51 protein-coding genes and 2 pseudogenes (1 of these 53 running past the window's edge) are annotated in these 57,671 nt (G+C 60.9%); 20 read left to right on the top strand and 33 right to left on the bottom strand.

From position 1 onward, the window contains the following. Positions 1-73: 73 nt before the first annotated feature. Positions 74-943 (top strand): AraC family transcriptional regulator, encoded by an 870-nt coding sequence (locus tag JV551A3_RS08730; protein ID WP_133970907.1) that lies wholly within the window; start codon positions 74-76, stop codon positions 941-943. Between the two features lie 473 nt (positions 944-1,416). Here the strand turns inward: JV551A3_RS08730 and JV551A3_RS08725 are convergent, their stop codons facing one another. Together JV551A3_RS08725 and JV551A3_RS08720 are read right to left on the bottom strand one after the other, a co-directional pair. Continuing rightward, a complete protein-coding gene (locus tag JV551A3_RS08725; protein WP_133970906.1) occupies positions 1,417-2,262 on the bottom strand; it encodes a hypothetical protein in 846 nt (281 codons plus the stop codon). Between the two features lie 132 nt (positions 2,263-2,394). Next, complete coding sequence (locus JV551A3_RS08720; protein ID WP_133970905.1) at positions 2,395-3,636, bottom strand: hypothetical protein; 1,242 nt, start codon at positions 3,634-3,636, stop codon at positions 2,395-2,397. 269 nt (positions 3,637-3,905) lie between these two features. Here JV551A3_RS08720 and JV551A3_RS31180 point away from each other — a divergent pair, with 269 nt between their 5' ends. Together JV551A3_RS31180 and JV551A3_RS08715 are read left to right on the top strand one after the other, a co-directional pair. Then, positions 3,906-4,040: a hypothetical protein gene (locus tag JV551A3_RS31180; protein ID WP_256660773.1), complete on the top strand. Its 135-nt coding sequence runs from the start codon at positions 3,906-3,908 to the stop codon at positions 4,038-4,040. A 157-nt stretch (positions 4,041-4,197) separates the two neighbouring features. Then, complete coding sequence (locus JV551A3_RS08715; RefSeq protein WP_133970904.1) at positions 4,198-5,976, top strand: GmrSD restriction endonuclease domain-containing protein; 1,779 nt, start codon at positions 4,198-4,200, stop codon at positions 5,974-5,976. 93 nt (positions 5,977-6,069) lie between these two features. Here the strand turns inward: JV551A3_RS08715 and JV551A3_RS08710 are convergent, their stop codons facing one another. Continuing rightward, a complete protein-coding gene (locus tag JV551A3_RS08710) occupies positions 6,070-7,344 on the bottom strand; it encodes a Y-family DNA polymerase (RefSeq protein WP_133970903.1) in 1,275 nt (424 codons plus the stop codon). Continuing rightward, entirely contained in the window at positions 7,334-7,762 is a 429-nt protein-coding gene (locus JV551A3_RS08705) for a LexA family protein (RefSeq protein ID WP_133970902.1), read from the bottom strand. The genes JV551A3_RS08710 and JV551A3_RS08705 overlap by 11 nt, the downstream gene beginning before the upstream one ends. A gap of 101 nt (positions 7,763-7,863) precedes the next feature. Between JV551A3_RS08705 and JV551A3_RS08700 the strand changes: the two genes are divergently transcribed. Continuing rightward, positions 7,864-8,553 (top strand): SOS response-associated peptidase family protein, encoded by a 690-nt coding sequence (locus JV551A3_RS08700; protein WP_133978574.1) that lies wholly within the window; start codon positions 7,864-7,866, stop codon positions 8,551-8,553. 425 nt (positions 8,554-8,978) lie between these two features. Here JV551A3_RS08700 and JV551A3_RS08695 read toward each other — a convergent pair whose 3' ends face one another. From JV551A3_RS08695 to JV551A3_RS08670, 6 genes and pseudogenes are all read right to left on the bottom strand, one after another. Beyond that, a complete protein-coding gene (locus JV551A3_RS08695; RefSeq protein ID WP_133978572.1) occupies positions 8,979-9,773 on the bottom strand; it encodes a DNA adenine methylase in 795 nt (264 codons plus the stop codon). Positions 9,774-9,924: 151 nt separating this feature from the next. Further along, on the bottom strand, positions 9,925-10,485 hold the full coding sequence (locus JV551A3_RS08690) for a lysis system i-spanin subunit Rz (RefSeq protein WP_133978570.1): 561 nt from the start codon (positions 10,483-10,485) through the stop codon (positions 9,925-9,927). Next, the gene (locus JV551A3_RS08685) at positions 10,482-11,033 is read right to left on the bottom strand and encodes a glycoside hydrolase family 19 protein (protein WP_133970899.1); all 552 of its coding nucleotides are present in this window, start codon (positions 11,031-11,033) and stop codon (positions 10,482-10,484) included. Before JV551A3_RS08685 ends, JV551A3_RS08690 begins: the two co-directional genes overlap by 4 nt. Positions 11,034-11,069: 36 nt before the next feature. Next, a pseudogene (locus tag JV551A3_RS08680) lies at positions 11,070-12,115 on the bottom strand (phage late control D family protein). A gap of 59 nt (positions 12,116-12,174) precedes the next feature. Beyond that, the gene (locus tag JV551A3_RS08675) at positions 12,175-12,384 is read right to left on the bottom strand and encodes a tail protein X (RefSeq protein ID WP_019098343.1); all 210 of its coding nucleotides are present in this window, start codon (positions 12,382-12,384) and stop codon (positions 12,175-12,177) included. Next, complete coding sequence (locus JV551A3_RS08670) at positions 12,359-13,123, bottom strand: phage tail protein (RefSeq protein ID WP_133970898.1); 765 nt, start codon at positions 13,121-13,123, stop codon at positions 12,359-12,361. Before JV551A3_RS08670 ends, JV551A3_RS08675 begins: the two co-directional genes overlap by 26 nt. A 6-nt stretch (positions 13,124-13,129) precedes the next feature. Between JV551A3_RS08670 and JV551A3_RS08665 the strand changes: the two genes are divergently transcribed. After that, positions 13,130-13,408: a pyocin activator PrtN family protein gene (locus JV551A3_RS08665; protein ID WP_133970897.1), complete on the top strand. Its 279-nt coding sequence runs from the start codon at positions 13,130-13,132 to the stop codon at positions 13,406-13,408. 54 nt (positions 13,409-13,462) lie between these two features. On the opposite strand, the gene JV551A3_RS08660 is transcribed toward JV551A3_RS08665, so the two are convergent. Both JV551A3_RS08660 and JV551A3_RS08655 read right to left on the bottom strand, forming a co-directional pair. Further along, positions 13,463-14,185, bottom strand: a complete 723-nt coding sequence (locus tag JV551A3_RS08660) for a hypothetical protein (protein ID WP_133970896.1) — start codon at positions 14,183-14,185, stop codon at positions 13,463-13,465. Positions 14,186-14,194: 9 nt separating this feature from the next. After that, positions 14,195-15,317: pseudogene (locus JV551A3_RS08655) on the bottom strand (tyrosine-type recombinase/integrase). Between the two features lie 101 nt (positions 15,318-15,418). Between JV551A3_RS08655 and dusA the strand changes: the two are divergent. The 3 genes from dusA (at position 15,419) to JV551A3_RS08635 (ending at position 19,788) form a co-directional block, all read left to right on the top strand. Beyond that, positions 15,419-16,429, top strand: a complete 1,011-nt coding sequence (gene dusA, locus JV551A3_RS08650) for a tRNA dihydrouridine(20/20a) synthase DusA (protein WP_133970895.1) — start codon at positions 15,419-15,421, stop codon at positions 16,427-16,429. 363 nt (positions 16,430-16,792) lie between these two features. Then, entirely contained in the window at positions 16,793-17,719 is a 927-nt protein-coding gene (tal, locus tag JV551A3_RS08640) for a transaldolase (RefSeq protein ID WP_046615870.1), read from the top strand. 206 nt (positions 17,720-17,925) lie between these two features. Then, positions 17,926-19,788 (top strand): alkaline phosphatase D family protein, encoded by a 1,863-nt coding sequence (locus JV551A3_RS08635; RefSeq protein WP_133970894.1) that lies wholly within the window; start codon positions 17,926-17,928, stop codon positions 19,786-19,788. A 164-nt stretch (positions 19,789-19,952) separates the two neighbouring features. Here the strand turns inward: JV551A3_RS08635 and rssC are convergent, their stop codons facing one another. Together rssC and rssB are read right to left on the bottom strand one after the other, a co-directional pair. Next, on the bottom strand, positions 19,953-20,435 hold the full coding sequence (gene rssC / locus JV551A3_RS08630) for an anti-sigma factor antagonist RssC (RefSeq protein WP_013971741.1): 483 nt from the start codon (positions 20,433-20,435) through the stop codon (positions 19,953-19,955). Further along, positions 20,432-21,613 carry a two-component system response regulator RssB gene (gene rssB, locus JV551A3_RS08625; protein WP_112252175.1) on the bottom strand — a complete coding sequence of 394 codons (1,182 nt, stop codon included), beginning with the start codon at positions 21,611-21,613 and terminating at the stop codon, positions 20,432-20,434. The genes rssC and rssB overlap by 4 nt, the downstream gene beginning before the upstream one ends. Positions 21,614-21,894: 281 nt before the next feature. Between rssB and JV551A3_RS08620 the strand changes: the two genes are divergently transcribed. After that, on the top strand, positions 21,895-22,194 hold the full coding sequence (locus tag JV551A3_RS08620) for a PilZ domain-containing protein (RefSeq protein WP_133970893.1): 300 nt from the start codon (positions 21,895-21,897) through the stop codon (positions 22,192-22,194). Positions 22,195-22,344: 150 nt separating this feature from the next. On the opposite strand, the gene JV551A3_RS08615 is transcribed toward JV551A3_RS08620, so the two are convergent. Then, the gene (locus JV551A3_RS08615) at positions 22,345-23,052 is read right to left on the bottom strand and encodes an MlaA family lipoprotein (RefSeq protein WP_112252155.1); all 708 of its coding nucleotides are present in this window, start codon (positions 23,050-23,052) and stop codon (positions 22,345-22,347) included. 200 nt (positions 23,053-23,252) lie between these two features. On the opposite strand from JV551A3_RS08615, the gene JV551A3_RS08610 reads away from it, so the two are divergent. Together JV551A3_RS08610 and JV551A3_RS08605 are read left to right on the top strand one after the other, a co-directional pair. Beyond that, positions 23,253-23,819: a phosphonoacetaldehyde phosphonohydrolase-related protein gene (locus tag JV551A3_RS08610; protein WP_133970892.1), complete on the top strand. Its 567-nt coding sequence runs from the start codon at positions 23,253-23,255 to the stop codon at positions 23,817-23,819. Between the two features lie 122 nt (positions 23,820-23,941). Further along, positions 23,942-24,205, top strand: coding sequence for a DUF4404 family protein (locus tag JV551A3_RS08605; RefSeq protein WP_004376395.1), 264 nt, complete (start codon positions 23,942-23,944; stop codon positions 24,203-24,205). 104 nt (positions 24,206-24,309) lie between these two features. Here JV551A3_RS08605 and queF read toward each other — a convergent pair whose 3' ends face one another. Further along, complete coding sequence (queF, locus tag JV551A3_RS08600; RefSeq protein ID WP_133970891.1) at positions 24,310-25,140, bottom strand: NADPH-dependent 7-cyano-7-deazaguanine reductase QueF; 831 nt, start codon at positions 25,138-25,140, stop codon at positions 24,310-24,312. A gap of 270 nt (positions 25,141-25,410) precedes the next feature. On the opposite strand from queF, the gene cinR reads away from it, so the two are divergent. Both cinR and JV551A3_RS08585 read left to right on the top strand, forming a co-directional pair. Then, entirely contained in the window at positions 25,411-26,091 is a 681-nt protein-coding gene (gene cinR, locus JV551A3_RS08590; RefSeq protein ID WP_112252152.1) for a two-component system response regulator CinR, read from the top strand. Continuing rightward, positions 26,088-27,440 carry a heavy metal sensor histidine kinase gene (locus tag JV551A3_RS08585; protein WP_133970889.1) on the top strand — a complete coding sequence of 451 codons (1,353 nt, stop codon included), beginning with the start codon at positions 26,088-26,090 and terminating at the stop codon, positions 27,438-27,440. The genes cinR and JV551A3_RS08585 overlap by 4 nt, the downstream gene beginning before the upstream one ends. A 181-nt stretch (positions 27,441-27,621) precedes the next feature. Here the strand turns inward: JV551A3_RS08585 and JV551A3_RS08575 are convergent, their stop codons facing one another. The 3 genes from JV551A3_RS08575 to JV551A3_RS08565 form a co-directional block, all read right to left on the bottom strand. After that, on the bottom strand, positions 27,622-28,863 hold the full coding sequence (locus JV551A3_RS08575; RefSeq protein ID WP_133970888.1) for a lipoprotein-releasing ABC transporter permease subunit: 1,242 nt from the start codon (positions 28,861-28,863) through the stop codon (positions 27,622-27,624). Between the two features lie 61 nt (positions 28,864-28,924). Beyond that, entirely contained in the window at positions 28,925-29,608 is a 684-nt protein-coding gene (lolD, locus tag JV551A3_RS08570; RefSeq protein WP_169774647.1) for a lipoprotein-releasing ABC transporter ATP-binding protein LolD, read from the bottom strand. Positions 29,609-29,615: 7 nt separating this feature from the next. Next, complete coding sequence (locus tag JV551A3_RS08565) at positions 29,616-30,866, bottom strand: lipoprotein-releasing ABC transporter permease subunit (protein ID WP_015269543.1); 1,251 nt, start codon at positions 30,864-30,866, stop codon at positions 29,616-29,618. Positions 30,867-30,959: 93 nt separating this feature from the next. Between JV551A3_RS08565 and JV551A3_RS08560 the strand changes: the two genes are divergently transcribed. Continuing rightward, positions 30,960-31,544: a PilZ domain-containing protein gene (locus tag JV551A3_RS08560; RefSeq protein WP_133970887.1), complete on the top strand. Its 585-nt coding sequence runs from the start codon at positions 30,960-30,962 to the stop codon at positions 31,542-31,544. Between the two features lie 31 nt (positions 31,545-31,575). Then, the gene (locus JV551A3_RS08555) at positions 31,576-32,298 is read left to right on the top strand and encodes a glycerophosphodiester phosphodiesterase (protein WP_133970886.1); all 723 of its coding nucleotides are present in this window, start codon (positions 31,576-31,578) and stop codon (positions 32,296-32,298) included. A gap of 42 nt (positions 32,299-32,340) precedes the next feature. On the opposite strand, the gene sthA is transcribed toward JV551A3_RS08555, so the two are convergent. The 3 genes from sthA to JV551A3_RS08540 form a co-directional block, all read right to left on the bottom strand. Beyond that, complete coding sequence (gene sthA, locus JV551A3_RS08550) at positions 32,341-33,735, bottom strand: Si-specific NAD(P)(+) transhydrogenase (RefSeq protein ID WP_112252146.1); 1,395 nt, start codon at positions 33,733-33,735, stop codon at positions 32,341-32,343. A 202-nt stretch (positions 33,736-33,937) separates the two neighbouring features. Then, on the bottom strand, positions 33,938-34,936 hold the full coding sequence (locus JV551A3_RS08545) for an FAD:protein FMN transferase (protein ID WP_133970885.1): 999 nt from the start codon (positions 34,934-34,936) through the stop codon (positions 33,938-33,940). A 230-nt stretch (positions 34,937-35,166) separates the two neighbouring features. Continuing rightward, positions 35,167-36,630, bottom strand: coding sequence for a glyceraldehyde-3-phosphate dehydrogenase (locus JV551A3_RS08540; RefSeq protein ID WP_087503302.1), 1,464 nt, complete (start codon positions 36,628-36,630; stop codon positions 35,167-35,169). 167 nt (positions 36,631-36,797) lie between these two features. Here JV551A3_RS08540 and mfd point away from each other — a divergent pair, with 167 nt between their 5' ends. From mfd to JV551A3_RS08525, 3 genes are read left to right on the top strand one after another with little or no spacing between them, the layout of a single operon-like run. Beyond that, positions 36,798-40,247 (top strand): transcription-repair coupling factor, encoded by a 3,450-nt coding sequence (gene mfd / locus JV551A3_RS08535; RefSeq protein ID WP_112252143.1) that lies wholly within the window; start codon positions 36,798-36,800, stop codon positions 40,245-40,247. Between the two features lie 9 nt (positions 40,248-40,256). Continuing rightward, positions 40,257-40,829 (top strand): CsiV family protein, encoded by a 573-nt coding sequence (locus tag JV551A3_RS08530; RefSeq protein ID WP_133970884.1) that lies wholly within the window; start codon positions 40,257-40,259, stop codon positions 40,827-40,829. Position 40,830: 1 nt separating this feature from the next. Then, positions 40,831-44,175 (top strand): DEAD/DEAH box helicase, encoded by a 3,345-nt coding sequence (locus JV551A3_RS08525; protein ID WP_133970883.1) that lies wholly within the window; start codon positions 40,831-40,833, stop codon positions 44,173-44,175. A gap of 197 nt (positions 44,176-44,372) precedes the next feature. On the opposite strand, the gene nagZ (JV551A3_RS08520) is transcribed toward JV551A3_RS08525, so the two are convergent. The 4 genes from nagZ (JV551A3_RS08520) to JV551A3_RS08505 form a co-directional block, all read right to left on the bottom strand. Continuing rightward, positions 44,373-45,371: a beta-N-acetylhexosaminidase gene (gene nagZ, locus JV551A3_RS08520; RefSeq protein WP_166674235.1), complete on the bottom strand. Its 999-nt coding sequence runs from the start codon at positions 45,369-45,371 to the stop codon at positions 44,373-44,375. Between the two features lie 194 nt (positions 45,372-45,565). Further along, positions 45,566-46,564 (bottom strand): beta-N-acetylhexosaminidase, encoded by a 999-nt coding sequence (nagZ, locus tag JV551A3_RS08515; protein ID WP_177421274.1) that lies wholly within the window; start codon positions 46,562-46,564, stop codon positions 45,566-45,568. 22 nt (positions 46,565-46,586) lie between these two features. Further along, positions 46,587-47,111 carry a L,D-transpeptidase gene (locus tag JV551A3_RS08510; RefSeq protein ID WP_133970880.1) on the bottom strand — a complete coding sequence of 175 codons (525 nt, stop codon included), beginning with the start codon at positions 47,109-47,111 and terminating at the stop codon, positions 46,587-46,589. Positions 47,112-47,151: 40 nt separating this feature from the next. Continuing rightward, on the bottom strand, positions 47,152-47,865 hold the full coding sequence (locus JV551A3_RS08505; RefSeq protein WP_112252138.1) for a TetR/AcrR family transcriptional regulator: 714 nt from the start codon (positions 47,863-47,865) through the stop codon (positions 47,152-47,154). Positions 47,866-48,079: 214 nt separating this feature from the next. Between JV551A3_RS08505 and lexA the strand changes: the two genes are divergently transcribed. After that, positions 48,080-48,688, top strand: a complete 609-nt coding sequence (lexA, locus tag JV551A3_RS08500) for a transcriptional repressor LexA (RefSeq protein ID WP_004376420.1) — start codon at positions 48,080-48,082, stop codon at positions 48,686-48,688. Between the two features lie 13 nt (positions 48,689-48,701). Next, on the top strand, positions 48,702-49,178 hold the full coding sequence (gene sulA, locus JV551A3_RS08495; protein ID WP_112252137.1) for an SOS-induced cell division inhibitor SulA: 477 nt from the start codon (positions 48,702-48,704) through the stop codon (positions 49,176-49,178). A 49-nt stretch (positions 49,179-49,227) separates the two neighbouring features. Here the strand turns inward: sulA and JV551A3_RS08490 are convergent, their stop codons facing one another. The 7 genes from JV551A3_RS08490 to JV551A3_RS08455 all read right to left on the bottom strand — a co-directional run. After that, positions 49,228-49,461 carry a hypothetical protein gene (locus JV551A3_RS08490; protein WP_133970879.1) on the bottom strand — a complete coding sequence of 78 codons (234 nt, stop codon included), beginning with the start codon at positions 49,459-49,461 and terminating at the stop codon, positions 49,228-49,230. 50 nt (positions 49,462-49,511) lie between these two features. Next, complete coding sequence (locus JV551A3_RS08485; protein ID WP_112252136.1) at positions 49,512-50,027, bottom strand: DUF6586 family protein; 516 nt, start codon at positions 50,025-50,027, stop codon at positions 49,512-49,514. 259 nt (positions 50,028-50,286) lie between these two features. Further along, a complete protein-coding gene (gene topA / locus JV551A3_RS08480) occupies positions 50,287-52,896 on the bottom strand; it encodes a type I DNA topoisomerase (protein ID WP_133970878.1) in 2,610 nt (869 codons plus the stop codon). A 100-nt stretch (positions 52,897-52,996) separates the two neighbouring features. After that, positions 52,997-53,248: a DUF1653 domain-containing protein gene (locus JV551A3_RS08475; RefSeq protein ID WP_112252134.1), complete on the bottom strand. Its 252-nt coding sequence runs from the start codon at positions 53,246-53,248 to the stop codon at positions 52,997-52,999. A gap of 77 nt (positions 53,249-53,325) precedes the next feature. Then, positions 53,326-54,501, bottom strand: a complete 1,176-nt coding sequence (fadA, locus tag JV551A3_RS08470; RefSeq protein WP_013971712.1) for an acetyl-CoA C-acyltransferase FadA — start codon at positions 54,499-54,501, stop codon at positions 53,326-53,328. A 31-nt stretch (positions 54,502-54,532) separates the two neighbouring features. Next, entirely contained in the window at positions 54,533-56,680 is a 2,148-nt protein-coding gene (gene fadB / locus JV551A3_RS08465; RefSeq protein WP_133970877.1) for a fatty acid oxidation complex subunit alpha FadB, read from the bottom strand. Between the two features lie 598 nt (positions 56,681-57,278). Next, positions 57,279-57,671, bottom strand: the 3' portion of a protein-coding gene (locus JV551A3_RS08455) for a hypothetical protein (protein WP_133970876.1). 45 nt of this gene lie beyond the right edge of the window; only the last 393 of its 438 coding nucleotides appear in the window; its start codon lies beyond the right edge, outside the window — the gene reads right to left on this strand; it ends in the stop codon at positions 57,279-57,281.

The following is a 57,671-nucleotide window of genomic DNA, read 5'->3' as shown; positions in this document are numbered from 1 at the left end:
AATCCCGGCTAGGCGCCTTCATGGCTGAACAACGGATGCTAGCGCTCACCGCACCTTCCGGAGATTCCGTTCGTTGACTGACTCACAGCACAAAGCGACCTACGCAAAACGGTTCGATGCCGTACTTGCCTACATCGACAGCCACCTCGAAGGTGACCTGTCGGTAAATGCTTTGAGCCGCGTCGCCCACTTCTCGGCATTTCATTTCCATCGGCAGTTCACGGCATACATCGGCGTTCCGGTTTCACGGTATGTGCAACTGATGAGGCTTCGACGCGCGGCGCATCAACTGGTCGCCTCGCCTGCCATCTCCGTGCTGGAAGCAGCTTACGGTGCCGGCTTCGAAAGCCCCGAAGCCTTTTGCAGGGCCTTCAAGCGTGCTTTTGGCGTGGCACCGAGCGTATTTGCCAAAGCCCCGAACTGGCAGGCCTGGAGTGCGGTTTTCGTTGTTCCTCACCTTTCCAGGAGTATCACCATGCAGATCCGTATCGTGGATTTCGCCGAAACTCATGTGGCCGCGCTCATACACCAAGGAGCGCCCGGCCTGGTCAGTGAAAGCGTCGCGCGTTTTCGCCAATGGCGCATTCAAAGCGGCCAGTCACCAGTGGCCAGCAGCCGAACCTTCGGCATTCCCTACGACAACCCCGACACTACCCCGGCACACGCCTTTCGCTTCGCCGTGTGTGGCGAGATGGACGAAGCCGTGCAGCCCAATGATTTCGGCGTGCACGAACGCGTCATCCCGGCGGGCCGCTGCGCCGTGATCAGGCATACCGGCTCGCCTGACTACATTGGCGAGACCATCTATCCGCTTTATCGGGACTGGCTGCCTTCGAGTAACGAGGAACTGCGTGACCATCCGTTGTTCTTTCACTATTTGAGCGTGTATCCGGAAACGCCGCTGGAGCAATGGCAAACGGATATCTACGTGCCGCTAAAGTAACTTGGCTAGACGGCCTTCAGGGGTTTTGAGGTATGCCGTCTGCGAGACCTTCATCCGTTTTTGGCTGAGATCGGCGGGAAACGGGTGCCCTATGCCGGAGGTGATCCGGCAGAAGCCTGCAGGGCTGCGCACAGATCGAGTCCAGACGGATGCCCGACTCTCTTGGTAAACTAGCCGCCTGCCCTGGCTATCACCGAGCACTTGCCGTCGACTTTTGTCACGGCGCGCACTCGGATTGGTACGAACACCCTCGAAACCGCTGAATTTGGTACAAGATACGTTGAACGATATGACCACCAACCCAGGCTCTAACCCAGCAACCACGCGCCCTGAGCCTTCCCGTCGCTTCAGCGTTGCTCCCATGATGGATTGGGCATACTTTTCTTGAAGGCCAGCATTTTAGCGCCATTCAGACTATGGCACTTCAAACGCGTACCATTTTTGTACCATTCGAGTCACTTCCTAGCCCATCCTCATCCTAAACCCTCCTTGCTGATGAGAGGCAGTACGTCAGTTTCAAATATTGAATGGGCTAATCGTCCATTGGGTTTGTAACCCGTGATTCCTTCTAGCGACTCGATGAAACCACCGACCGCGACGATGACGTACTTAAGATGAGTACCTTTGAATGCTGAGATGCGAGGAGGAAGTTGCTGCATCACAGAGGCCATCCCAGGACTCTGTTGTTTGAGAAAAATTTCAAAGGGCATATGTCGGCGACGCAATTCGAGGAGAAACCGGTGGTTAGCCAAGTCTTCTGGCACCCAACCACCTCTCGTAAAGCACTTTTCCAAGACTATCGATGGCAGCAGGGCACTTTGCTTTGCACTATACGGCTGTTGCTTAACGGTCAAATCGATAATGTAATAGGGAGGTGCGACTACTATGGCATGCGGCGCGACAAACTCACCCTCATCAAAACTCCAGAAATAACGATCGGCCGCCCCAGATTTACCAGGAAAACTTATAGTAAGGCACGACTTTGCCACATAATTCCATACACCCAAGCGATCCAACATTCGCCCGAGCATGCCAGATGTATCGACACATGCTCCCAGTCGCCCATCACGTTCGACCTCAGACCTTAGCACCTCTGCTGCTATGTCGATCTTTCTACGCGCCACATCCAAGTAGTCAGGAGTGTAGCCTTTCGCCTCTATATACTGCGCGTACAACTCCAGATAGCGCGAATCCTTTCGCTCCCGCTCGATAAAGTTAGGATGATCACAGAACCCGGCATTCTCAAATGGTATGCCATGGGCCTTGAATTTCGTCTCAAGTTGTCGCTGCCTTGCCGGATTAGAAAGTTCCCAACTCATGTTATCCCTCACTAGTTAAATATATCTTCGAGCCAAGCAACAAATGCACCGCAACAAAAGAAGGAAAAGGCGTTCAAGGCTCAGCAAATAGGTTCTTGAGCACCATTGAGAGGCCATGCCTGCGACGTCGAGCTAATCAGGCATGACTGGATCCGGGTTGATAACAGATCCAGGCGCCATAACTCTAAGCCTTGGGAAAACCCCAGTCCTTCGGCCCCAGTTGAATACCTTATTAAATGCCTCGAGAAATCCTTGTTCACTTTTCAGAAAGCGAGTATATGTATGGAGCTCACCATATGAAAGCGCTATTGTCGGCACATCTTTAGAGTCATACACATCAATCAGTATCGGCGTGTACTCATCATAACTATCATTGAAAAGCTCCTTCATAACCACCAGGCCGTAAACACCCTTCCCTTCTAAATCAACCTTTACCTCCGCATCTCCATTAAAAAACAAGGCTGGTGTTTTACGCTTTAAATAGAGTGCAGCCCCTTTAACCTGCGCCGCCCCTTTCTTCAACGCTTTTAACGCTGTAGATTTTTTCCGATCAATTGACTGATTGACAACCCTCTCCAAATTTGGGCTATCTTTTGCCTGCACGATAAACACACTAGACCCAGTCACAATTAAAATATCTGCAACTTCTTCTCTGTCATAATAACGCTTTGGCGAATGATAGATTTCCTCTGGAGCAAATATACGCTGGAGCAGTGCAATTATCTCTTGCTCTTGAAAGCTGCCAGGCTCCTCCCGCTCAAGAGCAAAGTGGCTTACACTCGAGCTTCCGTGATACATATGACTTTCATCACGCATATCTGCAAACACAATATTCTCAGGATACAACGGCTCCAAAAATTCTACCTTTATAGCGCAATCATCCTGCTTTGCACCCGTAAACTTAAACCACTCTGAAATATAGCTTATAATTGCACTTTGATTAAGCCCTTCTGCGGAGGGTATCCCGACCCCCTGCATCAGCTCCCTATGAGCACTTGATGAAACAAATTTCGACTTATACCCTAGCACTTCGCGCCCAAGCTCATCAAAAAAATATACATCTACATACTCGGACAAAAAGAGCGTACGAAACTGATACCCGAGCAACTCTTTCGCCAAAGCACCACATATAGTTAATGGGTGGTTGTAATCATCAAAAAAAGCAGCAACGAACCCTACCGACTCAACCCCAGAGACATTGTAAGGAACCAAATGAATAGAGAACCCCTTTCTCACCTTAGCGGCTAATATAATTTCTTTACTGACTTTTACAACCAAACGCGGCAGCGGATCATCCTGAAACATTATCGGCAGCAGGCCAACTGGCAACTCATGCACATATTGCATTACCGCCGGATGTGTTATTGAAATCATTCAATATCTCCAAAACAATTCGCAGAAGCGAAATCATAGATAACTGGCGCCCGATTATTCTGTCCATGTGGTGCTTGAGCTTGCCGAGCCTGATGAGTTTAGCTGATTGGGGCGATAGGGATTTGAACCCGCCCGACATGCTCGGCAGGCCACGATAGGCCAGTAAAAACGGCTATCCTCGCCTGAGCAGATGGCCCATTCTGGCCTCAAGCTTCCCAGAAGCTGCCCTAAATTTGCCCTAAAAATTTCTACGGTACCAGGAGAGCATCATGGACGAGAAAGCCGCAACCACAGCAGACACCCTGGAGCTGCTGCTACTCAACCAGACCGCCATCAGAGCAGCACTGGAAGAGCTGTCCCTCACCTCCACTGTGGGCAATCCTCTAGTTTTCTTCCCTTCTTAGAATGATCACAGCCCCCATACGCTTCGAGAATGTGAGCAATAGCGAGTCGGCGATGGTCTTCGCACCCAAAACGCTGACCGGCTAACAGTAGGTCGCCTCTTGCGATGTGGATTAATCTCAGCGACACTTTCAATTCATCTCAGACAGGAGTGTCACCGTGGCAGAGTTAACATCGCAACCTACAACGATCCAGTCGCTCTATGCCATGTACAGTGACAACCTCCTGTACGTCAATCGCCGCTACCAAAGAAAGTTGGTCTGGACGCTGGAAGAAAAGCAAAAGCTTATCGAGTCCATTCTAAAAAAATATCCAATCCCCGCAATTCTGATTGCAGAGCGCGAAGACTCACCCAAGACTTACGAAATCATTGACGGCCTGCAGCGCCTACATGCCATCATGTCGTTTATCGAAACATCGTTCACAGATACAGAGGGACGACTTTTCGACCTTTCGCATTTTCCCTCGGCTAAACGGCGAGCAGACGAAGGACTTTTTACTCCAAACACTCACAATGCATATCTTACGCCAAAGGCTGTAGGCACGATTCTTGACTATCCATTCGCAATGTCTGTGATGCGAGGGGCGACGGAAGACGAGATCAACGACGTATTCGGAAGAATTAACACTTACGGCCACCGCTTAAGCGACCAAGAACGCAGACAGGCAGGGGTACAAAACTCTTTCTCAGAGCTTGTAAGATCAATCGCCTGTACTCTGAGAGGGGACGAGTCTCACGAAATTCTGCCTTTGAATTCAATGCCGTCCATTAGCATAGATCTACCAAAGACGAAGCATGGCTATGAGGTACAGGCCGATGAAGTGTTTTGGGTGGAGCATGGTATCTTGCGCTCAACGGAGCTCAGGGATAGCCTCGACGAGCAATGCATTGCCGACATAGTCACCTGCATTGTGGGCGGCCAGCTTATTGATCGTTCAAAAGACGCCCTTGATGCCCTCTATACCTATGACTCCCAGGAGTCCAATAGGATATTAGCGGCACTGGAAGTTTATGGAGCGGATAGGGTTTCTGATGAGATCAAATACTGTATATCGCAAATACTTGAAGTATGCGCTATAGAGAACCCAGAAAAACCCGAAAAGCTACGAAATATCATTTTCAAAACCAGAACCACAAACCCATTCCCTGCAGTTTTCGCGATCATAACTCTTGCTTTTCATGAGCTTATAGTTAAGCAGGGAATGGTAATTACGGACTTCCCCGGACTACGAAAAGCCATTGTCAACTTAAGCGAACGCATAGAGACTGGACAGGGTGCAACTTCGGCAGCTCAGCGACTCGGCAATATAAGAGCGGTGAAAGGCGCTATTCAAGACTTTTTTGTCAAGGCGCAACCTGAGCCACCTATTTATGGCAATCACGCAATCGCTGACATCGACGGTCTTTTGCGGAGGTCTGAGATCGAGCAATCAGACTTCGAGTTCAAACAAGGGATACTCACTTTATCCGCCAAAAGAGAAATGGACCCCGGCATACTCCAAAAAATTCACGAGACCATCTGCGCAATAGCAAATAACGGTCCCGAAAGGACAGGTAAAATCGTGATAGGTGTGAGTGACAAGCCCGCCGACACGAAACGAATACAAGAGCTCGACGCCACCATAGCTCGGAAAGTTGGAAAACGGGATGTTGTCGGCATCAATCGCGAGGCAAAACTTCTTAACATCACGACTGAAGATTATTTTATCAAGATCAAAGAATCTATCAAAACCTCACCTTTATCCGACGAACTAAAGACTTCTGTACTTTCCCACATTGACTACAACCCTTATTTCGGCCTAGGAGTAATTGTAATCACCATCCCACCACAAACTAACGTCGCTTATTATGGTGACCATGTATTCTGGCGAACTGGCGACTCTACCACAGAAGCCAAAACAGCTAAAGAAATAGCGTCGGTAGCACAGCGCTTTTAACTTCAAACGGGAGCGACATTAAATTCATGTCGCTCCCCGTAGGTGCCGCGCCGCAGTTATGCTTAATTATTCCACAAGCTTACGCCGACAGGTTCAGCATTTTACAGTCCAGAGCTGATCGATACGTGTTGTATAGGACTGGCTCAACATTTCTCTGCGCATCCCCCAATCAGGAGATGTAGGCACACTGCCCGGTCTCATCGTCCCCCTTTCCCAACGATTGTTAATGCGATCCATCACATTCATTAGCCGATCACAGCAAACCGATTGCTTAAGCGCGAAAAGATCCGCCGTAAACTCCCCAGGCTGTCGTAAATCCATTAACAAAACCTCAGCTTTGCTATATCGAAATCCTGGCTGGAAAATCTTTGCTGCGGCATCGACAGCTAGTCGAGTCATCAGAAGCGTATCGCAGGTCGGGTAAGGCAGCTCAACCAGCGCGCCTTGAGCGTGGCGCGCCTCTTCCGGGTTAAACATCCCTGTACGGATGCTCACTCGCATGCGTTTGCAGACCGAACCTTGGGCACGCAGCTTCTCGGCTGCCCGCCCCGTGTAAGTGGCCACTGCCTGTTTAATCGGTGCCAGCTCCGTGAGACGCTTGCCGAACATCCGGCTGCAGCAGATTTCCTGCTTCGGTGGATCTGCCTCATCCAGTTCAAGGCAAGGCGTGCCGGCGAGTTCACGCGCCGTCTTCTCCACCACCACATTGAACTTGTCTCGCAACATCCTCGGATCTGCCTTGGCCAGATCCATCGCTGTGTGGATGCCCATGGGTTCCAGATGCACTGTCATCCGACGGCCGATGCCCCACACCTCTTTCACCTCTGTGTTACGAAGCACCCAGTCACGCTTGAAGTTGTCAGTGATGTCGACGACCCCACCGGTCTGCGCCTGCAGACGCTTTGCGGTGTGGTTGGCGAGCTTCGCCAAGGTCTTGGTCCGAGCAATGCCCACACCGACGGGGATTCCTGTGCAACGCAGCACCCTGGCGCGCACGTCCCGGCCGAACTGGGTGAGGTTGCCCGCCACGCCTGTGAGATCGGCGAAGCACTCATCGATCGAATAGACCTCTGCCGCAGGCACCATGGACTCGATCAGGGACATGACCCGCTCGCTCATGTCGCCATACAGCGCATAGTTCGACGAGAACGCCACGATACCGTGCCGCCGAAGTTTCTCCTTCGCCTGGAAGTAAGGCTCGCCCATCTTCACGTACGGCTTGGCATCGTATGAGCGTGCGATCACGCAGCCGTCGTTGTTGCTCAGCACTACGATGGGCGTCTTGGCCAGATCCGGACGGAACACACGCTCACAGCTCGCATAGAACGAGTTGCAGTCGATAAGCGCGAACACCTGATCACTGCGCATGGTCGCGCACGCTATACCGCACCACACCCCAGACGACCAACTCGTCGCCCTCCATGATGTACCGAGGTGGATATGCCGGGTTTTCGGATTTGAGGATGACTACTCCGTCGCGGCGATGAAGCCGCTTGCAGATAGGCTCTCTGTTGACAGCTGCAATGACGATATCGCCGTGCTCTGCCTCACGCCCCCTGTCTACGATGACCAGGTCACCAGAGTAGATGCCCGCCCCTTGCATGCTGTCGCCCTCGACTTTCACCAGATACACATGGGGCGCGCGAAGGTCGAACAACTCATCAAGAGAAATATGACCTTCCAGATGGTCGGCTGCAGGCGACGGGAAGCCTGCCGGCACGTGGAATGAGTACAGCGGTAGCGGTTCGGTACCGCCGGTTGGCGTACCCAGAAAAGTGATGGTCATGGTGGAAGGTCCGATGCAGACTGTATGTATATACAGTAAATCCGGCATCGTTCGCCCGGTCAATCCTGGGCAGCGAAATTTCTGACAGACGAGAGGTAGTTATGTGTGGACGGTACTCGATCTACGAGTCGATGGATCACTACCTGCGGCAGCTATCGCTGGACCTGGTGGTAATCAACGGCTATGACCATGAGCCGATTGGTCGCTACAACGTAGCGCCGTCGACGCGAGTCGAGATCATTCGCCAGGCTGGGGATGGGTTGTACGTTGATCGCGTGAAGTGGGGATGGGCACCATTTTGGGCGAAGGGGAAGCGTCCAGCTCCGATCAATGCTCGGGCCGAGACGGTGGTGACGGGGAATTTTTTCAAAAGCTTGTGGCCAAGGGGCCGGGCTTTGGCTCCGGCGAATGGATGGTTTGAATGGGTACCCGATCCAACAGACCCGAAACGTAAACAGCCCTACTACATCACCAGCGCCGAGGGGGAGCCGCTCTTTTTTGCGGCGCTTGCTGAGGTGCACCAGGGCGTAGAGCCGGATGAGCGAGACGGATTTGTGATCATTACAGCAGCTGCCGATCAGGGCCTACTCGATATACACGACCGAAAACCTCTTGTGCTCACACCAGAAGTTGCATGTGAGTGGATCTCGCCATCTACCTCGACCGAGCGCGCTGAAGAGATAGTACGAATGGGTTGTCGAGTCGCTGGCGATTTTAGGTGGCACGCCGTAAGCAAGGAGGTGGGCAATGTCCGTAATCAGGGGGCTGAACTGATATTACCTTCGAGTTGAAAAGCCCCAAAGCTAACGCCGGGAACAGCAATTTTTAGCGGCTAAAGTTAAGGAACTGCCCCAGCCACCAGCGAGGAGTTTAGCTAAAGAAATCTTTAAATAAAGAAATCAACAAATCTACAAATGTAGAAATCTACACTTCGGCCCGACGTTCAAAAGAACAAAAACGCTTTTACGCAAAAACGCAAAAGCGCACGCAGCCCACTGCCCACGGGCCCCGGACAGGGAGCCACCCCTCGCGACCAAACGAAAAAGAATTGTTGACAACATTCAAAAGACTCGGATTAAATTCGCTACCAACGTGGAATCGAAGCCATCTCACACAGCCGCTGAGCGCTTGCGCTCATCTTGGAGAAAGTATGTCGACCTTTAACCTGCTTATTATTTTCTGCATCGAGGTTGTGCGATGGCTTCAATTACTAGAACTAGAAAAGTTGCTCCAACACTGACGGCTGCCAATTCATGATTACCAATTCTCCGGTAACCTCCGCCTTACCCTGTCGCTGGTTTGTGTTGGTATAGCGAATATCCAGACATTCGAAGTGGAAGCCATCAAACGCACGCCGGATGTCCGGGTGGTCGTTGATGCTGACCATCACCTTGCCCTTGCAGCGGCGCATGAATTCCGCCATGCGCTCGTATTCCTCGAAGGGGAAATCGACGCCATAGCCGGCGGTCTGCCAATAAGGCGGGTCCATGTAGAAGAACGTGTGCGCTCGATCGTAGCGCTCGGCGCAAGCAAGCCAAGACAGGTTCTCGACGTATGTGCCGGCGAGTCGTTGCCACGCGGCGGATAGGTTCTCCTCGATACGCAACAGATTGATGGCCGGCCCGGTGGTTGCGGTACCGAACGTTTGCCCGGTGACTTTGCCACCGAAAGCGTGCTGCTGGAGATAGAAGAACCGGGCAGCACGCTGGATGTCGGTCAGGGTCTCGGGGCGCGTCATCTTCTGCCACTCGAAGACCTGACGGGAACTGAGCGCCCACTTGAACTGGCGCACGAACTCCTCCAAGTGGTTCTGCACAACGCGGTAAAGGGTGACCAGGTCACCGTTGAGATCGTTCAGCACCTCCACAGGAGCTGGCTGGGGACGCATGAAGTACAACGCGGCTCCGCCGGCGAAGACTTCGACATAGCATTCATGAGGGGGGAAGAGAGGGATCAAGCGGTCGGCCAGGCGGCGTTTGCCACCCATCCAGGGGATGATTGGAGAGGTCATAGGTATGCAAGTCTTTACTGTATGGATAAACAGGTGTTAGGCTCGCCGCGCTTTGTGCACAAGGCAGAGGCCACGGCTGGACTTGCAGGAAGGGTCTGCGGGTTCGGCGGACCGGGCTGGATGTTGGCGCATCCACCCGGCTCGCCTCTTTTCACTTGGTGACTTCGCGGACGTAGGCCTGGCAGGCCTGCAACGCAATCAGTCCCTGGTCGCCTTCATCGGTGATGGCGACAATTCGTTGAGCATGCGCTCGGTCAAGTTGGGCGCGTACGGCGCCATGTACCACGCCTCCGGAGCCGGCGGCTTCTCGCATCCCACGGTCACAACCCTGGGCGGTAAGGGCTCCGGTGTCGACAAGGACTGACAGCCGCAGATCAGCGGTAGCAAGCCGGTCACGCAGACGAGCCTGAGCTTTTTGAACATCGTTCATTTCCTTCCAGTGCGTGTTGTTCTGATCCTGCAGGCGAGCCTCCAGGGCGCGGCGCGCATCCTGCTGCTCTGCCAGTTGGTTGAGCGCAGCCGCAGCAGCCTCCTCACGTTCACGGCCGTGCAGGCGATCCTTCTCCGCCAGCTGGTTGCGGTAGTCGTCAGCCTGCTCGGCGAGCTGCCTTCCGTATACGTTCACCTGCCATACCCAGGCTGCCCGGGCGCCGATGGCACAAGCGAGCGCCAAGGTCACCGCGGCGATCAGGCGACCGCCCCAGGCGGTCACTGCAGCACCTCAAGGGCTCGCTTGTAGATGGCCATGCGATCATCCAGGCCGTTGGTACCGCCGTTGATCCGCTTCGTGATGGCCAGCATGTCGCCCTTGTCGGTCAGGCTGTTAAGCCCCTCCTTCTGCCAGAACCAGCCGGCCGACATCGATGCATAGACTGGATGCTCGAGCAGCTCCGGTGTATTGAGCAGACGGCTGTCACCGAACAGAGCCTCGCTGCAGGCTTCGTAGTTGAAGAGGCCTGTTACCTGGATGAGGCCACGACCTCGAAAGAACTGGCCATCTCCATCTGCGTCAGGCGTGTTGCCCAGACGCTGGGCCAGACGCCCGGTGTCGTACTTCGACAGGTACCTGTCATTGCCAAGCTCACGCACGTATTGCAGCTGGCCCGACTCATGCCCTATCTGGGCGAGGAAGGCAGCCATACGCAGGCGTGTGATGATGGCGAACTTACCCATGGTGGCGTTGAGGCCGGGAACAAAAACGCCGGCTTTCGGGCCGGCGTTCGGGTAGATCTTTTGTAGCTGTTGTACTGAGATAGCCATTCATTTCTCCAATTGCTGCCGCGTGCGGCTTTAGGACTACAGCTGCTCAACCCTGAGCGGCTTGTTGTCGTCTTTCTTCTTTTTGCCCGAGGCCTTGGCCTTGCCCTTCTTGCCGCCGTTGCACTCCACGGTGGTAGTCCAGCCGCTGGCGGTGAATACCTGCTCGACGCTGTCCACCAAGTACTCGCCATCCAGGCCGACCTTGAAGCCCTGGGCGTTGATCGTGCGTTCGGCAAACAGGTCAGTACGCCCGGCCATTTCCAGGCGCACACCGGCGGTGCTGCGGTTGAACGCCGCCAAGCGCGCCTTGGCGGCCTGCTCGGCGGCAGTCTTGTCGGGATAGATATGGCGGTCGGTATGCACCGGGGCAGGCCGTCGGGGGCCTCGTCGTTGTCCAGCTGGACCACCTGCAGCGCGCCGGTTTTCTTGTCCTGGTGCTGGGTCCGCACAGCTTTTTGCGCGCCGCGATCCCCGAGGCGGAATTGGTAGCGCTCGACCTCGGTTTTGTTGATGGTAACGACCAGCAGGGTCTTGCCGCTGATGCTTTTTCCGCCCTGCCGGGGCATGACCAGCAGCTTGCCCTCAGCCACTTTGGCGGTGCTGTCGTACTGCTTGGCCAGGCGCGTTACGAAGTTGAAGTCCGACTCGTTGCGCTGGTCGACGCGCTCAATCTTGGTGGTCACCGGGCACACCGGCTCCCAGCCGTTGCGCTTGGCCACATCGTTGACGATCTGTGACAGCGGCACGTTTTCCCAGCTGCCGCTGCGCACGGTCTTGCCGCTGCCGCGCATGTCGCTGGCCTTGCCGCGAATGGTCATGGTGTCCGGCGGGCCGGACAGCTGCACCTCATCCACGGTAAAGGCGCCCATGCGTTTAAGGGGCTGGCCCTCATAGCCCAGCAGCACCTCCACCCGGCCGCCACGCCCAGGAAGCGCGACAGCCTGGTCGCGATCGTCAATCCGCAGCTCGAACTCGTCCGACTCCATGCCGGGCTTGTCCGATATCCGCAGCAGCAACAGGCGGTCATTGATCAGCGCGGTAATGTCTTTGCCATCCGCGACGATACGGTACGTCGGTTTCATGCTTGCTCCAGAAATGAAAAACCCCGCACAGGGCGGGGCTCGTTACGCGTAACGCGGGGTTATCGGTCGAACAGCTGCAGCAGCTCCACCGCCGGCGCCGAAAGGTCGGGCAACTGGATCAGCAGGCCAGCGCGGTACGGCTGCACCTCCCTGGCCAAGTCTGGGTTGGCCTCCAGCACCGCCTCGACGGTGCCATTGAGGTGCCCGTAATGGTGCTGGCAGATCACATCCAACAAATCCCCGCTAGACGTTCTGCAGATCGTTGCCATAGCTCACAAACTCCAGGGTGAACCCTTGTTTCCGGGGGATGCCACCTGCCAGCAGGTGACCCTGTTCTTCCTCCACGCTCACCAGGCACCAGTCGCCCAGTACCTCGCCGTAGCCCGTGACCAGCTTCAGCGCCTGCAGGTTGCGGCCGATGCTGCGCAGCACGGTCAGCTGCTTAATGCCGCCCTTGTGGTGCGGGAAGATCGCACCCTTGAGCGTTATCTTTTCCTCACCCAGGCCAACGGCTTGCTGCGCCACACTGCGGCGCAGGCGTTCCTGGCCGGCCCAGCGGAACGACGCCTGCCGGCGCAGCTCGTCAAAGGGCGCTGTATCTAGGTTGAAGTAGTACGGCTGCAGCTTGGGGTCGTGCGGCTGGATGATCAGCAGGTGGGGAAACGGCGCGACCGCCTCGGGCAGTGGCGTAGCCGAGCCCAGCAGCCCGCCCGTGGGCAGAATGTTGGCCAGCGACGGGCTCACCAGCCCCGCCACGCGCCCAGCCTCAGCCGTGACCTTGGCTGCCATCGTCTTGAATGTGCCAATGCGCTCCTGCACCTGGGCGGCGCCGGTGACGACTCGGCTATACATTGACGCCACTTGCCCCACCTGAGACTGGGCCACATTGATACTACGCACGATGCGCCCCAGCTTTTCCCCAGCCTCGGGTCCGACAAATGGGATGTTCTCCAGTTCGGATGCGGCGCCCGTGATGCTGCCGACCGCGCCATTGAGCGGTGACAGCATAAGCGAATGAACACAGCATTCATGCTGATGGCGCAGTACAACGGATTAGCCATAATTCCTATAGAGAAAGTTTGCGCCGACTATTTCACCCATCTAACACCAGAAATGTTTCTGCGGAAGGTATTCTCAGGACAGATTAAGCCTCCCGCTACACGACTGGAACACAGTCAAAAAAGCGCTAAAGGCATACACCTTACCGACTTCGCACTATATCTAGACCTTCAAAGAGAAAGCGCCAAGAAAGAATGCCAGCAAATTAACAAACCTCTCAAAGCCAACCAATGACAGCAAGCGGGCGATCACAACCATTGTCGCCCGCCTTCCACATTGCATGAGAGGTCACACCATGGAGCCAGTTTTAATTAGATACTTAGGCTCGATTTTGTCTTGATACACCTGATGCAAAGTTTCTAACACAAGGCGTCCAAACGGTGTAACCTCATAGGTAACATCAATGTAAGATTCAAACTTGCTTGGATCTAACATCATCGTCTGGCGCGTAGCCATTTTGATCGATCTCTTGCATACCCTGAAGTTGACCAAAATGTCACCCAATGCATGCTCGAAGCTGTGAGGATTTTGGTAGCCTTGCATAAAGAGAAATAGATCCAAGTTATCTACCCTCTCAAAAACGCGAGCTATCTCCCTGAAATTCTGTTCACGAATCTCTCCTCGAACCAAACGCTTGAATGCACCAGCAAGCATAATCGCCTTCTGTTCATTCTCTAAGCGATCCATCAATTCAATAAGGTCGGTCACAAATTCTTCCGCCTCACCGGGGCTTTCAAACTCATCATCAAATTTTTTCAAATCATCATCAGTCAATTCTGAAAGATTAGAATGAAAAACTTCCACACGCTTCAAGAACCTACTGCGTTTATATTTATTCCTAAACTCCCAAGCCCCTACAAATGATCGCACTACCGGAACGTTTTTCAAAAGCTCCGAATCCGTCAATGTATCTATAACTGCCTCAGCATAGTCAACACCCGGCATAGACTCAAAAAAACTTCGAACCACCCCTTTCGACTTACTAACCTTTTTATCTTTTGAGTCGTTCATTTCCATCTCCTAACCTACCCTGGAACCAAGGACCACACTTGAACTTATGATTTTGCTCAGCCAGCTCCAGCCTTTATACCTATCCCCACGCCCACGCAAATGGGTGTATCTCCGCAACGAGTTCCAATCGCGGCGCCCAGATACGCTTGAGACCCTTGGTATGTCCCAGTCCATTTCAAACAACCGGCTGACCCCCTCATGACGCATGATCATGGAAGTGTAAATCCTCGATACCAGTCATCTTGCATGCCTTAGACCAAGCCGTGCCGATGGAGGGAGTGTTATATGGAAAAATCTCTGGGCACTCACGCGGCATGCCTCTGCACGATAATCCAAGCCTCATCCGGTAAGTAGCACCACACGTCATTGCCGATCTTCTGACCGGGGTTTTTCATGTCGCGCACTTTCACAGCTTGCCTGTGCTCGTCCAGGTCTTCCCAAAGAATGCGGGCGATCTCGTCCATTCGGCGCGTTGAGAAGATAGCGAACGCCATGACCTTGGGCATGTGAATCACACTGGGGCGCCGCTGCAGCATCTCAAAGAAGTGCTTCAGCACCTTGTCCAATTCATCCAACGTTGGCCGTCGATCTCGCTCCCGACTTTTCATGTTGTAGCCGAAGTTCTTGAGCACCAAGCGCGCATCAGTCATTGCTAGCGGATTGATCTCATAGCCCCAAGCTGCCCTGGCCAGCGACAGCACCGAGCCCAAGTGCGCAAGATCATTGCCGGCCGTCTGCGGCTTGACCTCCCCCCTTCTGGACTCATGCGCCAGAGGGCATAGTCCACCAGCACCTGCTGGCTGATGACGGAGTCGACCTTTTCCCCAAGGTAGCTGTTCTTGATGGCGTTCAGCGTGCGTCGCTTCGTCTCGCCCAACGGCCGGGCTTTCTCTGCCTCGACCGGGTAACGGTCGATCATCTGCTTGACCGTATGCACTTCCCGGGTGGCGCGCTCAATAGCACTAGGTTCAGCTAACTCGGTTTCCCGTCGCTTCGCCCAGGCCACCGCAGCCTGTTTGCGGGCGAACGTTTGACTCTCTTGGTAGACTGTCACCTTGTCGCGATTAATCCGGATCTGGACGAGGTAGCTGGTGCTGCCATCGGCCTTTTTACGCGTTCTGATCGTTGCCATCTGAGATTGGTACACGTCGTCTTTCGATTGGTACATTGTACAAAGCGCTTGGTAAAAACGCCTCAAAACCCCGAAAATTGGTACAAAACACGTTGAACGAAATGACCGCAAATTCAGGCTCTAAGCCAACAACCACGCGCCCTGAGCCGTCACGCCGCTTCAGCGTTGCTCCCATGATGGACTGGACAGACCGCCACTGCCGGTTCTTCCTGCGCCTGCTTTCCAAAAACACCCTGCTGTACACCGAAATGGTCACCACCGGTGCCCTGCTGCACAACGACGCCCAGCGTTTCCTGCGCTACGACGCCTCCGAGCACCCGCTGGCCCTGCAGCTGGGCGGCAGTGTGCCGGCCGACCTGGCCGCCTGTGCCCGCCTGGCCGAGGAGGCTGGTTACGACGAGGTCAACCTCAACGTCGGCTGCCCGAGTGACCGGGTGCAGAACAACATGATCGGCGCCTGCCTGATGGCCCACCCGGCGCTGGTGGCCGACTGTGTGAAAGCCATGCGCGATGCGGTGTCGACCCCGGTAACGGTCAAGCACCGCATCGGTATCAATGGCCGCGACAGCTACGCCGAGCTGTGCGACTTCGTCGGCCAGGTGCGCGAGGCAGGTTGCCGGAGCTTTACCGTGCATGCGCGCATCGCGATTCTGGAAGGGCTGTCGCCGAAGGAGAACCGTGAGATTCCGCCGCTGCGCTATGACGTGGCGGCGCAGTTGAAGGCGGACTTCCCGGACCTGGAGATCGTGCTCAACGGCGGGATCAAGACCCTGGCCGAATGCCAGGCGCACCTTGAAAACTTCGATGGGGTAATGCTGGGGCGTGAGGCGTACCACAACCCTTACCTGCTGGCCGAGGTGGACCAGCAGCTGTTCGGCAGCGAGGCGGCAGTGGTCAGCCGCAGCGAGGCGCTGGCGCAGTTGCGGCCTTATATCGTCGCGCACATGGAAAGTGGTGGCGCGATGCACCACGTTACCCGGCATATTCTGGGGCTGGCCCAAGGGTTCAAGGGGGCCCGGCGCTTCCGCCAACTGCTGTCGGCGGATATTCACAAGGCGGCGGAGCCGCTGGCGGTGTTCGACCAGGCGGTGGAGCTGTTGCAAGGGCGGTGATTCAGCAGGCGGGCCTGATCGCCAGCAAGCCAGCCCCTGCGGGATGTTGCAGGGGTTCGGATGTATGCAGATTCTGTGGGAGCGTGTTTACCCGCGAAGAAAACAACGCGGTGTGTGGCACCGGCTTCGCCGGTGTTCGCGGGTAAACCCGCTCCCACAGGGATGGCGCAAACCAACATATTTTGTGTAAGCCAGTTGTATCTCCAGCGGCCCGTGCAAGCAGATGCGGAACCTCGGGGCTGCTTGCGACTCGAATCTTCACCTTTCGCACCGCCCTTCGCGGGCAAGCCCGCGCCCGCAGGCCCTTGAGTGGCCGTCGGGGCTCGGGTAATGTCGAGTCATTGCACAGGACAGAGCACGCCCATGACCTCCAAGCTGGAACAACTCAAGCAGTTCACCACCGTGGTCGCCGACACCGGGGACCTGGACGCCATCACCCGCCTGAAACCGGTCGATGCCACCACCAACCCATCGCTGCTGCTCAAGGCGGCGGCCATCCCGGGTTACGCCGAGCTGCTCAAGCAGGTAAAGGCCGATGCCAAGGGTAATGTCGACCTGGCTTGCGACAAGTTCGCGGTGGCCGTGGGCTCAGGCATTCTCAAGGTCATCCCGGGGCGTATCTCCACCGAGGTGGATGCCCGCCTGTCGTTTGATGAACCCGCCCTGCTGGCCAAGGCGCGCAAGCTGATCGAGCTGTACGAAGCCGCCGGCGTTGGCCGCGAGCGCGTGCTAATCAAGCTGGCCTCCACTTGGGAAGGCATCCGCGCCGCGGAAAAGCTCGAGAAGGAAGGCATCCAGACCAACCTCACCCTGCTGTTCTCCTTCGCCCAGGCACAGGCCTGCGCCGATGCCGGGGTGTTCCTGATTTCGCCGTTCGTGGGCCGTATCTACGACTGGTACAAGAAGAGCACCGGCAAGGAATACGTGGGCGCCGAAGACCCGGGCGTGCAGTCGGTCACCCGCATCTACAACTACTACAAGGCCAACGGCTACAACACTGTGGTCATGGGCGCCAGCTTCCGCAATATCGGCCAGATCGAACAGCTGGCCGGCTGCGACCGCCTGACCATCAGCCCAGAGCTGCTGCAGCAACTCAGCGACGACCAGGGTGACCTGCCGCAAGTGCTGAAGCCGGGCAATGCCGGTGAGCCCAAGCAGCAGCTGAACGAGAGCCAGTTCCGCTGGGCCATGAACGAAGATGCCATGGGTACCGAGAAGCTGGCGGAAGGCATTCGCCAGTTCGCGCGGGACCAGGAGAAGCTGGAGAAGTTGATGGCTGAAAAGGCCTGATACATTTCGGGATTGCCTGACGGGCGGGAAGTGTTCAGCATTTTCCGCCCGTTTTGTTTTGCCTGGCTTCAGATGTGTATTGAATCCCAGGGCCTCTTCGCGGGTGAACCCGCTCCCACAGGGATCCGCACAGGTCCGAAGTTGGCGCTGTACCTGTGGGAGCGGGTTTACCCGCGAAGAGGCCCGATAAGTCACCCGAGCTGTCGATGACCTCCTCTACCCCATTGCCCCTCGTACTCGCCGGCCCGATACTGCGCCGCCTGGAACCCCAGCGCCTGGCCATCTGGCTGGTCGCCACGCAACCGCTGCAACCCGAATTCATCTTCCCGGCAAGCAAGGCCCAGGTCGATTGCCAGGTGGTCGCGGTGGGCCAGCACGCCTTCATCCACCTGCTGGACATCCATTTCGCCCAGCCGCTGCCCTGCAACCAGTTGCTCGACTATGACCTGCTCATCAACGGGCAGGGTATCGCCGACTGGGCGCCACATCTGCTCTATACCGGCACCCAGCGCCCAAACCTGGTACTGCGCGATCGGCTCGACCACCTGCTGCACGGTTCCTGCCGCAAGCCGCATTTCCCGGTTGCCGATGGCCTACTGTGCGCCGACCGCCTGCTGCAGGCCTGCGAAAAGCCCACAGATCGCCCCGCCGTGCTGCTGATGACCGGCGACCAGGTCTATGCCGACGATGTCGCCGGCCCGATGCTGCGAGCCGTCCACAGCCTGATTGCGCGCCTGGGCCTGTTCGACGAGCAACTGGAGGGCGCGGTGGTACCCGACAGCCAGGCGCTGTACCAGCACCCCGCCTGCTACTACCACCGCGCCGACCTGCTGCCGGCGCAGGAGCGCAACGAAACCTTGCGCGAGCGCTTTTTCGGCGGCAAGCGCAAGCCGATCTTCTCGTCCAGCAACGCCGACAACCACCTGGTGACCTTCGCCGAGGTCATGGCCATGTACCTGTTGGTGTGGTCACCAGTGCCCTGGCAGCTGGTGAACCTGGGCATGCCCAGCGGGCTCACCACACCGCGCCAGGCCCGTTACCAGCAGGAACTGCCGCTGATCCAGGCGTTTGCCGGCAACCTGGGCCAGGTAGCACGGGTGATGGCCCACCTGCCGTGCCTGATGATCTTCGACGATCACGACATCACCGACGACTGGAACCTCTCGGCGCAGTGGGAAGAAACCGCCTACGGCCACCCCTTCTCGCGGCGGATCATCGGCAATGCCCTGCTCGGCTACCTGCTGTGCCAGGCCTGGGGTAACGACCCGCAGGGTTGCAAGGCCCTGGTCGGGGAATGCCAGGCGTTGAACAGCCAGACACAGGATGAGCTGATCGGCGCACTGCTGCGCTTCCAGGGCTGGCAGTTCAGCCTGCCCACCAACCCACCCTTGCTGGTACTGGACACCCGCACCCGCCGCTGGCGCAGCGAACGCAGCCTGGCCAAGCCGTCCGGCCTCCTCGACTGGGAGGCGCTGAGCGAGTTGCAGCAAGCACTGCTGGACCACCCGTCGGCGATCATCGTGTCGCCTGCACCGATTTTTGGCGTGAAGCTGATCGAGACAGTACAGAAGCTGTTCAGCTGGCTGGGCTACCCGCTGCTGGTGGATGCCGAGAACTGGATGGCCCACCGCGGTGCAGCGCAGGTCATCCTCAACATCTTCCGCCACTCGCGCACGCCGGGGCACTACGTGGTGCTGTCCGGCGATGTGCACTACTCGTTCGTCTATGAAGTGCTGATCCGCCACCGCCAGCGCAGCCCGCACTTGTGGCAGGTGACCAGCAGCGGGATCAAGAACGAATTCCCGCGGCGCCTGCTGGATGTGCTCGACCGGCTCAACCGCTGGCTGTATGCGCCGCGCTCGCCGCTGAACTGGTTTACCAAGCGGCGGGAAATGGAGGTGGTGCCGCGTACACCCAGCCACAGCAAGGCTGGCGAGCGGTTGTGGAATGGTGCGGGGTTGGGGCAGGTGTTCTTCGATGAACAGGGGCGGCCGGCGCGGGTGTTTCAGCTGGATGCGGGTGGCGGTGAGGCTACCGAGTTTGCTCGGCGGGAGTGGTCAGGCAAGTAGCTGGTGTCGGCCTTGCCGGCCTCTTCGCGGGTGAACCCGCTCCCACAGGTTATGCACCTGCCTTGAGTCATGCACTGCACCCTCAGGTACCGCGCTACATTCGAAACCCGTGTTGACCCTGTGGGAGCGGGTTCACCCGCGAAGAGGCCGGTGCAGGCTGAAGATCAGGTCCGCTCCAGCGCATTGACCAGGTCATGGAACGCTTCGCGGTTGGAGTCGTTCAGGCCCATGAGAATTTTGTGCGCCTCCAGCACCTTGGAGCGCACCACGTCTTCGTTCTGATCCTGGGACGGCAGGTCGGTCAGGCATTCCGGGCACGGAATCGGCCGATCGACGATGTTGAACACCTGATCGAAACCCATCGACTGCAACAACCGGGAAATGTCCGGGTTGGTGGTGACCACGGTCGGCAACAGGCCCACCTTCTGGCGCGACAGAATCGACAGCTTGGCCAACAGGCCCAGGGTGGTGCTGTCGATGCTCTCGGTTTCGGTCAGGTCGATGACAATCGCCGAGAAGTTCAACGCAGTGAAAATCTTCTCGATCGTTGCATCCAGCGCCGAACACAGGGTCAGGCGCACTTCACCGACGAATTTCAGGACGAAGGTACCGCTCTGCTCGGCGAACTGGATTCTACCGGTACTCATTGAAGGTTCCTGCTCAACACCAATAGGGCGATATCATCCGGCATCTCCCCAAGCGTAGCCAATCCAAATCGTTGACGCAGCCCATCCAGGCTGCCACCTGCTGCCCTGACGATCTCCGGCAGGGCGGTTTCTTTATCTTTGAGCGTGTCACCCGGCAAAAGGTCCAGAATGCCATCGGACATCAGGCTGAGGCTGAACTGCGGCGGCAGTTCCACTACCAGGTCCTGGTAGGTGGCCTCGTCGAACAGCCCCACCGGCAGCCCGCGGCCTTCCAGGTAGCGGGTGTGCTCGGGGGTGTGCAGCACCGGCAATGGCAGATGGCCGCCAACAGCGTAGGTCAGCAGGCCGGACTCTTCGTCGATCACCCCGCCAACCATGGTGACGTGCTTGCCGAGCTTGCTATTGATCAGGCCGCGGTTGATGTGGCTGAGCACTTCCGAGGGCTTGAACTCACGCATCCTGCTGCGCTTGAGTTCGAACATCAGCCGAGTGGTCATGAATTTCAACAACACGGTGACAAACGCCGACGACGCGCCGTGGCCGGACACATCAGCGAGGTAGAAGGCAATGCGCCGCTCGTCTACACGGAAGTAATCGACAAAATCACCCGACAGGTACAGCGACGGGATGATCTGGTGCTCGAAGGCGAACTCGCTGGCCGCCCAGGGGCTTTCCGGCAGCATGTTCATCTGCACCTGGCGACCGGCGGTCTGGTCCTCCTGCAGCAGGTGCAGGCTGGCCTCCAGTTCGCGGTTGGCGGCTTCGAGCTTGTCGCGGTAGCGCTGGTTTTCCAGCACCAGCCGCGAGCGGTCGAGGGCGCGGCGCACCGAATGCTCGAGCACGGCCAGGTCTTCCAGCGGCTTGATCAGGTAATCGGCAGCGCCCAGGCGCAAAGCTTCCACCGCATCGCTCATGACGCCGGCACCGGACACCACGATCACCGGCAACTGCGGGGCGCGCTCGCTGACCTGACGGATCAGTTCGAGGCCGCCCATCTGCGGCATGCGCAGATCGCAGATCACGAGGTCGGGCTGGTGTTCTTCGAAGACCTGAAGCCCCTGCTGGCCATTGCCGGCCTGGAGGACGCTGAAGCCACTGTCTTCAAGATAGGCGGCGAGGCTTGCACGGACCACGTCGTCGTCATCGATGATCAGCAGCGTTGCACTGGTTTTCTGCATGTGGGCGAACGGCGCCGATTTAGGTTGGTGCAGCGGTGTCGGCAAGGCAGACGGCCAGCTACGGGAATTCTTTGTGGTCACACTCTACTTGAGTTGTAGGACAAGAACACTTGCCCGGCAACTGTCCGGCAACTGTGAGAGCTACCTTGTAAGGCGCAGACGGTACTCCCATCCGCCCAGCGTTTCAAGCATGCAAGGGTCGACCCCGCCGCACTTTACAGGGCAAATCACCGGGAGTTATAAGAAAGTCGACCAGCGCAACCCAATGGGAAGGATGCAGCATGCCTCACACGCCCTCCAGCCATGGCGAAAAACGCGATTTCATCCGCATGCGCATCGACACCGAGGTCAGCCTTTTGCACGAAGGCCAAGTGATTGCGGCGGTGTGCCTGGACTTGTCCAGCGGCGGCATGCAGGTGCAGGCACCGCAGCGCTTCCAGGTGGGTGACCATATCGAAGTACGGATCGAGTCCGACCACCCGGCACTGAAAGGGCTGCACTCCAGCACGGAAGTGGTGTGGATTGCCGACCAACCGGGCGGGCAGCAGAAGTTCGGGTTGCGGATTCTGGCAATGCATTGATGGGCCTGCTGGGCACCCCTGTAGGAGCGGCCTTGTGTCGCGATGGGCTGCGCAGCAGCCCCCGGATTCAGCTTCGCCGCATGAATTGCCGGGGCCGCTTTGCGGCCCTATCGCGACACAAGGCCGCTCCTACACGGGGACTGCGCAGGATCAGAAGTCGTCTTCGACCTCGCCATCCTTGACCTTGAACTCGCGGTTCTGCAGGTAGGCGTTGCGAATGAAGATGTACTTGTCACCCTGGATCAGCTTCTCTGCCGACAGCAGGTCGGCGCGGGTGTCGATGATGTCCAAGGCGAAGATCGAATTGCGCGTCGGCACATGGTCGATGTAGCGGTAGGGTTCGGTATAGGTGTCCGGGTACTTGGCCACGCCGTCACGCACGGTGCTCGGGCCCAGCAGCGGGATGACCACGTACGGGCCGCTCGGCACGCCCCAGTAGCCGAGGGTCTGGCCGAAGTCCTCGTCGTTGCGCTGCAGGCCCATCTTGGTGCCCACGTCGAAGAAACCGCCCAGGCCGAAGGTGGTGTTGACGATCAGCCGCGCCGTGTCCACGCCCGCAGCATGGGGCTTGAACTGCAGCAGGTTGTTGGCGAGGTTGGTCACGTCACCCAGGTTGCGGAAGATGTTGTGGATGCCATCTTCGAGGAACTGCGGGGTGACCGCCTGGTAGCCCTTGGCCAATGGCTTGAGGGCATAGGTGTCGAGGGTATCGTTGAAACGGAAGATCGGGCGGTTGACCGCTTCCCAGGGATCTTCCTCGGTGGCGGCCTGGGTGGCTGCCACGGGCGCCAGCAGCATGCTGGCGCATACACAGGCCTGGGTGACTCGTTCGATCACACTGGCACCGATCCTACGCATAGGTGTTTCTCCATCGAATTTCTCGGCCGCAAGCGCAAACCGGTGCGCTGCTGTACGGCGGCAGTATAGAGGCTTGCGGGCTGATAAACAGCTTTACACACCTCTGCTCAATAATTTGTGAACAACTGTTGCGCGGCGCCCGCTGTCACAGGGTGGTAACAATCGCCGAATAGCCTGCGGACTATTTGAGGGAAGTTGCCATGGACGCTGCACCCGCCTTCACCGCTGTGCTGTTCGGCTTGCGCGGCTGCCTGGTGCAAGCCGCCAATGATGGCGCCCCCTCGCCCGCCCCCGGCGCCCTGGCCACCCTCGCCGGCCTGCGCCAGCGCCAGGTGCCATGCATCTGGCTGGACGACCTGGACGCCCCCCAAAGCAAGCGCCTGGCCCATGTACTGCCCGCCTGGCTGCCGGGGCATTCGGTGAACGGCGTGCGCTGGCCGGCGCCGAACGCCTGCTGGCAGGCCCTGATGACGCTGGACAGCGAACGCCTGGACGGCTGCGTGCTGGTCAGCGGCGACCCACGCCTGTTGCAGTCTGGCCTGAACGCGGGGCTGTGGACGGTAGGGCTGGCCGCCTGCAGCCCCTTTTGCGACCGCAGCTCGCAGCAATGGCAAGCCATGACCCCGCAGGAGCGGGACCTGGCCCGTGGCAAGGCGACGCTGGAGCTGTTCAGCCTGGGCGTGCACTCGGTGATCGACCATCTGGAAGCGCTTGATACTTGCCTGCAAGACATCGCACAGCGCCGCCGCAAAGGCGAAAAACCCTGATACAGCAACGTTGATGCGGATCATGCAAAGCAACGGCAGGTGGATTACGCTGAAGACAGGCCAGAACCTTTGCCGCTTCGCTGAGGTCCATGGCTTGCCAAGCCATTGATGGAGAAATGCCAATGCCTGCCCGCGAATTGCAAGAGCGCCTGAACAGCTTGCGCGAGCAACTGGACCGCAACGTGCCGCTTTCGGACGAGGAGCTGGCCGCGCTGCACGAAGAAGCGCGCCAGATCGAGGCGCAACTCAAACTTGAGGAAGCCACGCCAGACAATAACCTGGTGGACGGCGTGAACCTGGCAATCGAACGCTTCGAGGCCGACCACCCCGACCTTACCGCCACCCTGCGCAGCATTGCCAACTCGCTGCACAGCATGGGGATCTAAGCTGCCCAAGGCCCTCTGTGGGAACGGGTTCACCCGCGAATGCCGTGGTGATGCCACCGACGAATTCGCGGGTGAACCCGCTCCCACAGGGCCCCGCTTTAACCTTACTGGCGAACCAGGCGCTTGTTATCCGGGCTGATCGCCCCGGTGCTGCGGTACGGGTTGATATCCAGCCCACCCCGGCGCACATAGCGCGCATACACCGTCAAATGCTCCGGCTGCAGCAGGTTTTTCAAGTCCAGGTAGATCCGCTCCACACACTGCTCGTGGAAGTCGGCATGCTGGCGGAAGCTGATCAGGTAGGTCAGCAGGCTGGCATGGTCCAGCGCCCTGCCCTTGTACTCGACCACCACACTGCCCCAGTCCGGCTGGCCGGTGACCGGGCAGTTGGACTTCAGCAGGTGGCTGTGCAGGGTTTCTTCCACCTGCTGCTCCGGGTTGCAGCGCAGCAGCTCCGGCTGTGGTTGTTCGTAGTTGTTGATGGCAACGTCCAGCGCATCGATGCACTGCCCCGGCAAAGCCACCACGCCTTGCGCCTCGACCTCGGCCAGGGTGCGCACCTTCACGGCAACCGGCTTGCCGGCGGCGGCGGACAGGTCTTTTTCCAGGCACGCCTGCAGCTCGCCAAGCGAGGCGAACACCGTCTGGTTCAACGAGTTCAGGTACAACTTGAACGACTTGGACTCGATGATGTTCGGCGAATCGGCGGGGATGGCGAACTCACCGATCGCCACCACCGGCTTGCCTGACGGCAGCAGCCAGCTCAGCTCGAAGCAGTTCCAGTAATCCACACCCTGCCACGGCAAGGTCTGCGCGGTGACGCCCAGCTCGGCCCATTTGGCGGTACGCGGAATCGGGAACAGCAGCTCCGGGGAATAGGTGGCAATGTATTCGCTGGACTTGCCCAGCGGGGAATGTTCGGCAGCGGGATGCATGGAAACTGACCTGAAGGTTCGAAATTGCTCCTAGTCTACCGGTTTTGCACCTCGCCTTGGAGCGCAAGTCAGCGGGATTACATCTTCGTCAGTTTGGGGCAAGCGGGTACATCGTCACGTATCATCCCGTCCAAAGCCCTGCGCTATAACTGTGGGAGCGGGCTTGCCCGCGAACACCGGCGAAGCCGGTGCCATACACCGCGCCGCATGCTTCGCGGGCACGCCCGCTCCCACAGGTTCCCGCGCTGCCACCTGGAGCTATGCCGCTTAATGAAACTGCTGATCGTCGAAGACCAGGCCCGCACCGGCCAGTACCTGAGCCAGGGCCTGAACGAGGCTGGCTTCGCCACCGAACTGGCCACCGATGGCGAGACCGGCCAGTTCCTCGCCCTGACCGGCGACCACGACCTGCTCATTCTCGACGTGATGTTGCCCGGCCGTGACGGCTGGCAGATCCTCCAGGCCGTGCGCCAGGCAGGCCTGGACACCCCGGTGCTGTTCCTCACCGCCCGCGATGCCGTGGAAGACCGGGTGCACGGCCTGGAGCTGGGCGCCGATGATTACCTGGTCAAGCCATTCGCCTTCTCCGAACTGCTGGCGCGGGTGCGCAGCCTGCTGCGCCGGGGCGCCAGCCCCAGCCAGGACACCACCCTGGGCCTGGCCGACCTGCGCCTGGACCTGATCCGCCGCCGCGCCGAACGCGCCGGCCAGCGCATCGACCTGACCGCCAAGGAGTTCGCCCTGCTTGAACTGCTGCTGCGCCGCCAGGGCGAGGTGCTGCCCAAATCGCTGATTGCCTCGCAGGTGTGGGACATGAACTTCGACAGTGACACCAATGTGATCGAGGTGGCGATCCGCCGCCTGCGCCTGAAGATCGACGACCCGCACCCCAACAAGCTGATCCATACCGTACGCGGCATGGGCTATGTACTCGAAGAGCGCACGGAGTGATGCGCCGGGTCTCACTCGGCAGCCGCCTGGCCCTGCTGTTTGCCGCCTGCACGGCCGCTGTCTCGCTCGGCGCCGGCCTGATATTCAGCCGGGCCAGCGAGCAGCACTTCATCGAACTGGACCAACAGCTGCTGGACTCTCGCCTGTCGCTGTTCCGCACCCAACTGGCCGGCATCACCACCCCAGCCGAGCTGCAGGCGCGCCTGCCCGCCTTGCGCGATGAACTGGGCCACCAGGCCGACCTGGCCCTGCGCATCAACGGCAGTGACGGCACCACCTGGTTCGAAAGCCGCACAGGCCTGCCCCGGGCGCCGCTACCCGACGGGCTGGCAACCCTGCATGCGCAAGGCACCGACTACCGCAGCCTGGCCGTGCACCTGGCACAAGGCGCCCCGCAGTCGCCACAACTGACCCTGTACCTCGACATCACCCACCACCAGCACTTCCTGCAGGGCATGCAACGGCTGATCTGGCTGACGGTAGGCCTGTCGGCGCTGGCCACGGCGCTGCTCGGCGCCTGGGCAGCACGCCGCGGGTTGCGCCCATTGCGGCAGATGGGCCAGGTGGCTGCCAGCGTATCGGCGCGCTCGCTCACCACCCGCCTGCCGGTGGCACAGATGCCCGAGGAGCTGGCCGAGCTGGCGACCGCGATGAACGCCATGCTGCAGCGCCTGGACGATGCCTTTCAGCGCCTGTCGGCATTCTCTGCCGACATCGCCCATGAGCTGCGCACGCCACTGTCCAATTTGCTGACCCACACCCAGGTCACCCTCACCCGCCCACGCAGCCTGGAGGAATACCGCGAAGCGCTGCACGGCAACCTCGAGGAGCTGCAATGGATGGCGCAGATGATCAACGACATGCTGTTCCTGGCCAAGGCCGACCATGGCCTGCTGGTACCGGGGCAAGCACCGCTGGTGCTGCATGATGAGGTGGATGCGCTGCTGGAGTACTACGCGCCGCTGGCAGAGGACAGCGGCGTGCAGATGCTGCGCGAGGGTGAAGCGCTGCTGCAGGGCGACCGGCATATGCTGCGCCGGGCGCTGTCCAACTTGCTGGACAATGCCTTGCGCTTTACCCCGGCGGGAGGGCAGATACGGGTGACCTTGGGGCCGGGGCCGAGGATTGGCGTGGCCAATACCGGGGCGGCTATCGAGCCGACGGTGTTACCGCGGCTGTTCGACCGCTTCTACCGGGTGGACCCTGCGCGCCGGGAAGGCAGTAGCGAGCATGCCGGGTTGGGGCTGGCGATTACCCGGTCGATCGTGCAGGCCCATGGTGGGCGCATCAGGGCAGAGTGTGCGGATGGCTGGACGCGCTTCGTGATTGAGTTCACTGAAGACCGGTGACATCGGGGCTGGCACGATCCCTGTGGGAGCGGGTTCACCCGCGAACACCGGCGAAGCCGGTGCCATGCACCGTGCTGGATTTTTCGCGGGTAAACCCGCTCCCACAGGATCGCATCAAGCCCAAGGCATGCGCTGTACTTGTGGGAGTTGGCTTGCCGGCGATGAGGCCCTCAACTGTTACTCAAACCGCCAGGCCAATCGCCGGCTGCACCTGCGATGCCCGATAAGCCGGGTAAATGGTCGCCAGAAAGCTCATCACCAACCCGGCAGTGCAGATGAGCGCTACATCGCCCCACTGCAACTGCGACGGCAGGCTGCTGACGAAGTACACATCCGAAGTAAAGATGTGCTGCCCGCTCACCCGCTCCAGCCAACCGACGATCTGGCTGACGTTGAACGCCGCAATCACCCCCAGCACACCACCAATCAGCGTCCCGACAATGCCGATCAGGCTGCCCTGGACCATGAACGTGCCCATGATCTGCGCCGGCGTGGCGCCCAGGGTGCGCAGAATGGCGATATCCGGCCCCTTGTCGTTCACTACCATCACCAGGGTGGCGATGATGTTGAACGCCGCCACCGCGATGATCATCAACAACAGCAGGCCGATCATGGTCTTTTCCATCTTCATGGCGCTGAACAGGCTGCCCTGGGTATGCGACCAGTCATCGGCGCGGTAGGCATCGCCCAGCCCGGCAGCGATGGCCTTGGACACCTGCGGCGCAGCATACAGGTCGTGCAGTTTCAGGCGCACGCCCTGCACCTGGCCCGGCGCCCAGCGCTGCATGGCGCCGGCATCGGCGACATGAATGTAAGCCTGCGAGCCGTCCAGCTCGGCGCCAACCTTGAAGATGCCGACCACGGTCAGGCGCTGCATGCGCGGGGTGATGCCACCAGGCTCCTTGCTGATTTCCGGCACGATCAGGGTCAGTTTGTCGCCGGTGTTCAGGCGGAAGCGCCGCGCAGTCAGCTCACCGATGACCACACCGAACTCACCCGGCTGCAGGTCCTGCAGCCGGCCCTGGACGATATGCTGACCGACGATCGAAACCTTGCCCTCTTCGCCCGGGTCGATACCGCCCACCTGGATCGGCTGCATCGCACCCTTGAACGACAGCATGCCTTCCATTTCGGTAATCGGCGCCGCCGCCATCACCGCCGGGTCGCGCATGGCCGCTTCGGCCACCTTGTGCCAGTCGTCCAGCGGCTGCACGCCGAGGATGGCGGCATGCGGCACCAGGCCGAGGATGCGCGAACTCATTTCGCGCTGGAAGCCGTTCATCACCGACAGCACCACGATCATCGCCAGCACGCCCAGCGACAGGCCGATCATCGAGGTCATCGAGATGAACGAGATGAAGTGGTTGCGGCGCTTGGCTCGGGTGTAGCGCGCGCCGATGAAGATGGGCAAGGGTCTGAACATGTACGAAATCACCCAATGAAAACAGGAAAGCGGGGTGGCACCGGCCACCCCGTGCAGTCGATCAGATCGCCACCAGGTGGCCGTCGTCGAGCTTCAATACACGGTCCATCTGGCGTGCCAGGTTGAGGTCGTGGGTGACCACCAGAAACGCCGTGCGCGACGCGCTGGACAGTTCCTGCATCAACTCCTGGATGCCCTGGGCGGTGTGGTGGTCGAGGTTGCCGGTCGGCTCGTCGAGCATTACCAGGCCGGGGCGGTTGACCAGTGCCCGGGCAATCGCCACCCGCTGGCGCTCACCACCGGACAGCTCGGCCGGCTTGTGGTTGAAGCGGTGGGCCAGGCCCACGCGCTTGAGCAGCGCCTCGGCACGCTCGCGGGCCTCGGGGATGGGTGTGCGGCCGATCAGCAACGGCATGCACACGTTCTCGATGGCAGTGAATTCCGGCAGCAGGTGGTGGAACTGGTAGACAAAGCCCAGCTCGCGGTTGCGCAGCAGGCCACGGGCACGCTCGCCCAGTGCCGACAGCTCCTCGCCGGCCAGCCAGACGCTGCCCTGGGTCGGCCGGTCGAGGCCGCCCAGCAGGTTGAGCAAGGTACTTTTGCCCGAACCGGAGCTACCCACGATGGCTACCCGCTCACCGGCGTGCAGCTCGAGGTTGAGACCGGACAGCACCTGCACCGACTCCGGGCCCTCGTCGTAGGACTTGCCCAGGTTGCGGCAACTCAGAACGGCTTTATCACTCATGCGCGACTCACTCATAACGTAGCGCCTCTGCAGGCTGGGTGCGGGCCGCACGCCAGGCCGGGTACAGGGTGGCGAAGAAACTCAGGACCAGCGCTGCACCACAGACCATGTACACGTCCTGGGCCTGGATCTGCGACGGCAGGTAATCGATGAAGTACACATCGGCGTTGAGGAACTTGTGCCCGATCAGTTTCTCGATGCCGGCGATCACCGCACTCACGTTCAGCGCGGCGACGATCCCGACCACGGCGCCGATCAGGGTACCGATCACCCCGATCACCGTGCCCTGGACCATGAAGATGAGCATGATCTGCCCGGGCGTGGCGCCCAGGGTACGCAGGATGGCGATGTCGCCACGCTTGTCGTTGACCACCATCACCAGGGTGGAAATGATGTTGAACGCCGCAACCGCCACGATCAGCAACAACAGCAGGCCGATCATGGCCTTTTCCATGCGGATCGCCTGGTACAGGTTGCCGTGGGTGCGGGTCCAGTCACGGCTGTAGAACTCCTGGTCACCCAGGCGCTGGGCGATGTCCCAGGCCACCCGCGGCGCCTGGAACAGGTCGTCGAACTTCAGGCGCAGGCCCTGGACCTGGTCGGGCTTCCAGCGGTGCAGGCGGGACAGGTCGCTGATGTTGGTCAGCCCCAGGTAGCCGTCGATCTCGCCCGCGCCCACGTGGAAAGTGCCGACTACAGTGAAACGCTTCATGCGCGGGAACATGCCGGCCGGGGTCACACTGACCTCGGGGGCGACGAAGGTGAGCTTGTCGCCGATGCCCACGCCCAGCTTGGCGGCGGCCTTGTCGCCGATCATGATGCCCCACTCGCCCGGCGCCAGCTGGTCTAGGCGGCCTTGCAGAACGAACTTGTCGATGATCGACACTTCGCGCTCGCGGGCCGGGTCGATGCCGTTGAGCAGCACCTTCTGCACCTTGCCTTCATGGGTCAGCAGGCCCTGCATCTGGGTGAAAGGCGCAACCGCCACCACCTGCGGATTCTGCTTTACTTGTTGGGCAAGGGCCGGCCAGTCGGCAATGGGCTGGCCGCTCTCCAGCGTGGCATGGGGGATCATGCCCAACACGCGGGTACGCATCTCGTGGTCGAAACCGTTCATCACCGAGAGCACCACGATCATCACCACCACGCCCAGGGCGAGGCCGATCATCGAGGTCAGGGAAATGAACGAGACGAAGTGATTGCGACGTTTGGCACGGGTATAACGCGTGCCGATGAATGCGAAAAGAGGTCTGAACATGTCGGGGCTTGTTCGGATGAAAGGGAACGTCCTTGTGGCGAGGCGCCTACGGCGGCTTTACACTCGGACCACCGCCGCTACCTTGGGTTCGCCATGACGACATTAGACGAAGAAGATCGCCGCGAATACTACCGCATCGAAGATCGGATCGCACTTCAAATCAGCCCCCTCAGTGCGGCCGAAGCCCTTGACCCAGATGTGTTGCAAGATGATTCGCCACTGTTCAACCTGCTCAGTGAACTGCACCTGTCCGACTTCGAGTCGCAGCATCTGCTGCGCCAGCTGAGCGAAAAGGACCGCACCCTCGCCGCCTTCCTGCGCGCGCAGAACAAACGCCTCGACCTGCTTAGCGCGGTGGTTGCCCAGACCCTGATCGGCGAAATTGGCCAGCCCCAGCCGGTGATCATCTCCGAAGGCGGCATCGAGTTCGCGCAAGGCACAGCGGTTGCCCCCGGCACCCGGGTGAAGGTGAAGATGGTGCTGATGCCGCGCGCCCATGGCCTGCTGCTGCGCGGCAAGGTCACCCATTGCGACCCGCGCCCGGAAGGCGGCTTCGAGGTCGGCACCGAATTCATCGACATGACCGACGCCCAACGGCAATTGCTGGCCCGCTACATCCTGCAGCGTCAGCAGCAGCAACGGCGCCAGCAGCTGGAACAGAACGACCCCGCCTCCTGAGCCCAATTTTCTCTGATTTGAAGGAACGAACGTGACCCTGATCTACGGCCACCGCGGCGCCAAGGGCGAAGCGCCCGAGAATACCCTGAAGAGCTTCCAGCAATGCCTCGCCCATGGCGTGACCCGCTGCGAGCTGGACCTGCACCTGTCGGCCGACAACGAGCTGATGGTAATCCACGACCCAACCCTCAAGCGCACCACCGGCAAACGCGGCAAGGTGGTCGAGCACCCGGCCGCCGAACTGGTCAGGATCGATGCGCGCAAAGGTGGCCCGGGCCACGTCCAGCCCTGCCCGATCCCGAAACTGGAGGAACTGTTCGAGAAATGCCCGTTCGAGCACTGGCAACTGGAGGTGAAAAGCGCCTCGCGCACCCGTGCCGCCACCACCGTGCTGGCGATACGCGAACTGGCCCAGCAGTACGGCCTGCTGGACAAGGTGACGATCACCTCCAGCTCACGCGAAGTGCTGGGTGCCGCCCTGGAACTGGTGCCGGACGTCAAGCGCGGGCTGGTTGCCGAGTACGCCTGGCTCGACCCGCTGAAGGTGGCACAGAACTACGGCTGCGATCTGCTGGCATTGAACTGGACACTGTGCACCCCCGAGCGCCTGCTGAAAGCCCAGGGCCAGGGTTTGCACGTGTCGGTGTGGACGGTCAACGAACCGGCACTGATGCGCCGGCTCGCTGATTTTGGCGTGGACAGCCTGATTACAGACTTTCCCGGTTTGGCCAAGACCACCCTCGGGCAGGGTTGAAATCGGTCTCTCCGACCGGCTCAGGCCACCGGTCGGAGCCGCTCAAAAAAGCCGGTTCAGGCCGTCGTAGGCAGCTACCCGATAGGCTTCGGCCATGGTCGGGTAGTTGAACGTGGTGTTGACGAAGTACTTCAGGTTGTTCAGCTCGCCCGGCTGGTTCATCACCGCCTGGCCGATGTGGACAATTTCCGAAGCCTGGTAGCCGAAGCAGTGCACGCCCAGTACCTCCAGTGTTTCGCGGTGGAACAGGATCTTCAGCATGCCTTGCGGCTCGCCTGCGATCTGTGCACGGGCCATGCTCTTGAAGAAGGCCTTGCCCACTTCGTACGGCACCTTGGCCTGGGTCAGTTCCTGCTCGTTCTTGCCGATCGAGCTGATCTCCGGAATGGTGTAGATGCCGGTCGGCACATCGTTGACGAAGCGCCAGCTGCCATTATCCACGATGCTGCCAGCGGCAGAGCGGCCCTGGTCATGGGCAGCACTGGCCAGGCTCGGCCAGCCAATCACGTCGCCGGCACCGTAGATGTTCGGTACGCTGGTGCGGTAGGCCTCGTCGACCTCGATCTGGCCACGGCTGTTGACCTTGATGCCAATGTTTTCCAGGCCCAGCTTGTCGGTATTGCCGGTACGGCCGTTGCACCACAGCAAGGCGTCGGCCTTGATTTTCTTGCCCGACTTCAGGTGCAGGATCACCCCGTTGTCCAGGCCTTCGACGCGCTCATACTCTTCGTTGTGGCGCACGGTGATGTTGTTGTTGCTGAAGTGGTAGCTCAGCGCCTGGGAAATTTCCGAGTCGAGGAAGCTCAGCAACTGGCCACGGTTGTCCACCAGCTCTACCAATACACCCAGGCCACTGAAGATCGAGGCGTATTCGCAACCGATCACGCCGGCTCCGTACACGATCAGCTTGCGCGGGGTGTGGCTGAGGCTGAGGATGGTGTCGCTGTCGTAGACGCGCGGGTGGTGGAAGTCGATGTCGGCCGGGCGGTACGGGCGCGAGCCGGTGGCAATGATGATGTGCTTGGCGTTGAGCTTTTCCACCACACCATTGGGGCAGACCACTTCTACGGTCTGCTCGTCGGCGAAGCTGCCGGTGCCGAAGAACACGTCCACGCGGTTACGTGCGTAGTAGCCGGTGCGCGACGCTACCTGCTTGGCGATGACCCTTTCGGCGCTTTTCAGCACGTCCGGGAACGAGAACCAGCGCGGCTCACCGATGGCACGGAACATCGGGTTGGTGTTGAACTGCATGATCTGCCGCACCGAGTGACGCAGTGCCTTGGACGGGATGGTGCCCAGGTGGGTGCAGTTGCCCCCGACCTGGCGACGGCTATCGACCATCGCCACCTTGCGCCCTGCTTTGGCGGCGTTCATTGCCGCACCTTCTCCGGCCGGGCCGGAACCCAGCACCACTACGTCGTAGTTGTAGACAGCCATGCGTACTCCTTCAGAACTGGCCCGCAAGCCACGGTCGCTCGCGGGGCGCGATCATGCCGCCGGGGCGTCATGAGAAAATTCGGGTGCAGTCTAATCAAGCGTGAACGCCGCGCACATTAACCCTTGGTCGCGTCGTAGGCCAATTTTGCCCGCACTACATGTGTGAACCATTCCCTGGCGGCGATCATCCCTGCTTGTGCTTTCATTCGCCTTTCACTGCCCGTTCGAATGCGGGCGTAGCTCGGGAGACGAAACCACCGTCGGCCCGAGTCACCAATACCGCAGCCAGGCCATGCGCCACGGCAAAATCCCAGCCACGTTCCGGGCCGAGTATCAACAACAGCGTCGAATAGCCGTCAGCGTGGAGCGCCGAGGCATCGAGCACGGTGACCGCGGCCAGGTCGTGCTGCACCGGGCGCCCAAGGCGGGCATCGAAGGTGTGCGAATAGCGCCGGCCATTCTCCTCGAAATAGTGCCGATAGTCACCCGAGGTTGATACTGAAAGGCCATTGACCGGGATGATCTGGCGGGCTATCTGGCGATCTTCGCGGGGCAGCTCCAGAGCGATGCGCCAGGGGCTGCCATCGGGCTTGCGGCCGGCGGCCTTGAGCTCGCCGGTGGCTTCGGCAACAAAGCTGGCCACGCCCATGGCCTGCAGGCGCGCGGCGATCAGGTCGACGGCATGGCCGGCGGCGATGCTGTTGAAGTCGAGCTGCACCGGGGCATCCTTGCACAGGGCCTGGCCGTCGATGTGCAAATGCCGGTAGCCCACGCGCTGGCGCACCTGGGCCAGGGCCGACGGGTCGGGCACCTGCTCGTGACGGGCCTGGGGGCCGAAGCCCCACAGGTCAAGCAAGGGTTCGACGGTGAGGTCGAAGGCGCCCCTGCTCTGCTCGGCCAGCTGCTGACCAAGGCTGACCAGTTCGAGCATGTCGGGCGGCAGGGCCAGGCACTGGTTGGCGGGCAACTGGTTGAACTGGCTGACGGTGGAGTCGCCGCGGTAGGTCGAGTAGTGCTGATCGATGTCGTGCAGGATGGTTTCGACCGCAGCCTGCACCTGGGCCGGCGCCGGACCGCCGGGCTCGCGGACGTACTGGATGCTGTAGCTGCTGCCCATGGTCGGGCCGCCCAGGCGTTCCAGGGTGGGACCCTGGTCGCAGGCGGTCAGGAGCATGAGGATGAGCATCAAGACTGTGCGCAAGGTTTGACTTCTCGGTTGACAGTGCCGGCCCTGTGGGAGCGGCCTTGTGTCGCGAAAGGGCTGCGCAGCAGCCCCGGCATTTTCAGATGTGACGCTGATAACCTGGGGCTGCTGCGCAGCCCTTTCGCGACACAAGGCCGCTCCCACAATGACCGCGCCAGCACAGAAAATATCAGGCAAAAAAAACGGGAACCCGAAGGTTCCCGTTTTTTCATTGCCTTACAAGCGTATCAGCGTGGAAACGCTGGCGGGTTCACACCGGCCATCTCTTCCATCACACGAACCACCTGGCAGCTGTAACCGAATTCGTTGTCGTACCAGACGTACAGAACAACGCGGTTGTCGTTGGCGATGGTCGCTTCAGCATCAACCACACCAGCGTGGCGCGAACCCACGAAGTCGGTCGAAACCACTTCCTGCGAGCTGACGTAATCGATCTGCTTGTGCAGTTCCGAGTGCATGGCGGTCTGGCGCAGGTACTCGTTGATCTCGTCGCGGCTGGTGGCCTTCTCGAGGTTCAGGTTGAGGATGGCCATCGAAACGTTCGGCGTCGGTACGCGAATGGCGTTGCCGGTCAGCTTGCCTTTCAGCACTGGCAGTGCCTTGGCGGCAGCAGTGGCGGCGCCGGTTTCGGTGATGACCATGTTCAGCGGCGCGGCACGGCCACGGCGGCTGCCCTTGTGGAAGTTGTCGATCAGGTTCTGGTCGTTGGTGAACGAGTGAACGGTTTCGACGTGGCCGTTGACGATGCCGTACTGGTCGTTGATGGCCTTGAGCACCGGCACGATGGCGTTGGTGGTGCAGGAAGCGGCCGAGATGATCTTGTCATCGGCAGCGATGTCACCGTGGTTGATGCCGTGCACGATGTTCTTCAGCGCGCCCTTGCCAGGTGCGGTGAGGATCACGCGGGCAGCGCCCGGGCAGGCCAGGTGCTGGCCCAGGCCGTCGGCATCACGCCATACGCCGGTGTTGTCGACGATCAGCGCGTTTTCGATGCCGTACTGGGTGTAGTCGACTTCGCTCGGGCTCTTGGCGTAGATAACCTGGATCAGGTTGCCGTTGGCGGTGATGGTGTTGTTGGCTTCGTCGATGGTGATGGTGCCATCGAACGGGCCGTGTACCGAGTCACGGCGCAGCAGGCTGGCACGCTTGACCAGGTCGTTCTCGGCGCCCTTGCGCACGACGATGGCGCGCAGGCGCAGGCCGTCGCCGCCACCGGTCTTCTCGATCAGGATGCGTGCCAGCAGGCGGCCGATGCGGCCGAAGCCGTACAGGACAACGTCGGTGCCCTTGCGCGCCGAAGCGTTCTGCTGGCCAACCACCTCGGCCAGTTCTTCACGGACGAACTGCTCGGCAGTGCGGCCATTGCCTTCCTGCTTGAACTTGTTGGCCAGCTTGCCCAGGTCGACCGAAGCGGCGCCCAGTTTCAGCTCGCTCATGGCCTTGAGCAGGGGGAATGTCTCGTGGACGGACAGTTCGGTTTCGTCGGCTTGACGATGACGCGCAAAGCGGTGCGCCTTGAGGATCGAGATAACCGAACGGTTGATCAGGCTACGGCCATAAATCGAGCTCACCACGTTATTGTTGCGGTAGAGCTGACCGATAAGCGGGATCATCGCTTCAGCCAGGGCTTCACGATCGATCCACTCACCAAGACACTGGTCGGGCTTCTGAGTCACGGGAACCTTCCACATGTAGGGACAGAAAAAAGGGGCTACATTATGACGCCCCAACGCGTTACGGGCAATGAGCGCCTGTCGCGGTAACGCAAGCCAGCGAACACGCCCTTTCGAGCCTGACAGCCGGCACCGTCACCGGTACAATCGATCTCTTTGCCGCAACGCTTGGAGTGCAATCTCCCGTGTCAGTTCTGCGCCTACCGCAAATGTCGGCCACGGCCGGCAAACAAACCTGGGGCAATCTACCCGGTGCCGCCCTCAGCCTGGCCATCGCCGAGGCCGCCAGCAGCGCGGGCCGCTTCACTTTGCTGCTGACTGCCGACAGCCAGGCTGCCGATCGTCTGGAACAGGAACTTCGCTTCTTTGCCCCGGACCTGCCGGTGCTGCCGTTCCCCGATTGGGAAACCCTGCCCTACGACCTGTTCTCGCCGCACCAGGACATCATTTCCCAGCGCATCGCCAGCCTTTACCGCCTGCCGGAGCTGAGCCACGGCATCCTCGTGGTGCCGGTCACCACCGCCCTGCACCGCCTGGCGCCGACCCGCTTCCTGCTGGGCAGCAGCCTGGTGCTGGACGTGGGCCAGACCATCGATGTGGAGCAGATGCGCCTGCGCCTGGAGGCCAGTGGCTATCGCTGCGTCGACACCGTCTACGAGCATGGCGAGTTCGCCGTGCGCGGTGCGTTGATCGACCTGTTCCCGATGGGCAGCAAGCTGCCCTACCGCATCGACCTGTTCGATGACGAGATCGAGACGCTGCGCACCTTCGACCCCGAGACCCAGCGCTCGATCGACAAGGTGGATTCGGTGCGCCTGCTGCCGGCGCGCGAGTTCCCGATGCAGAAAGAGGAAGTGACCCGCTTCAAGGCGCGCTTCCGCGAACGCTTCGATGTCGATTTCCGTCGCAGCGCGATCTTCCAGGACTTGGCCAGCGGCATCATCCCCGCCGGCATCGAGTACTACCTGCCGCTGTTCTTCGAAGAAACCTCGACCCTGTTCGACTACCTGCCGGCCGACACCCAGGTGTTCTCGCTGCCCGGTGTGGAACAGGCCGCCGAGCACTTCTGGAACGACGTGCGCGGGCGTTATGAAGACCGCCGTGGCGACCTGAGCCGGCCGCTTCTGCCGCCGGCCGAGCTGTTCCTGCCAGTTGAAGATTGCTTCGCCCGGCTCAAGCAATGGCCACGGGTAGTGGTCAGCACCGAAGACCTCGACCCGGGCGTGGGCCGCGAGCGCTTCCCGGCGCGCGCCCTGCCCAACCTGGCAATCGAGGCCAAGGCCAACCAGCCCCTGGCCGAACTGGCCAACTTCCTCGACCAGTTCCCCGGCCGGGTGTTGTTCACCGCCGAATCGGCGGGCCGCCGCGAAGTGCTGCTGGAGCTGCTCGAGCGGCTGAAGCTGCGCCCGCACACCGTCGACGGCTGGGCCGATTTCATCACCGGCAGCGAGCGCCTGGCAATCACCATCGCCCCGCTGGACGAGGGCCTGCTGCTGGACGAACCAGCCATGGCCCTGATCGCCGAAAGCCCGCTGTTCGGCCAGCGGGTCATGCAGCGTCGGCGCCGCGACAAGCGTGGCGAAACCGCCAACGACGCGGTGATCAAGAACCTGACCGAGCTGCGCGAAGGTGCGCCGGTGGTGCACATCGACCATGGCGTGGGCCGCTACCTGGGCTTGGCCACCCTGGAAATCGACGGCCAGGCCGCCGAATTCCTCACCCTGGAATATGCCGAGGGCGCCAAGCTGTACGTGCCGGTGGCCAACCTGCACCTGATCGCCCGCTACACCGGCAGCGACGACGCCCTGGCACCACTGCACCGGCTGGGCTCGGAGGCCTGGCAGAAGGCCAAGCGCAAAGCTGCCGAACAGGTGCGCGACGTGGCCGCCGAACTGCTCGACATCTATGCCCGCCGCGCCGCGCGCAAGGGCTATGCATTTGCCGACCCGTCCGCCGACTACGCCACCTTCAGCGCCGGCTTCCCGTTCGAGGAAACCCCCGACCAGCAGGCCGCCATCGAAGCCGTGCGCGCAGACATGCTGGCACCCAAGCCGATGGACCGCCTGGTGTGCGGCGACGTCGGCTTCGGCAAGACCGAAGTGGCCATGCGCGCGGCGTTCATCGCCGTGCACAGCGGCCGCCAGGTGGCCGTGCTGGTGCCCACCACCCTGCTCGCCCAGCAGCACTACAACAGCTTCCGCGACCGTTTCGCCGACTGGCCGGTGCGCGTGGAGGTGATGAGCCGCTTCAAGTCGGCCAAGGAAGTGGCCAGCGCCGCCGCCGAGCTGGCCGAAGGCAAGATCGACATCCTCATCGGCACCCACAAGCTGCTGCAGGACGATGTACGCTTCAAGGACCTGGGCCTGGCCATCATCGACGAAGAGCACCGTTTTGGCGTGCGCCAGAAGGAACAGCTCAAGGCCCTGCGCAGCGAGGTGGATATCCTCACCCTCACCGCCACGCCGATCCCGCGTACGCTGAACATGGCGGTGGCGGGCATGCGCGACCTGTCTATCATCGCCACGCCGCCGGCGCGCCGTTTGTCGGTACGCACCTTCGTCATGGAGCAGAACAAGAGCACGGTCAAGGAGGCGCTGCTGCGTGAGTTGCTGCGCGGTGGCCAGGTGTACTACCTGCACAACGATGTGAAAACCATCGAGAAATGCGCCGCCGAGCTTGCCGAACTGGTGCCCGAGGCACGCATCGGCATCGGCCACGGGCAGATGCGCGAGCGCGAGCTGGAACAGGTGATGAGCGACTTCTACCACAAGCGCTTCAACGTGCTGGTGGCCTCCACCATCATCGAAACCGGCATCGACGTGCCCAGCGCCAACACCATCGTCATCGAGCGCGCCGACAAGTTCGGCCTGGCCCAGCTGCACCAGCTGCGCGGCCGGGTTGGCCGTAGCCACCACCAGGCCTACGCCTACCTGCTGACGCCAACCCGGCAGAAGGTCAGCGCCGACGCCGAAAAACGCCTGGAGGCAATCGCCAACACCCAGGACCTCGGCGCCGGCTTCGTGCTGGCCACCAACGACCTGGAAATTCGCGGCGCCGGCGAGCTGCTGGGCGAAGGCCAGAGCGGGCAGATCCAGGCGGTGGGCTTTACCCTGTACATGGAAATGCTCGAGCGCGCGGTCAAGGCGATCCGCAAGGGCACCCAGCCCAACCTCGAGCAGCCGCTGGGCGGCGGCCCGGAAATCAACCTGCGCCTGCCGGCACTGATCCCCGAGGACTACCTGCCCGATGTGCATGCGCGGCTGATCCTGTACAAGCGCATTGCCTCGGCTGCCGACGAAGAAGGCCTCAAGGACCTGCAGGTGGAAATGATCGACCGCTTCGGCCTGCTGCCCGAGCCGACCAAGAACCTGATGCGCCTGACCTCGCTCAAGCTGCACGCGGAAAAGCTCGGCATCAAGAAGGTCGACGCCGGCCCCAACGGCGGCAAGATCGAATTCGAAGCCGAGACCCCGGTCGACCCGCTGACCCTGATCAAGCTGATCCAGGGCCAGCCCAAACGCTACAAGTTCGAAGGCGCCACCCAGTTCCGCTTCCTGGTGCCCATGGAACGCCCCGACGAACGCTTCAATACCCTGGAGGCGCTGTTCGAGCGCCTGACCCCACAGCCTGCCTAAGGAAGATCCATGCGTGCCATCCGTTGCCTGACCCTGCTGCTGGCGCTGTTCGCCCCGGCCGCCTTCGCCGAAGGCCTGTATCAGGTAGAAATGCTCCTGGTGCGGCAGAACAGCGTGCCCGCCTTCACCAGCCCGTTCGCCCCCGAAGACTGGAGCGCCGGCGCTCCACGCCTGGAGAAGGACGCCGAGCGCCGCCTGGCGCTGGAAGACGAAGCCACTCGCCTGGAAGCTACCGCCGACTACACCGTGCTGCTGCACAAGGCCTGGCAACAGCAAGTGGGCAGCGAGCCAAGCCGCATCGCCCTGGGCGAAGGCGCCGAGCAGTTCGGCCACTTCCCCATCGAAGGCAACCTCAGCATCGCCGAGGGCCGCTTCATCGCGGTCGAGGCCAACTTCTGGGTCAACCAGCTGGACGGCAACGGCAGCGTGCTGCAAAGCGAGCAGTTCAAGCAGAGCAACAGCAACGTCAAGGGCGGCCAGCTGACCTTCCTCGACGGCGGGCACCTGGCGGTGCTGCTGAAGGTGACACCACCAGGCACGCCTAAAATGCCGGTGATGGACCCGGAGATGATGGAGCAGTGATGTGAGCGAGAGCGATGCGCAGTTCTTTGTGCGGGAGCACGACGGCTGGACGTTCGCGTTTGACCGCAAGTCCCTGCAACGCGGCCTGGACTATGCCGAGGAAGGCAGAAGCGAAATCGTGTCCATCCTCGACATGACCGTCCGCGCCCAGTGCGCAGGTTCCGGCGGCCGGACCTACTACCAGCGCATCACGCTGGACATGACGGAAGATGGCCTGGAATGCCGAGGCACTTGCACATGCCCGGTGGGCAAAGACTGCAAGCATTGTGCGGCTGCACTCTATTTGCTGGAACGTGGGCCGGATTACGCCGAGGGCAGCCATGATGCCCCTCACCCAACGGTTGACGCAGCCCGGCAATCTCTGGACCTCCCACCTGAACTCGCCCATTGGGTCGAGGCCCTGGAAGCTCCGACAAAGCCTGCCGAGCCTGCCAAACGCAAAGGCCCGTCGCTCTACTACAAGGTCGTTAATGAGCGCGGCCTTTGCACGCTCAGCGTATCCAAAGGCACCCGCGAAGCCGATGGCCAGCTGAAACTCGCCCGTGCCAGCTCGCTGCCTGAGATGCTCTACTACACGCCACGTTACGTAACTGATGAGGACCTGCGCATCCTCAGGCTGATTGACGCCCTAGGCAAAAACACCAACATGCCAATCGCCAGACTGGAAGGAAAGCAAGGCGCAGAGCTGTACGAGTTCGCATTGAGCAGTGGCCGCCTGATCTATGGCGAGCAATTGTTACCACTAGCCCCCGGGCCGACACTGCCGGCCGAGTTTCGCTGGATCAGGCTTGAGAACGGCAGCTATCGTGGGGCGTGGCACCATGATGAGCGAATGCATGACCTGGCACTGCCGCTCGACCCGCTCTATTACATCGATACCCAGACGGGCATGACTGGCAAGCTTGTGCATGATCTTGACCCGTTCATTGCCAGCCAACTGGCAAGCGCACCTACGGTGCCCGAACACTTGATCATCCCCCTGAGCCACCGGTTGAATGCGCTGAATCGGCAGGTTCCAACGCCTACAAGCGTACGCAGTGAAGAAATCGACAGTGTTCAACCCAGGCCGCACCTGACGCTGGGCAGCCTTGAATTCAGCGCCTACATGCCCAAGACCGGCCGCATGCAGCGGCAGATGCAGCATCGGGCCGCACTGGCGTTCGACTATGACGGTTTACGCGCCAGCGGCAGCGACGAAAAACCGCTGACCCGCCTGGTCGACAACACCAGCCAGCGCATCCGCCGCCAACCCCAGGCCGAGCAGGCACTGCGCAAGGTGCTGCGCGACCTGGGCTTCAAGGCCGCCACCCGGCAGAGCAAGGCGCTGCCTGACAGCGCCGGCGAAATGCTCCAGTTGCCCGATGACGAAGCCTGGCTGCACTTTGCCCGCGAAGGCCTGCCACGCCTGCGCGAGGCCGGCTGGGACATCGACATCCACCGTGATTTCGCCTTCAACCTGCAGGAGGTGGACGACTGGTACGCCAGCATCGACGAAGCGCCCGGCCATGAGTGGTTCGACCTGGAGCTGGGCATCGTGGTCGATGGCCAGCGCCACAGCCTGCTACCGATCGTGCTGCAACTGCTGCGCAGCAACCCGGAACTGCTGCGCCCCAGCGAACTGGCCAGACGCAGTGACGACGAGCACCTGCTGATCGACCTCAACCGTGGCCGCCTCGATGCCCCGGCCCTGCGCGTTGCCTTGCCCTATGGCCGCATCAAGGCGGTGATGGGCACCCTGGGCGAACTGTACCTGCACGAAGACGCCGCAGGCCCGACGCTGCGCCTGGACCGTGCCGATGCCTCACGCCTGAACGACATCGACGGCCTGCCCCTGCATTGGGAGGGTGGCGAGCATGTGCGCGACCTGGGCCGTCGCCTGCGCGATGCCCGTGACTTGCAGGTAGAACCGCCAACCGGGCTGCAGGCCAGCCTGCGCCCTTACCAGCAACAAGGCCTGAACTGGCTCCAGGCACTGCGCGAGATGGGCACCGGCGGCATCCTTGGCGACGACATGGGGCTGGGCAAGACCTTGCAGGCCCTGGCACACCTGCTGCTGGAGAAACAGTCCGGGCGCCTGAGCGCACCGGCCCTGGCGGTGATGCCGACCAGCCTGGTACCCAACTGGCTGGACGAAGCCCAGCGCTTCGCCCCCGGGCTGCGCGTGCTGGCCCTGCAAGGTCCGGGGCGCAGCAAGCATTTCGCCAAACTGCACGAATACGACCTGGTCCTGACCACCTATGCCCTGGTGCCGCGCGACCTCGAACACCTGCGTACCCAGGCCTGGCATGTGCTGGTGCTGGACGAGGCACAGAACATCAAGAGCAGCACCAGCAAGGCCGCCCTCGCGGTTTGCGAGCTGCGCGCCAATCAGCGGGTCTGCCTGACTGGCACGCCAATGGAAAACAACCTGGGCGAGCTGTGGTCGATTTTCCACTTCCTCATGCCTGGCTGGCTGGGTGACCTGAAGCGCTTCAACCAGGATTACCGCACACCGATCGAGCGCCACGGCGACAGCGAGCGCATGGCCCACCTGGCCAGCCGCATCCGCCCGTTCCTGCTGCGCCGCACCAAGGAGCAGGTGGCCACCGAGTTGCCGGCCAAGACCGAGATGGTGCACTGGGTCGAGCTTAGCGATGCCCAGCGTGACACCTACGAGGCCGTGCGGGTGGCCATGGACAAGAAAGTCCGCGATGAGATCACCCGCAATGGCGCCGCGCGCAGCCAGATCGTCATTCTTGATGCCCTGCTCAAGCTGCGTCAGGTTTGCTGCGACCTGCGTCTGGTCAAAGGGGTGGAAAGCAAAGGCAATCAGGCCGACAAGGGCAAACTGGGCGCGCTGCTGGAAATGCTCGAAGAGCTGCTCAGCGAAGGGCGCCGGGTGCTGTTGTTCTCGCAGTTCACCTCGATGCTGGCGTTGATCGAAAAGGAGCTGGAGAAGCGCAAGATCCGCTACAGCCTGCTGACCGGCGACACCCGCGACCGACGCACGCCGGTGCAACAGTTCCAGCAGGGTGATAGCGAAGTGTTCCTGATCAGCCTCAAGGCGGGTGGCGTGGGCTTGAACCTGACGGCCGCAGACACGGTCATCCACTTCGACCCCTGGTGGAACCCGGCCAGCGAAAACCAGGCCACCGACCGCGCCTACCGTATTGGCCAGGACAAACCGGTGTTCGTGTTCAAGCTGATCACCCGGGGAACGGTGGAAGAAAAGATCCAGCTGTTGCAGCAGGAGAAGGCGGCATTGGCCGCGAGCCTGCTCGATGGCGGGCAGGCCGGGCAATGGCGATTGGGGGATGAAGATATCGAAGCGTTGTTTGCGCCACTGCCCGGGAAGCGCGGGCGGTAGAACCTGAGTCTTATGTTGCCTTTACTGGCCTCTTCGCGGGCACGCCCGCTCCCACAGGGACACCAGTGCCCTCAAGGACAGCGCAGGACCTGTGGGAGCGGGTTCACCCGCGAAGAGGCCGGCACAGGTACAACACTAATATCGAAACCAGCGCAGCACCTGTGGGAGCGGGCGCGCCCGCGAAGGGGCCGGCGCGGTCAATCGACCAACTGCGCCTCCCGCAACGCCCCCAACGCCTCCAGCCACCGCGGCTGCTGGCGATAGTCAGTCCGCGCAAAACTGAAGCCTCGCATCAGAGCAAGGCGCGGCGATGGCTTGACTTTCAAGCGCTGCGCAGCCATCAGAGCAAGCTCTGCCGAAGCCCGGTCATTACATACCAGGCCCACGTCACAACCCGCACCGAAAGCAGCCTCGACGCGACCCGCAACGTCTCCAACCACATGGGCACCTGCCATGGACAGGTCATCACTGAAAATCACGCCTTCAAAGCCAAGCTCTCCCCTGAGAATGTCCTGAAGCCAGCGCCTGGAAAAACCGGCGGGCTTGCTATCGACCTGAGGATAGATCACATGTGCTGGCATCACTGCCGTCAGTTGCCGTGCCAATCGGGTAAATGGCACCAAATCCGTCTTGCGCAGTTCATCCAGGCTGCGATCATCCACGGGAATGGCCACATGCGAATCAGCCTCAGCCCAGCCATGCCCCGGAAAATGCTTGCCGCATGCTGCCATGCCCGCCGCAGTCATGCCACGGACGAACGCTGCACCCAGTTGCGTCACACGCTCAGGATCACCATCGAAGGCGCGTGCACCAATGACAGCACTGCGCCCATGATCCAGATCGAGCACTGGAGCAAAACTCAAATCCAGCCCGATCGCCAGCACCTCGGTTGCCATCAACCAGCCACAATGCCCAGCCAATCGCTCGGCATCATCGCTCTGGGCGATCTGCCGCATGGATGGCAACCTGACGAACCCTTCACGCAAGCGCTGCACCCGCCCGCCTTCCTGGTCGACCGCTATGAGCAGGTCAGGGCGCAGAGCACGTACCGATGCACACAACTCCCGCACCTGACGCGGGTGGGCAATATTACGTGCAAAGATGATCAAACCAGCTACTTCAGGCTGGACCAACAACTGACGATCCTCGGGCGTCAGCGCTGTGCCTTCGATATCGACCATCAAGGCCCCCTGCATACAAAATGTCATGACAAAATCCTCTAAGCGAATATCAGAAACCCATTACGGGCAAAACGGAGAAATCTCCGCTTTGCCCGAGTCTCTGGAATGCGCGTCGCCTGGTACACCGGAGAGCATTTCCCGGGGTACTCACGCAATACGCACATCGCAAACGCAGGATCCTGTCTCGGACCGAGCAGGGTCGAGCCTCGTCAGTCGACCAGTTGGGCCTCTTTCAATGCGCACAATGCATGATGCCAACGAGGCTGCTGACGATAGTCAGTCCGCGCAAAGCCTTGCCCGCGCATGCCTGCGATGCGCGGCGAAGGTTTGACCTTCATGCGTTGTGCCGCACTTAGCGCCAGCTCCGCCGCCGCCCGATCGTTGCAAACCAGCCCCATATCACAACCGGCGCTCAGTGCCGCTTCGATGCGACTGGCCGCATCCCCGACAACATGTGCGCCGGCCATCGACAAATCGTCACTGAAGATCACCCCGTCGAAACCCAGCTCGCCACGCAGGATGTCCTGCAACCAGCGCCGCGAGAAGCCGGCCGGCTGGTTGTCGACCTGCGGGTAGATGACATGTGCCGGCATCACTGCCGCCAGTTGCCCGCTCAGGCGGGTGAACGGCACCAGGTCGGCCTGGCGCAGTTGTTCGAGGCTGCGCTCATCGGTGGGAATGGCCACATGGGAGTCTGCTTCGGCCCAGCCATGCCCCGGGAAGTGCTTGCCGCAGGCCGCCATGCCCGCCGCATTCATGCCACGGATGAACGCCCCGGCCAGTTGCGTGGCACGCAGCGGGTCACCCTCGAAGGCGCGGCTGCCCACCACGGCGCTGCGCTGATGGTCCAGGTCAAGTACCGGGGCAAAGCTGAGGTCCAGGCCAACCGCCAGCACCTCGGTCGCCATCAACCAACCGCACTGCTCGGCCAGGTACTCGGCGTTGTCATTATCCGCCAGCGCCCGCATCGCAGGCAGCCGCACAAAGCCTTGGCGCAAGCGCTGCACCCGGCCGCCCTCCTGGTCCACCGCCAGGATCAGGTCGGGGCGAATGGCACGGATCGACGCACACAGTTCACGCACCTGGCGCGGGCTGTCGATGTTGCGGGCAAAGATGATCAGGCCGGCCACTTCAGGCTGGCGCAGCAGGTGACGGTCTTCGGCGGTCAGCCATTTACCGGCGATATCCACCATCAAGGAGCCTTGCAGGCTGACAGTCATGGGTAATCCTTCATTGAAGACTGAGAGAAGCCCACTGGGGGCAGGCGGCCTGCTCGATGCGCACCGGGCAATGGGCCGGCACCTGGTCGAACAGGCTTAGCAAATCGGTGTTGCGCAGGCGTATGCAGCCATGGGACAGCGCTACGCCCAAGGGTTCCGTATCCGGGGTGCCGTGCAAATAGATATAACGGCGGAAGGTATCGACCGTGCCCAGGCGGTTGACCCCCAGCTCACAGCCACTGAGCCAGAGGATGCGAGTGAGGACCCAGTCCCGGCCGGGGTATTGCGCATGCAAGGTCGGCGACCATACCTCGCCAGTCCAGCGGCGCCCGGCCAATACCGCATTCAGCGGCAAGCCCGCGCCGATCTTCGCCCGCACCTGGTGCAGGCCACGTGGCGTGCAACCCGAACCGCTGCACTCGCCGGCACCGTTGCGCGCCGTGGAAACCGGCAGGCGCACGCGCAGCTGGCCATCGGCAAAACCATAAAGGCGCTGGTCGGCAAGGGAAATGTGCAGGAAGTCGAGGTCGGGCATGGGCGCTAGCTTAGCCGAAGCGCCCTGCCCCGCCCAGCCTTCAGGCCTTGGCGGTGGTGGCGCTTGCGCTGGTCTTGGTGCGCGGGCGCAGTTGCGCGGCGGCCATGGCGTCGTCGGTAACACCACTATCGGCACGCATGCCCGCAGCCAAGAAGGGCACCATCAGGCGCATTACCTGCTCGATCGAGGTATTGATGCCGAAATCGGTCTCGGCAATCGCACGCAGGGCCTTGATGCCGGACATGCTGAAGGCGGCGGCGCCAAGCATGAAGTGCACCCGCCAGAACAGCTCCAGCGGCGGGATGCGCGGCGCGGCCTCGTTGACCAGCAGCATGTAGCGGCGGAACACCTTGCCGTACATGTCTTCCAGGTACCGCCGCAGGTGGCCCTGGCTCTGGCTGAAGGCCAGGCCCAGCAAGCGCATGAAGATCGACAGGTCGTTGTTGCTGCGCGGCTGCACGGCCAACGCCTGCTCGACCAGCATTTCCAGCAGCTCTTCGAGGCTCGGCTTTTGCTCCGGCTTGGCCTGGCGCCGCTCCAGCTCACGTTCGAGGCTGGCGCAGAATGGCCCCAGGAAGCGCGAGAACACTGCCTGGATCAGAGCCTTCTTGGAGCCGAAGTGATAGTTGACCGCCGCCAGGTTGACCCCGGCCTTGCTGGTAATCAGCCGCAACGAGGTTTCGGCGAACCCCCTTTCCGCGAACAGCTGCTCGGCAGCATCGAGAATGCGTTCAACGGTTTCCGATTGGGCCATGACTACTCCGACTACTCCGCCAGACAAACAGGTGTTTGAAACATACGTTTCAGCCCTGCTTCTGTCAAGGCTCGGTGACCGGCCGGTCGCCATTTAAAAGCGCCAGACGGGCGGCTGCAAGCGCCATTCCTGCTGTTATTGCAGGTTTTGGCTTGCAGCGCATCCAGTACTGTATATAATCCCAGTCACTGTACAAAAAGACAGAGCGCTCACCATGTTGAAACTGACGCCACGCCAAGCCGAAATTCTCGCGTTCATCAAGCGTTGCCTGGAAGACAACGGTTTCCCGCCGACGCGCGCCGAGATCGCTCAGGAGCTGGGCTTCAAGTCGCCCAACGCCGCCGAGGAGCACCTCAAGGCCCTCGCCCGCAAGGGCGCGATCGAGATGACCCCGGGCGCCTCCCGTGGCATTCGCATTCCCGGCCTCGAAGCCAAGGCCGAAGAAAGCGGCCTGCCGATCATCGGCCGGGTTGCCGCCGGTGCGCCGATCCTTGCCGAACAGCACATCGAGCAATCCTGCAACATCAACCCCGACTTCTTCCACCCCCAGGCCGACTATCTGCTACGCGTCCACGGCATGAGCATGAAGGACGTCGGCATCTTCGATGGCGACCTGCTGGCGGTACACACCTGCCGCGAAGCCCGCAATGGCCAGATCGTCGTGGCCCGCATCGGCGACGAAGTGACCGTCAAGCGCTTCAAGCGCGAAGGCAGCAAGGTCTGGCTGCTTGCCGAAAACCCCGAATTCGCCCCCATCGAAGTCGACCTGAAAGAACAGGAGCTGGTGATCGAGGGCTTGAGCGTCGGCGTCATTCGCCGCTGATCCAGGAGGCGTCATGCAGCAGTTCATTCACGCACCCGAGCAAGCCCAGTTGCCATTGTTCGAAGCATTCCTCGCTCAACCCGTACTGCCTGGCCTGAAAGCCAGCGAAGTGGCGCGCAAGAGCAGCCAGCCCGAGCTGTTCAGCGAACTGTCGCTGCGCGGAGCCCCGGGGCACTGCCAAAGCCTTCTGGCACCAGTGCTACGCGAACTGAGCGAAGAGGACGAGACGCGCTGGCTGACCCTGATCGCCCCACCGTCGAGCCTGACCCAGGCCTGGCTGCGCGATGCCGGGCTCAACCGTGAACGTATCCTGCTGCTGCAACCTCGCGGCAATCAAAGCCCGCTTCAACTGGCCTGCGAAGCCTTGCGCCTGGGCCGTAGCCACACCGTGGTCAGCTGGCTGGGCAGCGTCAACGCCACTGCACGCCAGCAATTGCTGCGCGCCGCCGGTACTGGAAACGCACAAAGCCTGAACATCCGCCTCGGCTGATGTTCAGGCTTTGCCTGTCACTGCATGAAACCTGACGCCCTGCTGCACCTCAGTGCAGCACACGCGGCCCTTCATCACGCTCAAGCTCGCCATCAATCAGGCGACCGGCCATCTGCACGCCGACGCTGAGCATGGCTTTGGCCACTTCCACATGCTGCCCCTGCAGAAACGCCTTGGCGTCTTCCGAAAAATCCAGGGTTACCAGAGAGCCCTCATCCTCGGCGCGACGCAGTTCGATGCGGCCATCAGGCAACTCGACAATTTCCAGAAACGACGTAGACATAAATGGCAGTTCTCCGCGAAAGGCCAGTATTGTACCAGCCGTAGCAGCTATCAGCACTCACTCAACGCGTCACGGAAACGTCGCACCAGGCCTTTGAGGTTGCTGCGCCAGCTTTCCAGCTCGGCACGCGACAGCGCCGGATGCTCGGGTTCATCGAGATTGACCGCCTGGATCAGTGGCTGGGTAACGTCGGTTTTCGGTGCTTTTCTCGCGACCGGTGGTCGGAACAAATCGGCATAAGCACCGAGCATTTGCGCCAGCCAGGTTTCGCGCTGGCGGGCCAGCTCCAGCAGCTCGGCCACTTCCGGAATGGCGATACCGTTCAGGGCATCGTCGGCCAGTGCTTGCTCGACCGTTGCAACCACAGGCAGGCGGTAGAACCCACCGATTTCATGGCACAGGCCCAGCAGAGCGCCATAGAGATGGAACAGCGCCGCCTCGCGTTCGGCCTGGACCAGGCCCTGGGCATTCATGGCCTGGCTTTGCTCAGCCTTGGCCATGGACTCGAGGGCAAGGCCGGCGAAGAACAGTTTCTGGTTGGTGCGGGTGTAGAGTTCCTGGGCCATTTCAGTGCCCTCCCATGAGGCTGCGAGGCGGATAGCTGCATCATAAATGATTGGGGCCGCTTTGCGCCCCTTCGCGGGCTTGCCCCGCCTGACCGGTTAACGCGGTCAATTGTAGGAGCGGCCTTGTGTCGCGAAAGGGCTGCAAAGCAGCCCCAGGGTTTCAGCGCAGATGCACAAATTGCTGGGGCTGCTTTGCAGCCCTTTCGCGACACAAGGCCGCTCCTACAAGGGCACGCGCAGGTCAGAGACTGATGAAGAATCAGCGCTTGTCTTCAACCTTCCACGCGTTGCCGTCGTAGAACGCCTTCCAGCCGGTCGGCTTGCCGTCCACCTCGGACTGCACGTACTGCTCCTTGGTCTTGCGGCTGTAGCGGATCACCGCAGGGCGGCCTTCCGGGTCTTTCTGCGGTGCATCGCACAAGAAGTGGTACTTCGGATCGATCTCGTGCTTGTGCGGAACGATCTCCAACACCAGCGGTGCGCGGGTTTCGCGGTTCTTGGGGAACTGGCTGGCGGCCAGGAACAGCCCCGAAGCGCCATCACGCAACACGTAGGTATCGTCGACCTTTTCACACTTGAGCTCTGGCATGTCCACCTTGTCCATCTTCGGTGGCGCCGCCTCGCCGCTCTTGAGCAGCTTGCGGGTGTTCTTGCATGCCGGGTTGGTGCAACCGAAAAACTTGCCGAAGCGGCCAGTCTTCAACTGCATCTCGCTGCCGCACTTGTCGCACTCCAGGCTCGGCCCTTCGTAACCCTTGATGCGGTAGTTGCCTTCCTCGATCTCGTAGCCGGCGCAATCCGGGTTGTTACCGCAGATGTGCAGCTTGTGCTTCTCATCCAGCAGGTAGGCATCCATCGCCGTGGCGCAGATCGGGCAGCGGTGCTTGCCCAGCAACACGCGGGATTCCGATTCACCCTCGTCATCAGCGGCAATTTCGTCGCCCGGCACCAGGTTGACGGTGGCCTTGCAGCGCTCTTTCGGTGGCAGGCTGTAGCCCGAGCAACCGAGGAATACGCCGGTAGAGGCGGTGCGGATCATCATCGGCCGGCCACATTCCTTGCACGGAATGTTGGTCATGGTCGGCTGGTTGGCGCGCATGCCGTCTTCGCTGGACTCGGCGGTCTGCAACTTCTTGCTGAAGTCGCCGTAGAACTCGTCGAGCACGTTCTTCCAGTCACGCTCGCCCTGGGCCACGTCGTCGAGGTTCTCTTCCATGTCGGCGGTAAAGCCGTAATCCATCAGGTTGGAGAAGCTCTCGGACAGGCGCTCGGTGACGATGTCGCCCATCTTCTCGGAATAGAAGCGGCGGTTGTGCAGGGTCACATAGCCACGGTCCTGAATGGTCGAGATGATCGCCGCATAGGTCGACGGGCGGCCGATGCCGCGCTTTTCCATTTCCTTGACCAGGCTGGCTTCGGTGAAGCGTGCCGGTGGCTTGGTGAAGTGCTGGCTCGGGTCGATCTGGATCAGCTTCAGCGCTTCACCCTGGACCATTTCCGGCAACACGTCATCTTCGCCAGGCTTGCTCTGCTGCGGCAGCACACGGGTGTAACCGTCGAACTTGAGGATACGGCCCTTGGCACGCAGCTCGAAGTCGCCTGCTGCCACGGTGACGCTGGTGGACAGGTACTGCGCCGGCGGCATCTGGCAGGCCAGGAACTGGCGCCAGATCAGCTCGTACAGGCGCTCGGCGTCGCGCTCCATGCCACTGAGCTTGCTCGGGTGAGTATTCACGTCGGAAGGACGAATCGCTTCGTGCGCCTCCTGGGCGCCTTCCTTGCTGCCGTACACCAGCGGCGCCTCGGGCAGGTACTGCTTGCCGAACTCGCGCTCGATGTAGCTGCGCGCCATGTCCAGGGCGTCGGCCGACAGGTTGGTCGAGTCGGTACGCATGTAGGTGATGTAGCCGGCTTCGTACAAGCGCTGGGCCATCATCATGGTTTTCTTCACGCCGAAGCCCAGCCGGTTGCTGGCTGCCTGCTGCAGGGTGGAGGTAATGAACGGTGCCGACGGCTTGCTGCTGGTCGGGCGGTCTTCGCGCTTGACCACGCTGAAGCTGGAAGCCTTGAGCTTCTCCAGCGCCGCCATGGCCTGGGCTTCATTCAGCGGTTTGAAGGCCTCGCCCTTCTCGCGTGCCACTTCGAAACGCACCTTGGCGTTCTTGGCGGTGCCGAGGTCGGCGTGGATTTCCCAGTATTCTTCCGGGATGAACGCGCGGATTTCACGCTCGCGCTCAACCACCAGCTTTACCGCCACCGACTGAACACGGCCGGCGGACAGGCCACGGGCGATCTTGGCCCACAACAGCGGCGAAACCATGTAGCCGACCACGCGGTCGAGGAAGCGCCGCGCCTGCTGGGCGTTGACCCGGTCGATATCCAGCTCGCCCGGCTGCGAGAAGGCATCCTGGATGGCCTTCTTGGTAATTTCGTTGAACACCACGCGCTTGTAGCGGGTGTCATCGCCGCCGATGGCCTCGCGCAGGTGCCAGGCGATGGCTTCCCCTTCGCGGTCCAAGTCGGTTGCGAGATAGATGGTGTCGGCGTCCTTCGCCAGGCGGCGCAGCTCTTCGATCACCTTTTCCTTGCCAGGCAGGATCTCGTACTTGGCCTTCCAGCCGTGGTCGGGATCGACGCCCATGCGCGCCACCAGCTGGCGGCGGGCCTTTTCCTTCGGCGACAGGGCCGGAGCCTCACCCGCGGCCTTGCCACGCTTGGCGGCTGGCTCTTTGCTGGCGCTGGCCGAACCGCTGGTGGGGAGGTCTCGGATATGGCCGATACTCGACTTCACCACGTACTGGTTGCCCAGGTACTTGTTGATGGTCTTGGCCTTGGCCGGGGATTCCACAATGACCAGCGATTTGCCCATGGATCGGAGTATTCCTGAATCTGAAGATAAAAAACGCGTCAGGTGCCAGACGCGGCACCGCTATATATAGTGGCAAAAGTGTGAGGTCAAGTTCGGACTATCACTCGTGCGACTTGCCCAGCACCTCGAGCAGCCCCTCTTCGGCCTTGACCAAAGCAAAGCGTGGCACCTGCTCGCCGTCAACCTCGACGGACTCCTGGAACATCGAAAGTGGCCGTACCCAGAAGCTGTAATCACCATACAGGCATTGGTAGAACACCATCCACTCTTCGTTCTCGGAGTGCCGCGCAACACTGAAGACACGGTACTCAGGCCCTTTGTAATGCCGGTATACGCCTGGTTGTATCTGCATGTTGCCCACCCTCTTGAATAAAACCTGTAAAAAACAAAACCGGGGCACAAGGCCCCGGTCGCTGTCCCGCTACGCGATCAGACGCGCTCGAAGACAGTGGTGATACCTTGGCCGAGGCCGACGCACATGGTCGCCACCCCCAGGGTGCCGCCATTCTGCTTCATGACGTTGAGCAGGGTGCCGGAAATCCGTGCCCCGGAGCAACCGAACGGGTGGCCCAAGGCAATGGCGCCGCCGTGCAGGTTAACCTTCTCATCCATCTTGTCGAGCACTTTCAAGTCTTTCAGCACTGGCAGGGCCTGTGCGGCGAAGGCTTCGTTGAGCTCGATGAAGTCGATGTCGGCCATGGTCAGGCCAGCACGCTTGAGGGCTTTCTGGGTCGACGGCACCGGGCCGTAGCCCATGATCGCCGGGTCGACACCCGCCACCGCCATGGAACGGATCACCGCCAATGGCTGGATACCCAGGTCCATGGCACGCTGACCGGACATGACGATCATGCACGATGCGCCGTCGGTGATCTGCGACGAGGTACCGGCAGTGACGGTACCGCCTTTCGGGTTGAACGCAGGCTTCAGCGACGCCAGGCCTTCAAGGGTGGTTTCCGGGCGAATGGTTTCGTCGAAATCGAACACCTTCAGGAAGCCGTTCTCGTCATAGCCCTGCATCGGGATGATCTCGTCCTTGAACTTGCCTTCGACCGTGGCCTTGTGGGCCAACTGGTGCGAACGCAGGCCGAACAGGTCCTGCTGCTCACGGGTGATGCCGTGCATCTTGCCGAGCATTTCCGCGGTCAGGCCCATCATCCCGGAAGCCTTGGCGGCATGCAAGGACAGGTGCGGGTTGGGGTCGACGCCATGCATCATGCTGACGTGGCCCATGTGCTCCACGCCACCGACCACGAACACATCACCGTTGCCGGTCATGATCGCCTGGGCGGCGGTGTGCAGCGCGCTCATCGACGAGCCGCACAGGCGGCTGACGGTCTGCGCCGCGGAAGTGTGCGGGATCTGGGTCATCAGCGAGGCCATGCGGGCGATGTTCCAGCCCTGCTCGAGGGTCTGGTTGACGCAGCCCCAGATCACGTCCTCGACTTCTTTCGGGTCGACCTTGTCGTTGCGTTCCAGCAGTTTGCTGATCAGGTGCGCCGACATGTCTTCGGCGCGGGTATTGCGGTGCATGCCACCCTTGGAGCGGCCCATCGGCGTGCGACCGAAGTCGACAATCACCACGTCTCTTGGATTCAGGCTCATATCAAATCTCTCGCTCTAGCTCGTTGACCGCTCAGTTGAAGAAGCGCTGGCCGTTCTTGGCCATTTCACGCAGCTTGGCGGTCGGGTGGTACAGCGGCCCCAGGTCGGCGTACTGATCGGCCAGGGCAACGAATTCGGCCACACCGATCGAGTCGATGTAGCGAAGCGCACCACCGCGGAAGGGAGGGAAGCCAATGCCGTAGACCAGACCCATGTCGGCTTCGGCGGCGGTTTCCACGATGCCGTCTTCCAGGCAGCGCACGGTCTCCAGGCACAGCGGGATCATCATCCAGTTGATGATGTCTTCGTCGGTAACTTCACGCTGCTCGAAAACGATCGGCTTGAGCACATCGAGCACGGTGGCATCAGCGACCTTCTTCGGTTTGCCGCGCTTGTCGGTTTCGTAGGCGTAGAAGCCCTTGCCGTTCTTCTGGCCCAGGCGGTTGGCCTCGTACAGCGCGTCAACGGCCGAGCGGCGCTCGTCCTTCATGCGGTCCGGGAAGCCTTCGGCCATAACGTCGCGGCCGTGGTGGCCGGTGTCGATGCCGACCACGTCCATCAGGTACGCCGGGCCCATCGGCCAGCCGAATTTTTCCATGACCTTGTCGATTCGCACGAAGTCGACACCGGCGCTTACCAGCTTGGCGAAGCCGCCGAAGTACGGGAACAGCACACGGTTGACCAGGAAGCCCGGGCAGTCGTTGACCACGATCGGGTTCTTGCCCATCTTCTTGGCGTAGGCCACGGTGGTGGCGACCGCCACTTCACTGGACTTCTCGCCACGGATGACTTCCACCAGCGGCATCATGTGCACCGGGTTGAAGAAGTGCATGCCGACGAAGTTTTCCGGGCGCTTGAGCGCCTTGGCCAGCAGGTTGATGGAGATGGTCGAGGTGTTGGAGGCGAGGATCGCATCGTCCTTCACCTGGCCTTCCACTTCGGCCAGCACGGCCTGCTTGACCTTCGGGTTTTCGACAACGGCTTCGACGACGATGTCGACATTGGCGAAATCGCCATAGGACAGGGTCGGGCGAATGGCGTTGAGTGCCTCGGCCATCTTGGCCGGGGTCAGGCGGCCCTTCTCGACGCGGTTGCCGAGCAGCTTGGAGGCCTCGTTCAGGCCCAGCTGGATGGCTTCCTCGCGGATGTCCTTCATCAGGATCGGGGTGCCCTTGACCGCCGACTGATAGGCGATGCCGCCACCCATGATGCCGGCGCCGAGCACGGCGGCCTGCTTCACATCGTGGGCGATTTCGTCATGTGCCTTGGCCTTGCGCTTGAGTTCCTGGTCGTTGAGGAACAGGCCGATCAGGCTCTGCGCAACCGAGGTCTTGGCCAGCTTGGCGAAGCCTGCGGCTTCGACTTCCAGGGCCTTGTCACGGCCGAGGTTGGCAGCCTTCTGAATGGTCTTGATGGCTTCGACCGGTGCCGGGTAGTTCGGGCCGGCCTGGCCGGCGACGAAGCCCTTGGCAGTCTCGAAGGCCATCATCTGCTCGATGGCGTTGAGCTTGAGTTTTTCCAGTTTCGGTTGGCGCTTGGCCTTGTAGTCCAGCTCGCCACTGATGGCGCGCTTGACCAGGTCGAGGGCGCCAGCCATCAGCAGTTCAGGCGCGACCACGGCGTCGACGGCACCCACTTTCAGGGCGTCTTCGGCACGGTTTTCCTTGCCGGCGGCGATCCACTCGATGGCGTTGTCCGAACCGATCAGGCGCGGCAGGCGCACAGTACCGCCGAAGCCCGGGTAGATACCCAGCTTGACTTCCGGCAGGCCGATCTTGGCGCTGGTGGACATGACCCGGTAGTCGGCGGCCAGGCACATTTCCAGGCCACCGCCCAGGGCGATACCGTTGATGGCTGCGACGGTCGGCACTTCGAGGTCTTCGAAGGCGTTGAAGATGCGATTGGCTTCCAGGTTGCCGGCGACCAGTTCGGCCTCGGGCAGCTTGAAGTTGTCGACGAACTCGGTGATGTCGGCGCCGACGATGAACACGTCCTTGCCACTGCTGACGATAACGCCCTTGACCGAGGCGTCGGCCTGAATGGCATCGACGGCCTGGCGCAGTTCGTTCAGGGTCAGGCGGTTGAACTTGTTGACGGACTCACCCTTGAGGTCGAACTTGAGCTCGACGATGCCACTTTCAAGAGCCTTAACCGTGATGGCTTTACCTTCGTAAATCATCAACTGATCTCCACGATATGGAAGCTGAACTGTACACGCCGATCGCTGCAGCAAAAGCAGGCATAGCCGCCCTGCCCCAGGCACACCCGTCAGCGCGCTAGTCGGAAGTATGGCTTGGCGTCATGACATACAAACGCTCAATTCATACGCCCGTTTGATTTGGGTGTGCACACATTCTCCGAAAAGATCGACGTTGTCAAATGCTCGCGAGCAAGGTGAAAACACGACTTTCCGGTCATTTTGTAGCGTTCTGGTACGAAACATGATGGCGGTGATTGCTGGCCATTCATGTCGGCGATTGCCTTGCGCGGCGACCTCGAACGGCTACACTGGCACTTGCTTGATGCATACCCGGCCTGCCTGGCCTTTTCTGCGCAGCAGAACGCAAAGCGGCGACTTGGCACCCCACCCCTTCAGGGGATCGGCCAAGCCGCCGCTTTGTCGTTTGGGCTTACCTATAGAGAAAAGGTTGATGGAGGGGCATAGCGGCCCTGTGGGAGCGGGTTTACCCGCGAACACCGGCAAAGCCGGTGCCATACACCGAGTCGTCTTCTTCGCGGGTGAACCCGCTCCCACAGGGACCGCGTAAAGGCATCATTCAGGCCAAGGTTTCAAGGACGTAGGCAACATCCTGCAACACAGCCGTATCCCCCCGCTCGGTCCAGTACAGCGCGATCATCCGGGCATCGGCTTCTACCTTGTAGACGCTCGCCGGCAAGCGCGACAGGGGCTCCATGAAGCGCGGATCCTCGCAGGGCTCACGCCACTGGTTCCACCAAACCCCCGGGGTGATCTGCCAGAAGCAGAAGCTGTCCTCATGCCCGCGGCGGCGTGCCCGGTGGTACTGCGGGCACGGGCTTGGCGGCTCCTTTTCCAGCCAGTGCGGCCACTGCTGCGGCGCCAGTTGCATGGCCAGGCCCATGCGCCGAGCCTCAAGGCGCAGCTTCATCTGCTCGCTCTGCTTGCGCGAGGTGCGCAGCCAGGAAAGCGG

The sequence above is a fragment of the Pseudomonas inefficax genome (genome assembly GCF_900277125.1).
GTDB classification, from domain to species: domain Bacteria; phylum Pseudomonadota; class Gammaproteobacteria; order Pseudomonadales; family Pseudomonadaceae; genus Aquipseudomonas; species Aquipseudomonas inefficax.
The sequence above is the reverse complement of the archived record's forward strand: the minus strand, read 5'-3'. Positions and strand labels throughout refer to the sequence as shown.

Bases quoted from the DNA above. Each gene is read 5' to 3' on its own strand.
- JV551A3_RS08485 (WP_112252136.1), bottom strand. From the start codon at position 50,027: ATGGCCCAGGAACTCTACACCCGCACCAACCAGAAACTGTTCTTCGCC.
- JV551A3_RS08705 (WP_133970902.1), bottom strand. From the start codon at position 7,762: ATGACCATCACTTTTCTGGGTACGCCAACCGGCGGTACCGAACCGCTA.
- tal (WP_046615870.1), top strand. From the start codon at position 16,793: ATGACCTCCAAGCTGGAACAACTCAAGCAGTTCACCACCGTGGTCGCC.
- JV551A3_RS08670 (WP_133970898.1), bottom strand. From the start codon at position 13,123: ATGCTGTCACCGCTCAATGGCGCGGTCGGCAGCATCACGGGCGCCGCA.
- rssC (WP_013971741.1), bottom strand. From the start codon at position 20,435: ATGAGTACCGGTAGAATCCAGTTCGCCGAGCAGAGCGGTACCTTCGTC.
- JV551A3_RS08725 (WP_133970906.1), bottom strand. From the start codon at position 2,262: ATGAGTTGGGAACTTTCTAATCCGGCAAGGCAGCGACAACTTGAGACG.
- topA (WP_133970878.1), bottom strand. From the start codon at position 52,896: ATGGGCAAATCGCTGGTCATTGTGGAATCCCCGGCCAAGGCCAAGACC.
- JV551A3_RS08560 (WP_133970887.1), top strand. From the start codon at position 30,960: ATGACGACATTAGACGAAGAAGATCGCCGCGAATACTACCGCATCGAA.
- JV551A3_RS08610 (WP_133970892.1), top strand. From the start codon at position 23,253: ATGGACGCTGCACCCGCCTTCACCGCTGTGCTGTTCGGCTTGCGCGGC.
- sulA (WP_112252137.1), top strand. From the start codon at position 48,702: ATGCAGCAGTTCATTCACGCACCCGAGCAAGCCCAGTTGCCATTGTTC.
- JV551A3_RS08685 (WP_133970899.1), bottom strand. From the start codon at position 11,033: ATGGCTATCTCAGTACAACAGCTACAAAAGATCTACCCGAACGCCGGC.
- JV551A3_RS08695 (WP_133978572.1), bottom strand. From the start codon at position 9,773: ATGACCTCTCCAATCATCCCCTGGATGGGTGGCAAACGCCGCCTGGCC.
- JV551A3_RS08710 (WP_133970903.1), bottom strand. From the start codon at position 7,344: ATGCGCAGTGATCAGGTGTTCGCGCTTATCGACTGCAACTCGTTCTAT.
- JV551A3_RS08505 (WP_112252138.1), bottom strand. From the start codon at position 47,865: ATGGCCCAATCGGAAACCGTTGAACGCATTCTCGATGCTGCCGAGCAG.
- JV551A3_RS08615 (WP_112252155.1), bottom strand. From the start codon at position 23,052: ATGCGTAGGATCGGTGCCAGTGTGATCGAACGAGTCACCCAGGCCTGT.
- JV551A3_RS08675 (WP_019098343.1), bottom strand. From the start codon at position 12,384: ATGGCAACGATCTGCAGAACGTCTAGCGGGGATTTGTTGGATGTGATC.
- JV551A3_RS08700 (WP_133978574.1), top strand. From the start codon at position 7,864: ATGTGTGGACGGTACTCGATCTACGAGTCGATGGATCACTACCTGCGG.
- JV551A3_RS08605 (WP_004376395.1), top strand. From the start codon at position 23,942: ATGCCTGCCCGCGAATTGCAAGAGCGCCTGAACAGCTTGCGCGAGCAA.
- JV551A3_RS08620 (WP_133970893.1), top strand. From the start codon at position 21,895: ATGCCTCACACGCCCTCCAGCCATGGCGAAAAACGCGATTTCATCCGC.
- rssB (WP_112252175.1), bottom strand. From the start codon at position 21,613: ATGCAGAAAACCAGTGCAACGCTGCTGATCATCGATGACGACGACGTG.
- JV551A3_RS08510 (WP_133970880.1), bottom strand. From the start codon at position 47,111: ATGCCCGACCTCGACTTCCTGCACATTTCCCTTGCCGACCAGCGCCTT.
- cinR (WP_112252152.1), top strand. From the start codon at position 25,411: ATGAAACTGCTGATCGTCGAAGACCAGGCCCGCACCGGCCAGTACCTG.
- JV551A3_RS08540 (WP_087503302.1), bottom strand. From the start codon at position 36,630: ATGTGGAAGGTTCCCGTGACTCAGAAGCCCGACCAGTGTCTTGGTGAG.
- JV551A3_RS08565 (WP_015269543.1), bottom strand. From the start codon at position 30,866: ATGTTCAGACCTCTTTTCGCATTCATCGGCACGCGTTATACCCGTGCC.
- JV551A3_RS08665 (WP_133970897.1), top strand. From the start codon at position 13,130: ATGAACACAGCATTCATGCTGATGGCGCAGTACAACGGATTAGCCATA.
- JV551A3_RS08660 (WP_133970896.1), bottom strand. From the start codon at position 14,185: ATGAACGACTCAAAAGATAAAAAGGTTAGTAAGTCGAAAGGGGTGGTT.
- JV551A3_RS08720 (WP_133970905.1), bottom strand. From the start codon at position 3,636: ATGATTTCAATAACACATCCGGCGGTAATGCAATATGTGCATGAGTTG.
- queF (WP_133970891.1), bottom strand. From the start codon at position 25,140: ATGCATCCCGCTGCCGAACATTCCCCGCTGGGCAAGTCCAGCGAATAC.
- lolD (WP_169774647.1), bottom strand. From the start codon at position 29,608: ATGAGTGATAAAGCCGTTCTGAGTTGCCGCAACCTGGGCAAGTCCTAC.
- fadB (WP_133970877.1), bottom strand. From the start codon at position 56,680: ATGATTTACGAAGGTAAAGCCATCACGGTTAAGGCTCTTGAAAGTGGC.
- JV551A3_RS08475 (WP_112252134.1), bottom strand. From the start codon at position 53,248: ATGCAGATACAACCAGGCGTATACCGGCATTACAAAGGGCCTGAGTAC.
- JV551A3_RS08530 (WP_133970884.1), top strand. From the start codon at position 40,257: ATGCGTGCCATCCGTTGCCTGACCCTGCTGCTGGCGCTGTTCGCCCCG.
- fadA (WP_013971712.1), bottom strand. From the start codon at position 54,501: ATGAGCCTGAATCCAAGAGACGTGGTGATTGTCGACTTCGGTCGCACG.
- sthA (WP_112252146.1), bottom strand. From the start codon at position 33,735: ATGGCTGTCTACAACTACGACGTAGTGGTGCTGGGTTCCGGCCCGGCC.
- dusA (WP_133970895.1), top strand. From the start codon at position 15,419: ATGACCGCAAATTCAGGCTCTAAGCCAACAACCACGCGCCCTGAGCCG.
- JV551A3_RS08635 (WP_133970894.1), top strand. From the start codon at position 17,926: ATGACCTCCTCTACCCCATTGCCCCTCGTACTCGCCGGCCCGATACTG.
- JV551A3_RS08575 (WP_133970888.1), bottom strand. From the start codon at position 28,863: ATGTTCAGACCCTTGCCCATCTTCATCGGCGCGCGCTACACCCGAGCC.
- lexA (WP_004376420.1), top strand. From the start codon at position 48,080: ATGTTGAAACTGACGCCACGCCAAGCCGAAATTCTCGCGTTCATCAAG.
- nagZ (WP_166674235.1), bottom strand. From the start codon at position 45,371: ATGCAGGGGGCCTTGATGGTCGATATCGAAGGCACAGCGCTGACGCCC.
- JV551A3_RS31180 (WP_256660773.1), top strand. From the start codon at position 3,906: ATGGACGAGAAAGCCGCAACCACAGCAGACACCCTGGAGCTGCTGCTA.
- JV551A3_RS08490 (WP_133970879.1), bottom strand. From the start codon at position 49,461: ATGTCTACGTCGTTTCTGGAAATTGTCGAGTTGCCTGATGGCCGCATC.